The sequence below is a fragment of the Bacteroidales bacterium genome (genome assembly GCA_026418905.1).
Taxonomy (GTDB): Bacteria; Bacteroidota; Bacteroidia; order Bacteroidales; family DTU049; genus JAOAAK01.
In genome coordinates, this window is sequence record JAOAAK010000014.1 from 1 (window position 1) to 57,671 (window position 57,671).

Sequence of the window (57,671 nt, forward strand, 5' to 3'; positions counted from 1 at the left end):
AATGGAAGCATAACAAATAATATTATTATTGCCTTTTGCATGAGATAAAAATTAGACAAAATGAAAAGATTCATTGACCATTGACTGAGCTAGTTTTGAACTTAATAAAGCTATAAATTATCTGCAACAGAAAATTCAACACCTCATTCTGAAACTCTGCTGCATCGGATCCTTTCTTGTTATGTGAGCCTAAGATGTAAGCAATTTATTTTATAGCTACGTTCAATCTCTATGGCCAAACTCATACATAACTTATCCGGAAAGGTGAACTTTAGAACGAATATTTTATGCCACCCAGCAGTCGAAAACCATACACAGGATAATTATCCCATACTCTGTACTGCTGATTAAGAATGTTGTAGAAATTCATGAAAAAAGACAGATTGGAGGAATAGATATACTCTATGAAAAGATTCAAATCATAGGCGTCGGAGAGAGATATGGTCTGAAAATTAGGCGGTAAATAACGAAGGGCCGAACGTTTTAACTTGAAAGTCATCTGCGGAGTAATCAAAATCTTGTTTTGTAAATTGTATTGGAGAAAAGCATCTATTTCCCAGCGTGGAATATACCATGCTTTCTGTTGACGTACGGTTTGCGCTTCGTTAAATACGACCGTCATGCCTGTTTTGAAACGATGTTGAATGACCATTTGTTGCTCGAAAATCACCTGCAACCAACGAATAGAATCGTAAACGACCAGAAATGAACTATAAGGAGGCGAAAAAGTATCAGGCACGAACAGTGGATGGTAATGAATATTTCGGAAATGAACAGAAAGATTGTGATTCCATCTGTGAGCTATGTTTCCAACTACACCACCGTAGTAGTGTTCAGGTGTTTTCGCAAATTTATGTTTTGCCCGATAAGAAACAAAAGGATTTATATCCACCAAATAATGCTTAGATGCGTAATTCATGCTTCCGTCCATTCCCCCATAAATCGAAATGACTTCGGGAAATAAGGTGACATGTAAGATGAACCCAGGGAAAAAATATGTTTCACCGACTGAATCAAGTTGTAGAGTTGTATTGAGTAAACCAGCAAGAGTAAATTGCTTGAAATCCAACTCATAAGTTGGAATGATTTCTACGAGACTTGCATGAGTTCCTCCAGTGGGATAATTTTGCAACCAAGAATGCCCTCGTAAAGTCAGCGAAAGCTTTTCTTTGTTGATTTGCTTAATGAGATGCAAATCTTTCTTGATCTGAATTTGACCCGAGATCAAATGCTCATCATAGCTATACTTATCCATCAAATAGTCGTAACTGAGCTTGGTTTGCCACATCCATTGGGTTGAATCTATGGGAGTATTGTAGGTCGAAATGGTTAAACCTGGTTTGTGATAATATTGCCGAATTTCTGACGAACTTATCGTATCTTCGAAGTTATGAGTTCGAAATCCATACCAATGCAATTGGTCGAAACAATAGAAGGGACTAATTTTTATGGCAAAATTTTTCCAGTAATGGTTATAAAAGGCGTCTACCTGGGTATGAGTTCTGCCCGGGTATGCAAAATTTTCGATTTTACCAAAGGTTGAAAGATTTTGCAAGTGTAAACCTGCTGTTTTGTTTTTGTTTCTGCCGGTGCCCAAAAATAGCTCACCAAAAAAATGTTTTCTGATACCAACCCCGGCCACAAGATAATTGTTTTTTAATTCAATGAATTGTTCGCCGCTGAGTTTGGCAGGAGAAATAGGAGAAAGCTGTATCGAGAGAGGGATTCTTTTGGAGTTAATTTGGTAAGAAAAAGACGGCTTTGACAATGTGTCTGGAACAATAACAGGAGAAAAATTTTTTTTGCTAAAATCCATCAGTTTGGGTTCATACGAACCAATAACGGTAACGTTGGCCTTAAAAAAATCCGCTGAATCTTTGGAAATATTTTGAGCTAACACGAGAGATCCGAAAACGGTAAGGAAAACAAAAACAATTTTTTTCATGACCATAAGAATTATTTTTGACTTTGTTCGATCTCAATGACGTTTTTTAATTTTTCACGTGCTTCATTGACGAGGTCTTCGCCTTGATAATTATCGATGACACTCTGAAGAGCAAATTTGGCTTGATAGTAATTTCCCGTCGCAGTATAGACGTCTCCCAACAAGATAAAGGCCCGAGCTACCCAATCTTCGTAACTGGCATATTTATTAATCAGGTCAAAAACAGTATTTTCAGCATCCGTATACTTATTTTCTTTATAATAAATATAAGCCAAGTAGTATGTTGCCATAGCACCTGTTTCTGAAGCTTTTAGTTTAGTTAGAGGCTGTAAAACTTGCTTTGCATCGCCATAACGATCGATTTCAATGTAAGCTCTTGCAAGGGTGATTTTAGTTTGTTGCAAATCTGTTTCAGAAAGTTGGGCAGTTTGAATTATTCGTTGAGCTAACTGAATAGATGCTTCAAATTGATTAAGTGCAAATAACCCGTGAAGAATGTTTTTTTGGCATTCTTGAATAATTTGTTGTGAGGTAGTGATTTTCTCTAGTGCTGTGTAATATTCGTTGGCTTTAGCAAAATTGGCTAAATTGAAGTGGATGCGGGCGGCTTTCAGTAGGGCCGATTCCTGAAAATTACTCAGAGGAAACTGAAGAACACTCTCATAATCTTTCAGGGCATCCTGAAATTTCTTTTGTCCGTAGAGGCATTCAGCTCTGTAAAAATGCGCTTGGATGGCGTAACTACCCTGTGGATATTGGTTTAAATAAGACGTAAATCCTTGTATGGCCCCATTACAATCACCATCCATGAATTTGTTTTCTGCTGCTTGATAAATTAGACTGTCTTTTTCTTGCTCACTGATGCTTTTACCTTGATGGCTTACATAGTCGAAAAAGGCATCGAGCTGATCCATTTCGGTGTAGATATTTTTGAGGATGACCCATGCCTGACGAGATTCGTCGGTGGAGGGATATTCCTCGATAATTTGCTTAAAAATCTCAATGGCTTTTTCACGTTGATGAATGTTTCTATATAAACTTCCCAACTTGACCAATGCTGTCAATTTGATGGCATGATCGGGATAATCTTGAATAAGTTTTTGATAATATTGTATGGCTTTGTCGTTTTGATTTAACAATTCGTAGGTAATAGCAACTTCGTAGATGGCCAAAGGTCTAAGGTTCGATTTAGGATACTTTTCGATCAACAGATTCATGGAATTGATCTTTCCCTGAGTATTGTTCTGAGCACCATCGATCATTGCTAACTGATAGAGAGCATAATCGGTTTGTTCTAACTTTTTTTTGTATGCCGATTCGTAAAGTTCTTTGGCTTGTTGATATTTTTTTTGTTTAAAATAACAATCTGCAAGCCGCAGCTGAGCGTCTGTGAGCACAACAGGTGTTTCTCCTTTAGCTATTTGTAAAAAACGATTGAAGGCATTGGCCGCCTCTTCATATTTTTTCTGTTTCAACAAGACATATCCCAAACCATACCAACCACGTGCGTACTCAGGTGTTTTTTCGGATGGAGGGTATTGGATGAATTGCGTGTAGAAATATTTTGCGGAGTCGAAGTCATTTTGAATAAAATAAACTTCACCTATCCAAAACAAGGCTCTTGCATATAAGCTTCTGTCAAAATTGTTTTTCAAAACTTCAAAGAACATAGATTTTGCTTTATTATAATCTTGTTGATTGTAGTATTGGAAAGCAAGGTATAAATTAGCTTTTTGATAGGCAAGCGACATTTCTGGCGTGCGTGTCTTGATTTTTTTAATTTGTTGAACAGCCTCAGCGTAATCTCCAGTGGACATAAGGATTTTGGCGAGCCATGTTCGAGCTTCTTCGGCTCGTGGCGAGGTAGGATAATTGCTGAGGTACGACTCTAAAGCTTTCATGGCATTGTTAAACGGATAATAATCTAGTTCATAAGATAGTTTTACAAAGTGAAACAAAGCATCTTCCCGAACCAAAGAATCTTTTCCAAACTGGTAGGCTTCATAAAAACTGTTTAAAGCAAATTTTTTTTGATTGGTCTGAACATAACAAAAACCTAAATGATAATTAGCTTGCTGATAAAGAGAATCATTTTCTTTAGAAATTTTTGTAAAATATTCTATAGCCTTAGGATAATTCTGATTAGCATAGAAAATATATCCTTCTAAATATGTTTCATTGGGATTGAGCTTGCTTTTATTTTGATCAATAAAATGAGCATAATTCAAAGCATCACTATATTTTCCTTTTTGATACCAAGCATACATGAGCATTTTAGCAATTTCGTCTTTGCGTTTTGAGGATAATTTTTCAAAAAGAGGAGAAGCATAATTGATAAGATCGTCGTATCTTTTCTGATAAAAGTAAATCTGACTAATGTAGAATGGAACTATGTTGGCATAAAAGCTGTCGCGAGTAAGTTGGAGAAATCCTTGAAGAGCTGTTTCATGTTTGTTCTCTGTAAACTGAATGTGGCTGTAAAAGTAGATGGAATGGTTTTGATAGGGAGATGGAATATCTTTTACGGCTAAGAAACGTGTTCTTGCTTGATCATATTGATTGAGATTAAAATAGGCATATCCTGCCTTGAAATGAGTAGTAAGTTTCTCGTCTTCATTCATTTTTTGAACATCACATTTTTCGTAAGCAGTTACTGCATCTTTCCATTTTTTCTCACGATAATATAGCTGACCCAAATAATAAAAAGCGTAATTCAAATGCATGCTTACGGGGTAACTCTGGATGAAACTTTTGAGAAGGTAAATAGCATCATTATTTAATAATTCATAAGCAGAACGAGCTTCTAGGAAAGCAATTTTCTGTTCTAAAAGCATGTTGCTTTGATTCGGTGAAATAACGAGGGGATTTCTTAAAAAAGAAAACTTGTTTTTATTTTCCAAATCGAAGATTTTGAGAAGAGATGAAGATGATGATTGTTCAGAATATAACCATTGACAATAAGAAAAATAAGTTGTAATCAAACATAGAGTCAAAAAAAAGCTTTTTTTCATGCCACATGTATTTGGGTAGTAAAATTAGTACTTTTTAAATTTATCGCGAGAATTGTCATATTAGAGTTTAATGTAAATTTGCAAATGGAAGGGAAAAAAGATGAAAATAGAATCATACGCTATTGACGACTTCAAGGCAAGGGGTTTTTGTGTTCGTAAAAATTCGGATGGAGAATACGAACTGTTTTATTGTCCAATGATGCCAAAACTGCTAACTACCGATTTTTTTTCTCGTATCTCAGATCCGGGCGAAGCTCACCAGACATCCTTAGTCGAGATTCGTTTTAAGAATTCCCATAAGGAATTCTTTCATGTCTGCTCAGATATAGCTTTGAAAGAAGGCGATATAGTCGCCGTAGAAGCCAATCCAGGTCATGATTTGGGCATTGTTTCACTTACCGGACCCTTGGTTTTAAGGCAATGGCAAAGAAAAAAACAACTATATGAGAATAAAGAGATAAAGAAAGTCTATAGAAAAGCTCGTAAGCAAGATATAGAGAAATGGTTTCAAGTCATTCATAGAGAAAGACCTACTTATTTTCGTACGAGAAAAATTATTGATGAGTTGAAGTTGGATATGAAGCTCAATGACGTTGAATTTCAAGGTGACGGTACGAAAGCCACATTTTATTATACAGCCGAAGGCAGGGTAGATTTTAGAGAACTTATCAAAATTCTTGCTGACGAGTTTAAGATCAGAGTCGAAATGCGTCAAATAGGCGTGCGCCAAGAGACTGCTAAATTAGGAGGAATAGGACCTTGTGGTAGAGAATTGTGTTGCTCAACATATATGGCTTTTTTCAATTCAGTTACTACTCAGTCTTTAAAAATTCAGCAACTTTCCTTAAATCCAAACAAAATTGCTGGCCTATGTGGTAAGCTCAAATGCTGTATGAACTACGAAGTTGATGTATACAAACAAATACTCTCCGAATTTCCGGACTCAACCATACCTCTACTCACTCATAAAGGCAAAGCCGTATACGTGAAAAGCAATATCTTTAAACAAACCATGTATTATGCTTATGAGAATGAACCTCAAAACTTAATGGCTATCCCCGTGGAGAATGTTGTGAAGATTCAAGAAATGAACAAGAAAAACATCTTGGTTGATAACCTCGAAGAGTTTTCCGTTGCCCTTGAAAGCACATATGAACAAGTCATCTCTGATTCCAAGGAAGACATTTCAAAAATGGAAGACGAATGAAAAATGTCATCACGATATTCATTCTTATTTTCATCGTTTCATGTAAGAGGCCATTTTTTCAAGAAATGAAAGCTTTCTCTGAACTGCAATGGCACATGGATAGCATCGCTAAGTTTAATTTTACGATAAATGATACAGTACAACTCTATGATTTTTATGTTTTGATTCGTCATACCAACGAGTATCCTTACCAGAATTTATATTGTTTTGTGACAAGTCTTTACCCTGGCGAAGTGATTAAATGCGATACAGTTAATTTTATTCTTGCCGATGAACAGGGCAAATGGATAGGCAGGAAGAATGGTAAATTTTATGATAACGAAATATTGATCAGCCGAAAAGTTCGTTTCGAGAAGGCTGGCGTTTATTCCTTTGAATTTGTCCACGCCATGCGGGATACGATTTTGAACGGAATTCATTCATTTGGAATAAAACTTGTACCAGTGCCATATAAATAAAAAATTTATGAAATTAAATATGCATGATTTTTTATGGAGGAACATACCGGAACATGACAAAAAAAGACTAAGACTTTTGTGGTTGATATACTTTGTGGGTTTTGGTTTATTCATTCTTTTTTTTATTGGTGTTTATTTTGGACTTCTTGGACCCATACCTTCCTTCAGACAGTTGGAAAATCCCGAAACCAACCTTGCTAGTGAAATATATAGTTCCAATGGTGTTTTGATGGGAAAATTCTATGTAGAGAATAGATCCAATTGTGAATACAAAGATTTGAGTCCATATTTAGTACAGGCTCTTATAGCTACAGAAGATATTAGGTTCCATCGACATGCAGGCATTGATGTGAGGGGTTTGATGAGAGTAATATTTAAAACATTTATTGGGGGAAAAGAAAGTAGTGGTGGTGGAAGCACCATTTCTCAACAATTAGCAAAAAACCTTTTCAAAAGACCCGATGATATATCTTTTCTGGAGCTTGTAACCATTAAATTCCGTGAATGGATGACAGCTATAAAACTTGAGAGAAACTATACCAAAGAGGAAATTATTGCAATGTATCTGAATACTGTGGATTTTGGCAATCAAAGTTTTGGAATCAAGTCGGCAGCTAAAACTTATTTTAATAAAGAACCTAAGGACCTCTCTATTGAAGAAAGTGCTTTGCTTATTGGTATGCTTCAAGCTCCTTCACGCTATAATCCTATTCGTAATCCTGAAAATGCTAGAAAACGTCGTGCTGTTGTCTTACGCCAAATGGAAAAATATGGTTTTATCACAAAGCAGCAATTTGATTCACTGAATAAATTGCCACTTTTGGATACGAGAAAATTTCAGATTCAGGATCATCGAACGGGGATTGCGCCTTATTTCAGAGAATACTTACGTATTTTAATGACAGCTAACGAGCCAAAACGGGAAGAGTTTACCAATGACTATGATTATCAGCTTGCCCTGAAAGAATGGGAAGAGAATCCACTGTATGGTTGGTGCAATAAAAACAAAAAACCTGATGGTTCTCCTTACAATCTTTATACTGATGGTTTGAGGATTTACACTACTATTGACACACGTATGCAAAAATATGCTGAAGAAGCTATCGCAGAACACTTAGGCAAAACACTTCAAAATCAGTTTGTCAGAGAAATTTCACGTCATCCTTATGCTCCTTTTACTGGTGCTTTGAATAAAAAAGATGTCGAAAAATTAATTGAACTCTCTAAAAAACGATCCGATCGTTACTTATCTATGAAAAGAGATGGGTATACTGATGAACAGATTGATTCGGCTTTTCTTACTCCAATTCCCATGCGTGTTTTTTCTTGGCGAGGCGAGAAAGATACGACGATGTCCCCACTCGATTCTATAAAATACTATAAATGGTTTCTGAGAGCCGGTTTTCTTGCCATAGAACCTCAAACAGGCCATGTTAAAGCTTATGTAGGAGGTCTGAATTATAAATACTTCAAGTATGATCATGTAACCAAAAGTAGGCGACAAGTTGGCTCAACATTTAAACCATTTGTTTATGCTACTGTTTTTGCCGATGGACAATTCAATCCGTGTAGTCGTGTTCCTTTACTTCCTGTTACGATAGATCTTGGTAATGGTGAAACATGGACTCCTAAAAACTCAGGAGAAGTCAAAGAGGGTGAAATCGTTGACCTCAGATATGCGTTAGCAGGTTCTATCAATTGGGTTTCGGCATACCTCATGAAAAACACAAGTCCAGAAGCTGTTATACGCCTTGCTCGCAAAATGGGAATCAAAAGCTATATTCCTCCTGTTTACGCAATTTGCCTGGGAGTTCCTGAATTAACCTTGTATGAGATGGTTTCAGCTCAGACGACCTATGCTAACAGAGGAATTTATACTGAACCTATAATTGTTACTCGTATTGAAGATAAATTTGGTAATGTATTGGCTGAGTTTAGACCAAAGCATACTGAAGCAATGAGTGAAGAAACTGCTTATATGATGGTAGAGCTTATGAAAGGTGTGGTTGATTATGGAACTGGTGGACGCATACGAACAGTGTATGGGATTAAATATCCTGTCGCTGGAAAAACAGGTACAACTGACAACAACAGCGATGGATGGTTTATGGGTATTACACCTGGATTGGTGGCTGGATGTTGGGTTGGAGGCGAAGACATGCAAATTCATTTTTTGAGTACCGCTCTCGGACAAGGAGCCAATATGGCTTTGCCAGTATGGGCAATATTTATGAAAAAAGTATACAACGATCGTTCTCTTAACATACCAACTTCAGATTTTGAAAAACCAGCAAGACTTCGAGTTGATTTAGATTGTGTTTCCGAGAAAAAAAGCCCCGAAAAGCCAAACAAAAATAAAAGTAAGGATATTTTTCAATAACTCATCAAATGCCTGCCCAACTTGACATATTGATTTCATGGAATATCACGCGAGAATGGACTTTATTTCTTGATAGAGATGGTGTTATTAATCGAAGAATAATTGGAGGATATGTTGTAGTTCCTGATCAATTTGAATTTCTTCCTAATGTATTTGAAGCATTAAATTTAGCATCTAGTATTTTCGATAAAATCATTGTAGTGACTAATCAACAAGGAGTGGGTAAAAAGCTGATGACAGAACAAGACTTAGAGGTTATACATTCTTATATGATTGATAAGATCGAACAACATGGGGGCAAAATCACTAAGATCTATTACTGCACACACTTGGTCGAGGAACAAAGTCTTTATAGAAAGCCAGAACCAGGTATGGCATATCGAGCCAAAAAAGATTTTCGAGATATTCAGTTTTCTCGTTCAATCATGGTTGGAGATACCAAAGAAGATATGCAATTTGCTCGAAACGCGAAGATGAAGGCTGTTTTTATAGGAAATCCTCACGAAATTGAACTATCACGACATCTTTATGACTTGTATTATCCGGATTTGTATAGTTTTGTGAAAGAAGTAAAATGGGCTGTAAAAAGATAGATATGAAACAATGGTTTGTTCTATTGTTTACTTATTTTTTGGGTATTTTGTGCATGAGTCAAACAATTGTAAATATTAACACTTACGATAAGCAAGGTCGGAAACATGGTTATTGGGAAAAGAAAAAAAACGATAAAATAGTTTATAAGGGAAAATTTATTCATGGAATTCCTGTGGACACGTTTCTTTATTTTTACCCGACGGGAAAAATTAAGTCTGTTATGATCTATTCAGATAGTGGAAAAAAAGCAAAAGCAACTTTCTACAGTCCATCAGGTACTATATTAAGCGAGGGAATGTATGTTCGTATGAATAAGGAAGGCCTCTGGAAATACTATACCGAAGAAAATAAGCTAGCGAGCGAGATAGAATATAAAAACGGTAAAAAAAATGGGCGTGCTGTTTATTATTTTCCAGACGGAACCATAGCTAATATTGAACATTACGTAAATGATACGCTAGAGGGTGAATACATTAGATATTATGACAATGGTAACATTCATTATAAAGGCAATTTTTCAAAAAATATGCGACAAGGTGATTTTGTGTTTTATTATTACAATGGTCAATTAAGCGCATCAGGAGCATATAAAGATGATTTGCGCGAAGGTTGGTGGAAGCTTTACGATAAAGATGGAAAAATCATTCTTGAAGCTTATTATCATCAAAGTGATCTCGTTAAAAAACATGTTTATCAGAAAGATAAAGACCCGGAAGTATTGCAGCAAATAGATTCAGAACTTGATCTTAAAGCAAGAAAAGAACGTGAAGAAAAAAAGAATCAAAAAATAGAAGATGAAGAATAAGATTTTTGTTATTTTTCTATTCTCGACCTTGTTTTTTTCTTGTAGCAAACAATCCGATGATAAAGTCGATGTGGGTTATGATTTTTACCCCTATAGGGTAGGTTCATGGGTAATATATGAAGTAGATTCGATATTTTACGATGATTTCACGGGTATTTCTGATACATTTCATTTCTTGCTGAAGGAAGTTTTTGAAAGTGAATTTATCGATGAGGAAGGTCGTAGAAACTTGCGTCTTGAAAGGTACGTAAAATGGAATGATTCGTCCGATTGGGTCTTGAGAGACGTATGGTATGTCCATAAAAATTCCATGCATGTGGAGAAAATCGAGGAAAACATACGATTTATACGTCTTATCTTTCCAGTCAGAGAAAATGAAAGCTGGGATGGTAATGCCATGAACTCCATGAACGAGCAAAAATATTATTATAAAAACGTTGATAAATTCTATGCTATAGATAGTGTGTTATCTTTTGATTCGACTGTTGTTGTAGTACAAAACAAAATACAAAATCTCCTCGAAGAAAAAGATCAATTTGAAGTCTATGCTAGAGGAGTAGGTCTAATTTATAAAAATTATAAAGACGTTGGTAAAGAGCTGACAACTGGTCAGATCAAAAAAGGTCTACATTATAGTTGGAAAATAATCCAGTGGAAAATTTAATCATATGAAAACAAATTTTTTAGTTACATTATTATTTTTCTTTTTACAAGTATTTACTCAATCAGGTGGATACTATCGTGTTGTTTTTAAAGATAAAAATAACACTCCCTATTCTTTGAGTCACCCTGAACAATTTTTGTCTCAGAGAGCAATAGCACGGCGTCAAAAATTTAATATCCCAATAGATCATCGGGATTTACCTATTGTACCGTCTTATATTACGGAAATTCAGCAACTAGGTGCGATTCTACATAACAAAAGTAAGTGGTTCAATTCAGCTGTTTTCTTTGTACCAGATACCAACTTGCTCTCCCAGATTCGCCAGAAGACGTTCGTCCAGTCGATTACCTTTCTTAAACCTCAGAATCCTGTAAAAAACAACAAGCGACGTGGCTCACAGAGTGTAATACTTGATCATTGGGCCACAACGGTCTATGAAGCTTCTCTTTTCGCTAGCGAACAAAATGAAGCTCGGATCAATTATGATTATGGCTTTGCTTTCACTCAGAATGCTTTACTTGCTGTTGATTATTTACATGGGAATGGTTTTACCGGAAAAGGTATGGTTATAGCTGTCTTGGATGCTGGCTTTTTTAAAGTCAACGAATTAACTATTTTTGATAGCTTAAGAAACAGTGGTAGGCTATTAGGGACAAAGGATTTTGTCAATCCCGGGGGGGATGTTTTTGCTCAAAGTACCCATGGCATGGCAGTATTATCTCTCATGGCTGGTAACGTGCCAGGAAAATTGATAGGTACAGCACCGCATGCAAGTTATTGGTTGCTGCGGTCTGAAGATGCTAATTCCGAATACCTGATCGAGGAAGACAATTGGGTTGCTGCTGCAGAATTTGCAGACAGTGTGGGAGCCGATATTATTAATTCTTCTTTAGGATACACTACTTTTGATGATAGTCTGCAAGATCATACTTATCAAGACATGGATGGGAATACAACTCTGGTAACACAAGCTGCAGATATAGCTGCAAGTAAAGGCATACTTGTTTTTAATTCGGCTGGTAATAGTGGTAATAATGAATGGTACTATATAGGTGCTCCTGCTGATGCTGATAGTATTATTAGTGTTGGTGCAGTCGACTTAAATGGGGTTTTGGCTTATTTTTCGTCACGAGGGCCGACATACGACGGCCGGATTAAACCAACAGTTTGTGCCCCAGGGCACATGGTTTATGCTGTTACTGCCTCAGATGACGTTGAACAAGGAAGTGGAACTTCGTTTTCATCTCCCATTCTTGCTGGGGCAGTGGCTTGCTTGTGGCAAGGTTTCCCTGAAAAAAGAAATACTGATATGATCGATGTCGTGATTAAATCTGCCCATAAATACACTAACCCAGATAATGATTATGGCTATGGAATACCTAATTTAGCAATTGCTTCCTTATTACTTGGTGGGCAAGATTTCTCTCTTACCAGTGAAAAACTAGCTGTTTTTGCGTACCCCAACCCTTTTGATGAAGAAATTAATTTGATCGTTTACTCTAATAAAAAAGCTGATTTGGACGTGCAAATATTGAATTCTCAGGGTAAGGTCGTATTTCAGACCACTTTTAAAACCATTGTAGGTTATAATTATTATTATTTAACTTTTTTAAACAACAGAAAACTCAATCGTGCGGGCACTTATTTCCTTAAAGTATCTGATTCGTATCGTTTGGCTGAAACAAAGCTAATTAAAAAATAACATATGATACTTATTGCAGATGCTGGTGCTACCAAAACAGCATGGCGCATTTTTGATAACAAACATATTTTCTTAGACCAAATTTCTTCTGGCATACATCCACTTTTCATGAATGTAAGAAGTATAGAAAGCGAAATTGAAAAGAACATCCTCCCTTTTGTAAATACTGAAAAAATTGAAAGAGTTTACTTTTATTGTGCAGGTTGTGCGACACCTGCTTTACAAACAAAAGTATACGATGCAGTTAGCCTTTTTTTCCCAAACGCATACGTATATGTAGGTAGTGACTTGGAGGGAGCTGCTCGTGGAATTCTAGGAAACAAGGAAGGATTGATTTGTATTATTGGTACCGGAAGTAATGCAGGTGTATGGAATGGGGATAGGATCATTTCACAAATTCCTTCTTTGGGGTATATCCTTGGCGACGAAGGCAGTGCTTCATGGATAGGTAGGCAAATAGTTTCCCATTACTTTAGGAAAACCATGCCACATTATTTGAGAACCATTTTTGAGCAATATTTTTCTGGGGATCTGGATTTTGTTTACAAAAACGTCTACCAAAATCCTTCTGCCAATTTGTTTCTTTCTTCTGTTACAGAAAAATTCATCCAAATTAAAGATGAATTTATAGAGAAAATTTTATCTCAGTCGGCTCGAATCTTTTTTGAAACTTTTGTTCTTCCGATTGAGCCTATTTTGCCATTAGGTTTTGCTGGATCAATAGCTAAAATCAATGAAAGTAATATTTATTATTGGGCCAAGCATTATAACCTCGACATTATTTCCATACAAGCTAGTCCAATAGAGGGTTTATATGAATATTACCTTAATAACTATCCCATGCAACATTATGAGTAAAAAAAATTTATAGTTTTGTAACAAACAAAAATATTTGATTATGACAAGATCACAAGAATTAATGGAACTAGAATTTAGGTACGGTGCTCACAATTATCATCCCTTACCGGTCGTACTTGAAAGAGGGGAAGGGGTATATCTCTGGGATGTGGAAGGCAAGAAATATTTTGATTTTTTGTCTGCTTACTCAGCCGTTAATCAAGGGCATTGTCATCCCAAAATTGTCGGGGCTTTGGTGGATCAGGTAAGAAAACTTTCCTTGACATCAAGAGCTTTTTACAATGATTCATTAGGGGTTTTTGAGAAGTTTGTTACTGAGATGTTTGGTTACGATAAGGTTTTGCCCATGAATACTGGTGCTGAAGGAGTAGAAACTGCTATTAAGCTTACGAGGAAATGGGCTTATTTAAAAAAGGGAATTCCTCGTTACGAAGCCAAAATCATCGTATGTAACAACAACTTTCATGGGCGTACTACAACGATTGTGAGTTTTTCTAGCGATCCTTCCGCATATACAGATTACGGTCCTTTTACTCCTGGTTTTATTCAAATTCCTTATAATGATCTTAATGCCCTAGAGCAAGCTTTGCAAGACCCCAATGTAGCTGGTTTTTTAGTCGAACCCATTCAGGGTGAGGCTGGTGTTGTGGTCCCTGACGAAGGCTACCTCAAAGGAGCTTATGATCTTTGCAAAAAACACAACGTTCTTTTTATTGCTGATGAAATCCAGACTGGAATTGCTAGAACTGGTAAGCTGCTAGCATGTGACCATGAGAATGTTAAACCTGATATTCTTATTCTTGGCAAAGCCTTGGGAGGAGGTGTTTATCCCGTTTCAGCAGTACTGGCCAATGATGATATCATGTTGACCATTAAACCTGGTGAACATGGATCTACCTTTGGTGGAAATCCCGTAGCTGCTCGCGTTGCTATTGCTGCCTTACAGGTAGTTGAAGAAGAAAATTTAGCTGAGCGTGCTGCAAGGCTAGGTGAAATATTCAGAAATGAACTTAAGAAAATAGAAAGCCCTATGCTCGAAATCATTCGGGGAAAAGGACTTCTCAATGCGATAGTAATCAAACCATACCAAGGAAAAACAGCTTGGGATGTTTGTCTCAAAATGGCTGAAAACGGATTACTTGCTAAACCGACCCACGAGCACATTATACGCTTAGCACCGCCACTTATCATTTCTGAAGGTCAAATCTTGGAAGCAGCAGAAATCATTCGAAAATCAATCTTGTGTTTACATTAAGGATTTCGAATATAGAGGTAGTAATATCCATCGTACAAACAAGAATATTTTTTAGCGGGTCTCTTAGCAGGCCCGTTTATTTTTGATCCGTCAGTGATGATGAATGAGGAACCACAAACGGGATCGTACATAAAAAGTCCCGAAGAATCCACAACTAATCTTTCGCAATCAGTTTGTGGATGATAAGGACATGCACGTTCAAATGCCACAAATTCATCATACGAAAGTCTATAGACAATGATCCCTTTATATCCCCCTGTAATGTATACATAGCCTCCTATGGCATTCAACGCATTGTAAACAGTATTGTTTAAATCAAGCTGAATGTTTACAGGTACATCAGGGATGATTTCATCCTCTTTGCCACAATTGGTTAATGTACTAAATGCAAAAAACGATGTTAATAAAAAAATTTTTTTTAGGTTCAATTTTTGTTGTATTTTCGCAATTCAAAGATAATAATTAAGAATGCAAACCAGATTTATTTGGATATTAATAGTTTTTATCTTATCAGTTGCAAGTACTTCATGTGATTTATTCAGGCGAAGCAATATAGATAACAAAGAAAAAGCTATTCAAAAAGAAAAGAAAAAAAGACAAAAGCAAGATACTATTTTATATCAGAAAGCACTAAAACAACACATGAAAAATCAATCCAAAGAAACTCGAAAAGCCATGAAACAATCCATGCGAGAAGCTAAACGCAATAGAGAACATAAACCTGAACCATTCTATCTCCGCTGGTACAAAAAATGGTTCCGTGAAAAACCCCAACAGAAAGATAAGGGCTAAAAGTTCTTTTGTTATAGATGGAAAATTTACTATTGGAGGTGGAATGCCTCCATGTTTTTTTTAATCATACACATCTTTTAAAAGGTATTTCCTTCTTTATCAAAAAAGGCGAAATTGTTGGACTGGTGGGGGAAAGTGGTTCAGGAAAAAGTTTAACTTCTCTTGCTATAACTGGACTTCTACCTTCTTACATGATTACTGAAGGAAAAATTTCTTTTTACAAAGAGAATAAAACTTATGATCTACGAAGTTCTGAAATTAACATAATCAGGGGCCATCATATTACCATGATATTTCAGGATTCACTCCTATCTCTCAATCCTGTTCTTAAATGTGGCATGCAAGCAACTGAAGGTTTAAGATGGATAAGAAATAACGGACGAAAAGAAGCGAAGAAAAAAATCAAGGCATGGTTTGAACGTGTGAAATTAATACCTTCTGATCGTTTTTTTTACTCCTATCCCCATCAGATTTCGGGAGGGCAGCGTCAACGTGTGATGATTGCTTCATCACTCTCTATTGAACCAGACCTTCTTATTGCGGATGAACCAACTACCGCACTTGATCCTATCATGCAAAAGGAAGTAATCGACACCCTGCGAAAAATTTATGATGAAACAGGAATAAGTATTCTTTTTATTTCCCATGATCTTCATTTAGTTCGAAGCTTTTGTCACAGGATGTACATTATGTATGATGGACAAATCATTGAATCGGGCTATCCTGAACAAATTTTTAAGATGCCACGTGAATCCTATACTAAATCCCTACTTTTATCCATTCCGGAAGTTAGGAAAAAGGAAATGAGAAAAGACGATACAAATGAAACAGTTGTACTGAGCGTCAAAAATTTATCTGTCTCTTATGTCAAGAACAAAATTAAACATAAAGTATTAAATGGTATTTCTTTTGAAGTTAAAAAAAATGAATCAGTGGGAATAGTTGGTGTCTCAGGCCAGGGGAAAACCACATTAATTAGGAGTCTGACTTTATTACAACCTTATGATGAAGGTGAAATTTTTTTTAATGGAGTAAACTTACTCAAACTTTCTAATCGTCAACTCAGAAAATTAAGATCAAGTTTCCAAATCATTTTTCAGGAATCCAAAGCTTCCTTTCATCCTTCTATGCCCATTGGTAAGCAAATCTTCGAACCCGTCAAACTCCACAATGTATTTAAATCCCGCCAAGAGATGATGGACTACATAAAAATTTTATTGGAAGCTACAGAGTTGCAACCTGATTGCCTTCAACGTTATCCCCATCAACTTAGTGGTGGTCAGCTTCAAAGGCTTCAAATCGTCCGAGCAATGGCTTTAAAACCAATTCTGATCCTTCTTGATGAAGCTATAAGTGCTCTTGATATTCGTCTGAAAAAACAAATACTTGACTTGCTTTTAAGTCTACAAGAAAAATTTAATTTAACCTTTCTGTTTGTTTCCCATGAGTTATCATATGTGCGTTATTTTTGTGATCGAATATATGTTTTGCATGATGGAAAGCTTTTGGAAGGAAAATCAACAGATGAAGTATTAAATCAACCTGAACACAACATTACCTTTGAATTGATTAAAGCAAGTTTTTTTTAGCACCATTTATAATAATTTACATACGAATTAAAAAAATTTATTATACTTGCAAAAATATTTAACATGAAACATGTAGGCATTATTGTAGGAATGATCATGTTAATTTTTTCGTTTGTAAGATGTGATTCATATGGTAAGAAGAAAACTTTTGGAGATCTTGAACTGTACTACACCAGCGATATTACTGAAGAAGAAGCTGATCGCCTTGGGCATTATCTTCTTGAGTCAGGCTTCATGGAGAGTGGGGGCGAAAAAACTGTTCAACTTACTAAGGAAAATGGAATTTATCAGTTTCGAGCTGTTGTTATGAAAGAATTTCAAAATGATCCAGACTATGACATTATTTTTCGTCTTTTTGCCTGTGAGATAGTGGAAAATGTGTTTCCTAATGATAAATTAGAGTTTCATTGTTGTAATAATAAGTTGGAAACAATTAAAGTTCTTCAACCGTTTAATAAAAAAACGATTAATACCATAATTGTTCATTATGACGGGGTTTCAGAAGAGGAATTAAAAAAATTGAATAAATATTTTAAGAAAACTAATTTTCAATCAACAGATAAGCAGATCAATATTCTTATTTTAAAAACAGGAGAATCTTTTCAATTTAGGATGATTATCTTGGATGAGTATATTTATGATGCAGACTACGAAAATCTTGTGAGAGATTTTGTAAAAGGACTTTCTGACGAAGTGTTCGATGGCAAACCTGTAGAATTTCATTATTGTACAGATTTTTTTAAAACTATAAGGGTATTGAAAATTTAAATTTTTTTTAACACAAGCCTCCTCTGAGCTGTAATAGTCTTTCATGTTGTGTAAAACAATTTATTATTAAAAAAGTTAAAGAGAAGTAATAAATATAGAGCCAAAGCATGTGCAAATAACATTTCCTAACAAAGTTCTTAATAAGATTGACATGGATCGATTTTTTTGATTCAAAATACGTGGGCGTTGATGTGTAAAATATGTTTACAGTTAAAGAATGGAGTTTTACTTTGATGGTAATTTAAATTTTTCGTATAATTGTATGGCAGCCGTGTACGGAGATATTTTCTGATGAAATATGAGTTGTTCAAGCTCTGTTTTGATGCGGTTAATTTCAGGGTGGTGGCGAATGTGATCCATAAAAAGTTCGATTAAAGTTTGTTCGAATCGGTTGACTTCTTGCATTTTTCTTTTTTGATAAAAGAAACCACTTTGACGGGTTTTTTCAACGTAGAACATAACATGATTCCAAAAAACATCGATACCTTCTTCGTACAGGGCAGAGATTAATCCTACAAAAACAGGAATTCCGCTAGGAGGTATTGGCATATAGTGTAAAGCATTTTGAATTTGGTCGCGAGCTAATTGTGCTTTGAATAGGTTTTCTTGTTCTGCTTTGTTGATCAGGACAGCGTCGACAAGTTCCATAATCCCACGTTTGATACCTTGAAGTTCATCGCCAGCACCAGGAATATGAATTAAAGTAAAAAAATCCACCATAGAATGAGCTGCTATTTCACTTTGGCCAACACCAACCGTCTCTATAAGGATGATATCAAAGCCTGCAGCTTCACATAGAATAATGCTTTCCTTGGTTTTTCGGGCTACACCACCTAATATTCCTCCGGAAGGAGATGGTCTGATAAAAGCATGAGGACTAGCCGAGAGCTTTTCCATTCGTGTTTTGTCTCCCAAGATGCTACCACCCGAGATATGTGATGATGGATCGATGGCAAGTACAGCAACATGATGTTGGTGATTTATCAGATAATTTCCGAGAGCTTCGATAAAAGTACTTTTTCCGCTTCCTGGTGCTCCTGTGATTCCTATGCGAATACTGTTGCCCGCGTAGGGCAGACAGCGTTCGATAAGTTGTTGAGCAAGATCTTGATGAGCCGGTAAATTAGATTCTATCAATGTAATGCCCTTACTAAGTTCAACACGGTCATGAGCAAGAATACCCTTGAAAATTTTTTCAAGATCAATTTTCTTATTTTTTTTTTCTAAAAGCTTAGATAGCACCTTTTCATTAACGTGGAGAGGTTGTTCTATTCCATTTTGAACTCGTAAAGCTGATTTGTTTTCTTTTTTCATGTTATTTGCTTAATATTTCGAGCCAGTCTTTTTCTAGAGAAGCTTTTGGAGTTTCGACAATTCTACCCATTTCCTGGTTGTTTCTGAAAAAAATGAATGTTGGGATTCGTTCAATTTTCAATGTTTCATAATCAGACACGTTGGCATGTGGTCTTTTTTTACGATCGACGGCAATCCACGTAACATTACTGGAAGGGAATCGAATCGTATGGAGTATCTTTAAAAAAGGAGGGATTTGTTCTTGTGAGTCTCCACACCATGTACCCAGAATGATTTTGATATTATAGTCAAAAGGAATACTTTTAATTTTTTCAATGATTTGGGCATCGGGCAAATATGTATCATAAAAAGCATCTATGTATGGCTTAAACAAAGGGTGAAAAAGATCTTTTTCGTTTAATATACCTACTAACATCTCTTGTTGTTTAGCTGAGTCGTAATAGATTTGAACTTGAGCTGACATTGTCGCAGCCACGAAAAAAAATAAAAGGACATAAATCTTCATAATGCTGGTTTTCGTAATTTTGATTTTAAATTCAGGTAAATTCTATGCAAATCTATGAAAAATTTGTTAGTCAAAAAAGATTAATAGCTTGGCTGATAGACCCAGATAAGATTGATACTCGTCTGATTGAAAAATACAAAAACAAAATAATTCACGTAGATTTTATTTTTCTTGGTGGAAGCATTGTTTTTTATCATCGTATTCCAGAAATGATTAATTTTTTAAAAACTAATTTGAATTTACCGGTTGTACTTTTCCCAGGGAGTTATTTTCAAGTATTCAGAGAAGCAGATGCCATCCTTTTTTTAAATTTAATCTCTGGAAGAAATCCGGAATATCTTATTTCACAGCAAGTGCTTGTTGCTCCTTTGCTCGAACAAACAAATATCGAAGTCATACCGTGCAGTTATATTCTTATTGATGGGGGGAGGGTTTCTTCTACTGCATATATTACACAAACCATACCCATACCCTCGGACAAGATTGATTTAATCGTTGCCACAGCATTAGCTGGTAAATATAGCGGACATAAGCTCATTTACCTTGAGGCAGGAAGTGGTGCACATCATCACGTACCTTTTCAAGTTATCAGAGAGGTATCTATTCGCACTAAGCTGCCCGTAATCGTGGGTGGAGGTATTCGAAGCCTTGAAGTTATCGACCAAATTTTCGACGCCGGTGCAACGTGTATTGTTCTTGGTTCTGTCATAGAAAATGACCCCGAATTTCTTTTAAAAATTAAATAAGACGAATATGAGAAAAATTGGTTTGCTCATTACGTTTATGGCACTTTTATGGCTTGAAGCCCAAGTCAAAAAAGTTTCGTTCGATGACATTTTTAATCGGAAACTTTATCCCCAGACGTGGAATATGATTCAACCTATTCCTTCCTCGGAAAAATTCTCTTCTGTGATTGAAAAAAACTTAATAGAAATAAATGAAAAAGGTCAGCTCCGAGAAATTCTTAGTCTCGAAAATTTAAATCAGCTGATGTCGGGTCAAAAAACAAGTAAACTTTATTATTTTCCCGAGCATACATGGATTGATCATGAAACCATTCGATTTATTTATGAACAAAAAGTATATTTACTCAAGCCTTATAGCAAAGAAATTCAGATTCTTTATGGGTTGGATAAAGAAGCTGACCATCTGGAGTGGAATCCTATTAGGAACATTGTCGCTTACACAAAAGGCAACAATGTGTTTATTAAGGATGAGAAAGGTAATGAGATACAAGTTACATTTGAAAAGAAAGACGGAATTGTTTGCGGACAATCTGTCCACCGAAATGAGTTTGGTATAGAAAAGGGATTATTCTGGTCTCCTGATGGGCAAAAATTGGCTTTTTACCGTATGGATGAAAGTAATGTGACGGAATATCCTCTTTATCAAATGGAAGATAGAGTCGGAAGAATTAAACATATTCGTTATCCTATGGCTGGAATGCAAAGTCATCATGTAAAGTTAGGCATATATTCACTCGTAGACCGTACGACTGTCTTTTTGAATGTTCAAGGTCCTGAGGATCAATATTTGACATCTGTAACGTGGGTTCCGAATTCGCGGCAAATTCTCGTGGGGGTATTAAATCGAGATCAAAATCATTTAAAGGTAAATCTCTACAGCGCAGAAAATGGAGAGTTAATCAAAACTTTATTTGAGGAAACTCATGACAAATATGTAGAACCATTGCATCCCGCTTTTTTTACGCCTAAGGGAGATAAATTTATTTGGCTCAGCAGACGAAATGGCTTTCGTCATTTGTATTTGTATGATTTGAACGGTAAATTGCATAGGCAACTGACTGAAGGTCAGTTTGAAGTTTTGGACGTGCTTGGTTTTGTTGAAAATGGCTTTGAAGTATTATATACGGCAACTACTCCGACACCCATCGATAGACAGGTCTGGGCTGTTAACCTTCAAACCGGTAAAAAAAGATTACTCACTCCTTTGAAAGGTGATAACGTTGTTTTTCCAAATGAAAAAGGAGTATACATTTGTTTTAATCAATCGTCGACAAACCCAGGTGAGTACACCTATGTTCGAGGAAAGCACACTGTCGTACTCAAGAAATTAACAACACCTTTGAGCTGGTTAGATCAAACTTTTAAAATTTTTACTATTAAAGCTCAGAATGGGGAATCGTTATATGCTCAAATAATTTTCCCACCCGATTTTGACAGTACGAAAAAGTATCCTGCCATTTTGTATGTTTATGGAGGACCTCACGTCCAACTCGTAAGAAATACGTGGCTTGGAGGTGCTAATCTTTTTTTATTTCATTTAGCTTCATTAGGTTATGTTGTTTTTTTGGTCGATGGTCATGGATCCGCCAATCGGGGTATGGACTTTGAAAGTGCAACATTTAGAAAATTAAGTAAAATTGAAGTAGAAGATCAAATGAGTGGTGTTAGGTATCTTCTTGGCAAAAGCTGGATTGATAAAAACCGGTTGGGGGTACATGGTTGGAGTTTTGGTGGGTTTATGACTTTGTCGCTTGTACTTACATATCCAGATGTTTTCAAAGTTGCCGTAGCAGGGGGATCTGTTACAGACTGGAAATATTATGAGGTGATGTACACTGAGCGTTACATGGATACACCCGAAGACAATCCTTTAGGATATGAGTTAACAAGTACTTTAAATAAGGTCGATTCACTCAGAGCAAGGCTTCTTCTTATTCACGGCATGCAAGATGATATTGTAGTTCCTCAGCATCTTTTTGCTTTCATTCAAAAAGCTATCGAAGCTAATAAAATTGTCGACCTATGGCTTTATCCAAATCAAAAACACAATGTGTTTGGAATCGAGAGAAAGCATCTGTATAAAAGGATAATCACTTATTTTGAAGATTTTTTATGAGAATTATGTGAAAATACCAACATCATTAGATAAGTCATTAGGCCGTTGATTGGAAGAAGCTCAAAACCTAGAGTATAAAATTGGAATTTAGCAGCCAGCCACTGGTATAAAAGTAGTGATAAGGGGGGAAAAAGTGTAACTAAAGGGATGTAGGCTGGTTTTAAGGTGCGATTAGTTGTAAAACCGAAGAAAAATAACCCAAGTAGGGGACCGTATGTGTAAGAAGCAACTCTAAACACGGTTTCAATAATACTTTTTTCGTTGATGGCTTGCACGACAAGCATTATTAAGATAAAAAGCAATGAAAAGAGAAAATGCAAGAAGAGCCGAAGACGTTTGATTCTATTTGAATCATCAGGTTGGTATTTGAATACATCTACAAGCGTAGACGTAGAAAGAGCTGTAATGGTTCCATCAGCACTGGAAAAAGCTGCAGCAATAAGACCAAGGTAAAAAATAACTCCTGCTATCCATGGCATGTGTTGTAATGCTACGGTAGCAAAAAGGAGATCAGGTTCTGCAAAGTCAATGTGATACTCATTTGCAAAAATGTACAAAGAAGCCCCTACAAGAAGAAAGAGAATATTAAAAAATAATAGAAAAAAAGGAAGAAGCATCATGTTTTTCTGCGACTCACGAAGGGTCCTACAGCTTAAATTTTTCTGCATCATATCTTGATCCAATCCTGTCATGGTAAGCGTGATAAATGCTCCTGAAAGAAGGTACTTAAGCCAATGATTATGTGCGAAAAGATTGGTTACTGTACAATAAGCATATGGGCTAGCAAGAATTTGTTCAATAAAACCCATGTTAGGTTTAGAAATTACCTGATTGAGGAAGTAAAGAGAAAAAATTAGTGAAATCAACATAAAGGTTGTTTGAAAAGTATCAGTCCATACAATAGTTTTAATGCCACCTCTAAAAGAATATGCCCATACGATAAGTATAAAAATAACTGCAGTCGTGGCAAAAGAAATCCCCCATGGTTTGAAAATAAAGAAATAAATTACATTTACCACAATAAACATTCTCAACGCTGACCCAAGAGTTCGAGAAAGAATAAAAAAACCAGCCGCCCATTTTTGTGCTGTTGGATGATATCTTTTTTCTAAATATTCATAAATTGAGTATACTCGATGCTTGTAGTAGATGGGAAGCAAAACCCATGCGATAAAAAAGTAACCAATGAAGTAACCTGCTACCATCCAAAGATAAGAAAATCCTGTTTTTCCTACCCATCCAGGAACAGACATAAACGTAACACCGGAAAGACTAGCACCAATCATGCCATAGGAAACCAACAGCCACGGACTTTTTCTGTTTCCAATAAAATACGATTGGTTGGTTGCATGCCTAGACGTAATATGAGCAATTAACATCAGCAATGATACGTAAATGAGGGTAGCCAGAATAAGTTCAACAGGTGTCATGTGTTATGCATATGTATTCCACATTCGCGAGATTCGGGCTCTTCCCACCACCAACGTCCAGCACGGAAATCATCGTCTGGCGAAATGGGTCGTGTACAAGGCAAACAACCGAGACTGCGATATCCTTGTTTTTGAAGTTGATTATATGGTATTTTGTATTTTTCTATCAATTCCCATACTTCTCGTTCAAGTAAGTTTACGAGAGGATTAAATTTGTATATGCTATGAGTCGTGTCCCAATCTACAATAGGCGTTGAAATTCGAGTTATGGATTGCTCACGCCTAATACCAGAAAACCAACCTTTCATACCAATAAGAGCTTTTTTTAAAGGATGGGTTTTTCGGATTTTGCAACAAAGCTGTCTTAGTTCTTTGCTTTTATAAAAGAGATTGATGCCATGTTCGTTGACCATGGTTTGAACTTCGTTACTATCTGGAAAAAACAAGTGAATTTTAATCCCAAAAATTTTTTCTGTTTTTTCAATCGTATCATATGTGTCTTGAGGTAACCTACCGGTATCAAGAGTAAAGAAAAAGCAAGGTTTATGTAGGCGAACTATATAAAAAGTCAGAAGTTGATCTTCAACACTCAGGCTGGTCGCACAAGCAAAGGGCTGTTCAAAGTTTTCGTAAATAAATTGAATGATTTTTTCAGGTGGTTGTTTTTCAAGTTGCATGTTGACGTTTTTAAGATCGATTTTCATATCATAGGATTTTTATTTGGGTTCGACGGTTACGGGCTCTACCTTCGGGGGTGTCGTTGGTGTCAATCGGGTAAAGGTCAGCGTAACCCTTATAACTCATACGGTTCCTATCGATTCCTTTTGAAACAAGATATTCATAAACGGCTTTAGCACGGTTTTCAGATAGTTTCATGTTATGTTCGCGAGATCCAACATTGTCTGTATGTCCCTGAATTTCAATTCGAAGTGAAGGATTTTTTTTGAGGAATTCTACTAGTTTGTCAAGTTCCGGATAACTTTCAGGCTTTAATTCATATTTGTCAAAATCAAAAAAGACATTTGGTAAAACGAAAGTTTCTTCATGCTCGATAGGAGTTAAGTAGATATCTTTTACGTAAGGATCAGAAGCAGAGTTAACTCCAGAAAGGTCAAAATGCTCGGAATAAAAAAGATAGTTGTTGGCAGTGATATGCAAAGCGTATTGTTGACCTGTAGGTAATGCAAGAAGAAACTCTCCTTTAAGGTCCGAAAACGTAGCAGCAACTATTTCGTTTTTTTCAAGATGAATGAGCTCGAAGTAGGCTACCACCGGTTGATGAGTTTTTTTATCAAATATTCTGCCTTTTAAAAAAGTTGTTAAAATAGGTCGAACCTCTTGAGGAAGCTCAAAGTAATAAATATCCATTAATGAGTCTTTGATTGACCCGCGAGCAAAATATGCTTTGTTTCCTGCTCCATTGACAAAAATAAAAGCTTCATCATTATAAGTGTTGATAGGGTAACCAAGATTTATGGGTTGTTCCCACGTACTGTCATTTATTTTCCTGCTCAGAAATAAGTCAAAATTACCCATGCCGATGTGTCCACGTGAACTAAAGTACAAAGTAATTCCATCTGGATGTATATAAGGCCCTAATTCATCTTCGTCGGTGTTAATAGGGTAGGGTAAAGGAACGGGAGCAGACCATGTGCTATCTTCTTGCAGATGGGATACAAAAATATCCATTTGATGTTTAGAACCTTCTTTGTTCGTTTTTCTATTAGATACAAAATAAAGTGTTTTGCCATCGGCTGCAAGGCAAGGCTGTGAATCCCAAAAAGATGAGTTAATTTCTTTGATGTTTCGAGGTTTTGACCATTCTTTGCCATTCCATCTAGACATATAGATGTCACATGAACCTTTTCCATCAGGTCGATTGCAAGCGGTGAAAAACAAAAACTTGCCATCTGATGATATGGTCTGAGCACCTTCATTATAATAGGGAGAATTAATATTGGGACTAATAGGATAGGCTTTTTGCCATTTCCCGTTGAGCAAATGACTGGTATAAATGTCTTCTTGCTTGTTACCTTTAGGACATTCATTACATGGGAGCAATCGAGTAAAAATTATCTGTGACTCATCTACTGTCAACGTGGGCATATATTCTGCATATTGATTTGAGTTGATAGCTTCAGGTAAAAGATTGGGATTAAAAGGTTTTGGATTTGCTATTTGAGAGAGAGCAAATTTCACTTTTTCGATGCCTTCATCAGCTTTTCTTGCCAAAATAGGGGATTTTTGATTGATGTTTTTAAATTGCTCATAATATGTAAGAGCTTTTTCATATTGCCCTATATTATAATACAATCTAGCTGTGGTTAGATAAAGATTTGGAAAGTAGTTTTGATCAATGGATAGTGCTTTTTCGTAATCTTGAATAGCTAGATCAAATTCACGCAAAATTTCAAAACAATTTCCCCGCATGACGTATGCTTCGTAAAAATTCTTGCTTTTCTCTATGGCTTTAGAAAATAAATCCAATGCATTTATCCAATTACCTTCATCAAAATGCTGCAATCCTTTCCGATAATACATGATTGCCTTACGATTACGTGTATGCAAATCTTGACTTTGCAATAATTGGATGGCTACTAATAAAACAAAAACTTGAAAAAATACTTTCATAGAATGTTGATATATTTATGTATTTGTAATGATAATCTCCACCTGGGATTCGTAAGGATGAATGAAACTATTTGAGGAATTACAATTTGTTTTTTAGACCACTCAGGCTGCAAGAAAAGCAAACAGTCTGAATGAAATTGATCCTGAATTTCGAGTGCAAAACGAAGATCATCTTGGTCGACCACAATGATTTTAATTTCATGAGCTAGCTGATAAAATTCAGGATGGATGGGATGCTTTCGCTTAGGACTACAGCAAATCCAGTCGAATTTACCCGTAAGAGGTTCAGTTCCCGAAGTTTCTAAGTAAATCGTGAAATTATGTTGATGAAGTAGTGCGGTAAGAGGTTGAAGATTCCACTGAAGAGGTTCTCCTCCAGTAATAATGATGTCTTTAAGACCTGCTTTTAGGGATTCTTCAACAATTTTTTCAATGGGTACGAAAGGGTATAACTCAGCATTTAGTCCTTCGGGAGTGTCACAAAAATGACAAGCCACATCACATCCTGCTAAACGTACAAAGAAAGCTGCTTTTCCCGTATGAAAGCCTTCTCCCTGTAAGCTTTTAAAAGTCTCTATAAGTGGTAAATAGTGTCCATTGAACCGATCCATGCACAAAATTAAATTGTTTTTTTGATTAAGCGTTTTTCATGTTGGATGAGATTTCATACTTTTGCAAAAAAGCATGGAAGCGTTAAAAGCCATTCTCGAACACCGTTCTGTACGAAAATACAAGCCCGATCCTATTCCAACTGATATTCTCTTATCTATCATTGAGGCATCGTTACGTGGAGCTAACACTGGTAATATGCAGTTATACAGTGTTGTCGTGACCACCGACCCACAGATCAAAGAAAAACTTCTTCCACTTCACTTTAATCAAATCATGGTGAAAGAAGCGCCTGTGTTAATCACTTTCTGCGTTGATATTTACAGATTTTCTCGATGGTGTGAGCTTTCTGATGCCGAGCCAGCTTTTGATAATTTTTTGATGTTTATGTTAGCAACGATTGATGCTACGATTGTAGCTCAAAATTGCGTTGTTCTTGCAGAAAGTTTTGGCCTTGGCACGTGTTACCTGGGGACAACGCTCTACAATGCTCAGGAAATGGCACAGGTCTTAAATCTCCCACAAGGTGTTTTCCCACTGATTGCTCTTACGATGGGATATCCTGTTGAGTTACCAGCCAAAACAGATAGACTACCATCAAGTGCTGTTATTCATCAAGATACTTATCGCTTACCTTCCGATGATGAAATAAAATCTTATTTTGCTGAAAAAGAAAACGACCCACTTTATCAACAGTACGTTAGAGAAAACAACTTACAAAACCTTGCTCAAGTTTTTACCAAGGTTCGATACAAGGAAATCGACAACATATCATTTTCTAAAAAATTGCTCACCGCCTTGCTTAAGATGGGCTTCATGAATCAGTAGTTTTACGAAAGACATATATATATACAATACCTGCTGAAATTTTTTTGCATTCAACTAAGTTAAAACCAATCTCTTCTATATACGGTATTAGTCTTTCTCCATATGGAAAATTAATGACTGATGTTTTTAAATGCATATATTCTTTCTCATATGGTGTGAAAAGCTCTACAATTTTGGGAAGAATTTTAGAAAAGTAAAACATGTACATTTTTTTAAGCCACGTGTTGGTGGGGAACCCAAATTCCATGATTACAAAGACACCATCATTTTTCAATATTCTGCGAATTTCATGAAGACCTTTTTGATAATTTTCAAAATTGCGAATTCCGAACGCACAAGTAGCAATATCGAACGATTCGTCAGGTAGAGGTAGTGACTCTGCTGGTGCCAGAATAGTCTCTGCACAACATCGGTGATGTTCAAATTTCTTTTGAGCAATTTTTAACATTTCCAAAGAAGGATCAACAGCCAGGATGGATGATTTCAGTTTACAAAGTTCAAGGGTTAGATCTCCCGTTCCGCATGCAACATCTACAATTTTATTATGAGGAAATTGAGATACTATTTTTCTACATTTTTTACGCCAACGCTTATCCTGATAGAATGATAGAATATGGTTAAGCGTATCATATCTATGAGAAATTTTATCAAATATAGGAACCGTGTTCACGGAGCAATTCTTTTTTTTATCCAGTTTTTCTCGTTCAATACGAATACGACTCTGTCGTGAAGTCGGTTTTCCATTCCTTGAAAAAACTCGAAATATTGGGGAGTTACTACAAAACCACCCCAATGAAAGGGACGAACAATGGAAGAATTTAACTTTTTATAATTTTCATACTGTTCAATTAACCATTCTCGGGAAGGTATCTCTTTACTTTGCGGAGAAATCATAGCACTAACTTGACTATCGATAGGACGAGAATAAAAATATTTGTTCGATTCTTCGTCGGAAATTTTTTGAGCTATCCCTTCAATTCTTACTTGTCGAAAAAGTTGAGCCCAATAAAAAAGTAAACTGACCTTTGGGTTATTTTCAATTTCCTGGCCCTTTCTACTTTGATAATTAGTAAAGAAATAAAACCCTGTTTGATCGTATTGTTTGAGGAGAACGATTCGGCTCGAAGGTTGACCATCAATACAGGTGGATAAGCTCATCGCATTAGGCTCATCTATACCAGCATGAATTGCATCTTGAAACCATTTATCGAAAAGAACAAATGGACAATTTACGTCGTCATCTATAGGTAAACCATCATATTCCCTACGGAGATGATTGATTTTTTCAAAGTCCATAATATTCAGAAGCTTTAAGGAAGAATTTTTCAGCGGGGACGGGCACCACGCCCACGTATTCGCAAACTATACCGGCAGCTAAATTGCTAAGGCAAGCTGTTGTGAGTGGATCGAGTCTACTAGCAAGTCCAAGGGCACAAGTAGCTATTACCGTATCCCCAGCTCCAGAAACATCCGCTACCTGCTTGGCTTCGCTATATATGTGTTTGTTGATGACTTCTCCATTTTGATCGTAGGATAGAAGCATTCCATCTTCACCCAAGGTGAGGAGAAATTGACCAATGTTTTGCTTTCTCCTGAATTCGAGAACATCATGAATTAATGCTTCGACTTTTTTTGTAAGAGGCTTATTTAGCGCTTCTTTAAACTCTTTAAAATTGGGTTTGAAAAGAGTGACGTCTTGATAATCAAAAAAATGTTTTCTTTTAGGATCTACCAAGGTCGGAATTCCCTGTTGCCTTGAAAGATAAATGACTTCCTTGATGATATCGGGTATTAAAACACCCTTGTCGTAATCTTGAAAAACTACAGCGTCAATTCGAATAGTGTTGAAAATAGATTTGATCGTATCTAGAAAAAGCTTAGCATCGTGATAAGAAATATCATAAGTACTCTCTTCATCCACTCTAAGCATTTGCACATTATTACCTATAATTCTAAATTTGGTTGTGGTTTTTCTTCCGTCGGATGAATGTATAATTCCAAGGGAGGATAATTCATTTTCTTTGAGCAGTTGTAGAAATATTTGAGATTTGTCATCTCTACCAATAACAGAGGCAAGTATGGCATTTCCACCTAAGGATTTGATATTTAATGCTACATTGGCTGCTCCACCTAGTCTGTTTTCTCTACGTTCTACTTCAACTATGGGAACTGGAGCCTCTGGTGAAATGCGCTCAACTTTTCCCCAAATATACGTATCTATCATAACATCACCAAGAACAAGAATATTTTTGTTGTAGAAAATTTGTTGTAATTTCATGTATATTTTTTTACACGTTCAACATAATTACGTAAGATTTCTTCTGGATTTGAAAAGTTTTGCAGCATCCAGTGAACAAGAATTTTCTTCTGTTCTGAATCAGGCAATCCTCGTCGTATTCCATTTTTAATCATTTTTTGAGTCAATATTTCTAGAGCTATGGCAGCTGAAACTGAAACATTATAACTTCTCGTAAACCCATACATAGGAATAATTGTTCTGACATCAGCCATTTCGATAGCTTGGTTACTAAGTCCGTCTTTTTCTGTGCCAAAAACAATGGCGATAGGCTGGTTTATTTCAATTTGGTGGAGAGGGATGGCATCGTCGGCAAGTGTGGTAGCAACGATTTTGTATCCATGTTTTTTCAAATTTTGGTAAACTTCTTTGATAGCGTTTTGTTCACTGAATTTCGCTATCGTAAGCCATTTATCTGCTCCAAGGCAAATTTCTTCATTAGGTGAAAATACATTTTTATTTTCTATTACGTATACGTATTGAATTCCATAACCATCACATGTTCGCAGTACAGCACTAGCATTATGACCTTGATAGATGTCTTCAAGTACAACAACAATATGATTCGTTCTTTGTGAAAGAACCTTTTTCATTCGCTGGACTCGCTCGTGTGTTAATAAAGATTGTAAGTAATGTATAAAATCATCCCATTCAATAAAATCATCTTTCAGAAGATTGACGAGCATATTTCTAATTCTTTTGAGAGGCAAGGGTTGCTAAGCATAATTGGTACAACAATCTACAAGACACTATTTCATCCCAATGATTAATAGGATCGTAACCAGTTTCCACAAGGTCAAAACCAACAATCGTTTTCCCTTGCTTCACGATAGTGTCCAATAGATAGGTTACCTCGTCATACAACAATCCTCCAGGGACAGGTGTGCCTGTGTGTGGACATAGAGTTGCGTCTAGACCATCAATATCAAAAGATATATATATGTTTTCAGGTAATTGATCGACAATTTCTTGGGCAATGACATGCCAAGTTTTTCCAGTAAACTGTTCATACCTTATTTTCTTCATGAAAAAAGTTTTAATCTCATCGTGAGTTTGAATAAAATCCATTTCTTCTTGGCATAAATCACGAATTCCTACTTGTACCAATTTTTTAATACCAGAGTTATTTTCTAAAACATTTCTCATTACTGAAGCATGAGAATGGGAGAAACCCATGTATGCTTTTCTTAAGTCGGCATGGGCATCAAATTGAAGTATTCCAAAATTTTGGTAATGAGAGGAGAGAAAGGAAATAGATGAGAAACTGATACTATGATCGCCTCCAACTAGAGCAGGGATTTTATTATCTTCAAATACTTTTTTTACCTTTTGGAACACGTAGGAATTGGTTTGATCACAAGCATCGTTAACCTCCTTTAATGCTTTTTTCAAGCGAGGTGGCAATTCACCTTCTTCATTTTCGAAGAAATCAATGATACTTCTAGCTTTTCGTCGTTCAATGGAGTTTACATCACTGATTTCTTCATCAATTTCCATCAAATATATTCCTTTTTCCCATACGTTGCCCCAGATTGGGTCGTATAGATCCAATTGGTAAGAAGCATCAAGAATGTTTTCAGGTGCTAAAGCAGAACCTTCCCTATAAGAGGTAGTAACATCCCAACAAATGGGTATGAGAATTAATCGTGCGTTGTCGTAAGCAAAAGGGAGTCCAAAAATTCCTGCTTGTTTACTAAAATTGTTGCTAGGATTGAAATCAAAGAGCATTTTTTTGCAAAGTTACATGCTTTTGACTAAAAATGAACATGCACTTTTTTCAGAAAAATTTTTAAAAAAGATGAATTTGTATAAAAGAAAACTTATTTTTGTAAAAATTTATTTGAAATGGGGCTTTTCGACAAGATCAGAGGTGAATTTATAGATATTATTGAATGGTTGGATCCTTCGGAAGATACTATTGTATATCGTTTTCAACGATACAACAACGAAATTAAATATGGAGCAAAATTGGTTGTTCGTGAAACTCAAGTAGCTATTTTCATTAACGAAGGACAGTTTGCTGACGTGTTTCAACCTGGTACGTATACACTGGAAACTAAAAATCTTCCAATTCTTTCGACTTTACAGGGTTGGAAATATGGTTTCAACAGTCCATTCAAAGCTGAAGTTTACTTTGTCAATACAAAACAATTTCTCGATAAGAAATGGGGAACCAAGAATCCTATTATGATGCGGGATCCCGAACTTGGGGTTGTTCGTGTTCGTGCTTTTGGCAATTATTCATTCCGTATAACCGATGCTGTTAAATTTCTAAAGGAGGTGGTTGGAACACAAGGTGATCTTACAACTGAACAGGTAGAAGGTCAGATCAGGGATATTGTATTAACTCGTTTTACAGATTATATTGCTGAACAGAAAATACCTGTCCTAGACTTGGCTGCTAATTATAATGAGTTGTCTGGAGGTATTCATAATCATTTGAAAGAAGAAATCGAAGAATATGGAATTCTTATTACTAAATTTTTGATCGAAAATATTTCCCTCCCGCCCGAAGTAGAAGCCATACTTGATAAAAAAACGAGCATGAATGTCATTGGGGATATGAACCAATATGCTAAATTTCAAACGGCCAATGCTATTGGTGACCTAGCAAAAAGTGGTGGAGGGGGAGAATCAGCTGCAGGCTTAGGCATGGGAATGGGAGCAGGTTATGTAATGGCTAACCAAATGGGTCAAATGTTTAATCAAACGCAGACACCTAACCCTCAAACACCTCCTCCTGTAGCTCAATATTATTTTGTTGTGAATGGTCAACAGAATGGGCCATATGCTATCGACCAGGTTTCACAGCTTATTCGGCAAGGAATTATTAAGCCCGATACACTTGCATGGACGCCTGGCTTACAGAATTGGGTGCCAGCATCTCAAATACCAGCTCTGAGCCAGCAATTCACTTTACAGCCACCGCCCATTCCACCTCAACCTTGATTTTTCATGGAAGAAAATCAAGTAGGCCAGGTATACACCCAAAAGTGTACTCAATGTGGTGCTTTTTTGGTTTTTTCTCCAGGAACAAATGCTCTTACGTGTCCATATTGTGGCGATGTGCAAACTTTTTCACCAGAGAAAGCTAAAAATATTGAAGAACAAGATTTTCTTGAACATTTTGATAAAATTGCTTCGGAAGAACAAGTATCGTGGACTACGATTCAATGCCCTTCATGTGGTGCTATGTCTCGCTATGATGCCTATAAAATAGGGGACATATGCCCATTTTGTGGAGTACCCATAGTTGTAGAAAAAACTTCCATTGCTCGTGTCATTAAACCTCAAGCTCTTATTCCGTTTCAAATTGATGTCAAAAAAGCTTACCTTATTTTCCAAAAATGGAGAAAAAAACTATGGTTTGCTCCAACCTCATTCAAAAAGTGGCTCATAAACCCTGAAAAATTTAAAGGCGTTTATATTCCATACTGGACTTACGATACTTTTACTTCTACATATTATCGCGGCCTACGTGGAGATTATTATTACGTGACGGTTACCTATGTCGAACAGGGTCAAACAAAAACTCGGAGCGAACAACGAATCAGATGGACACCAGTAAGCGGTTTGGTTCAGCATTTTTTTGATGATGTTTTAGTCGTTGCAAGTAAAAATCTTCCGACGAAATATATTTATCAACTTGAGCCATGGAATCTCGAGAATATTAACCCCTATGATGAACGTTATCTTTTGGGTTTTCAGACAGAAATGTATCAGATTGGACTTAAAGAAGGATTTGAAATTGCAAAAACTCGCATGGATCCTATAATTAATCAACTTATACGTCAAGACATAGGAGGCGATCAGCAACAAATTCATTACAAACAAACATCGTACGACAAAATCACTTTCAAACACATCCTCCTTCCTATATATTTAAGTAGTTTTCGCTATAAAAATAAAGTTTATCGTTTTTTGATCAATGGGCAAACAGGGGAAATAAAAGGTGAAAGACCTTATAGTTTTTGGAAAATATTCTTTTTTGTTTTGAGTGTTTTGATTGTTCTAGCAGGAATTATTTATCTTTTTTCTATGTAAATCTTTTAGTTACTCATCTCGCGTATTTTGACTAGATAATGTACTTTTGTAAAAAAATGAAAAGTTTTTTTTTCATGCTATGTGGGATGATGTGTTTTTTTACTGCAAACCCACAAAAAATTGAATACCCTTCAACCAGGATGGCAGATCATTATGAAACATTTTTTGGTGTCGAGGTGAATGATCCTTATCGTTGGCTAGAAGATGAAAATTCGGATGAAACTCGGCAATGGATTGAGCAACAGAACAAAATTACTTTTTCCTTTCTCTCATCCATACCATTCCGCGATAAAATCAGAGAAAGATTGGTCCAACTTTGGAATTATGAAAAACGTTCTTTACCATGGAGAAAAAAAGACTTGTTTTTTTATTTTAAAAATGATGGTCTTCAGAATCAAAGTGTTCTTTACATCAGAAGAGGTGATATGGGTGAAGAAAAAGTACTATTAGATCCCAATTCTTGGTCGAAAGATGGAACAATTGCTTTAAACCAAACTGTTGTTTCTCACGATGCAAAGTACCTCGCATACAGTTTTTCTCATGCTGGTTCAGATTGGCAAGAAATTAAGGTTATAGATCTCGTAAACAACAAGGAACTTAAAGACCATCTTCGTGGCGTTAAATTCAGCACGATCGCATGGTATAAAAAAGGTTTCTTTTATAGTGCTTATGATAGTAAGGACTCATTAGGAAAGTATTCGAAAAAAAATGAATATCATAAAGTTTTCTATCATCAGCTTGGAACCGATCAAGCTAAAGACAAATTAATATATGAAAATAGATCGTATCCTTTGAGAAATTACCAACTATACACGGATGACGATGGAAAATATTTTTTTCTAACTGAATCGGAATCCACATCAGGTAATGCATTGTATTTTAAAAAGGCGTCATTTAAGAAAGATGGCTCTTGGATAAAGCTTGCTGATGGATTTGATTATGATTACGACATAGTCGAAGTTATAGGAGATAAATTATATGTATTAACCAACGAAAATGCACCAAATAAAAAGCTGATAGAAATAGACCTCAAAAATCCAGATCGTTCAGCATGGAAAACCTTCATACCTGAAAAACCACACGTTATTCAATTCGTAGCTTATGCTTTTGGTAAATGGTTAGTAGTATACCTGGAAAATGCATCGAGTAAATTGTATTTGTTCAATGAAAAAGGGGAAATCCAAAAAAACATTGATTTAGGCATTGGCAGCGTTGGAGGGATAAGTTCTGAAAAAAATAACCAGGTTGCTTATTTTAGCTTTTCGAGTTTTGCTGTTCCGCCAAGGATATATTCATATGATGTGATAAGAGATGAGATGAAGGTATTTTGGGAATCGAAAGTTGATTTTCGTCCCGAAGATTTTGAAACCTACCAAGTTTTTTATTCTTCCAAAGACGGAACCATAATTCCTATGTTTATTACTCACAAGAAGGATCTTGACAGAAATGGTGATCATCCTGTTTTGTTGTACGGTTACGGTGGATTTAATATAAGTTTGACTCCAGCTTTTCGTGTTTCGATTATTCCTTTTCTTGAGTCCGGTGGCATATATTGTGTTCCAAATTTGAGAGGAGGAGGGGAGTTTGGCGAAAAGTGGCATCAGGGAGGCATGAGACACAATAAACAAAATGTATTTGATGATTTTATCAGTGCCGCAGAATTTTTGATAAAAGAAAATTATACAAGACCCGAACGAATTGCTATTCAGGGTGGATCTAATGGTGGGCTACTTGTTGGAGCTTGTATGACACAGCGTCCGGATCTTTTCAGAGTTGCTCTTCCTGCTGTTGGGGTTTTGGATATGTTACGTTTTCACAAGTTTACCATAGGTTGGGCCTGGATTAATGAGTATGGTTCTCCTGAAAAAGAAGAGGATTTTCATTATTTACTCAAATACAGTCCATATCATAACATTAGACCTGATGTCGAATATCCTGCGACACTCGTGACCACAGCCGATCATGACGACAGAGTAGTTCCAGCCCATTCATATAAGTTTATAGCACGACTTCAGGCATGTCAGGCTGCTGATAATCCGGTATTAATTCGTATCGAAACTAAAGCTGGACATGGAGCAGGTAAACCAACTAGCAAGCAAATAGAAGAAGCCACAGATATTCTTAGTTTTATGATGTATTACCTGAAGATGGAGCCAGGATGGTAATCGTCGATATTGATCCAGCTGCAGGTTTTTGTTTTGGTGTGACGGATGCTATTGTTGCAGCCGAAAAATATCTCGAAAGTCATTCTTACCTTTATTGTTTAGGTGAAATTGTTCATAATGATGAAGAAATAAAGCACCTGACAAGCAAAGGACTTCGCATCATCGATAAAAAAGCTTTTGCACGCCTTCAAAACGAAACCGTACTTATTAGAGCACATGGTGAACCTCAAGAAACTTATAAGATAGCATTAGAAAACAACATTAAACTATTGGATTTAACTTGTCCAATTGTTAAGAAACTTCAGCAAAGTGTAGCTCAAACATACGCAAAAAATCAAGGCAATGCTACCATTGTCATATTTGGTAAATCAAATCATCCGGAAGTAATTAGCCTAAAAGGGCAAGTACCAGAAGGTGGTGTTTGGGTAGTGGAAACCCCAGATGATGTACTTTCTATACCTTTAAATCCACCAGTTTATCTTTTCTCTCAGACAACAAAATCTATTGAGGAATATCGTGAAGTTGAATTGATGCTAAGAAAAAGTCTTATTTCCAAAAATATCAATCCGGAACATCATTTGTTTGTTCATCACACCATTTGCAAAATTGTTGCTCGTCGTGCAAATTCACTTATTGATTTTGTAAAAAAATATGACGTTATTTTATTTGTTTCTGGTGAACATAGCTCTAACGGAAAACAATTATATCAGAAATGTATCCAACACAATCCTCGTTCTTATTTTATTTCCTCTCTCGCTCAAATTGATTTATTGATTCACGAACTTTTGACTGTCAATTCCATAGGAATTACTGGTGCTACCTCTACTTCTTTTAGACAAATGCAAGAAGTTAAGAACTATTTGCAACGAAAGCTTTCTTAGTAAGTTTTTATAAAGTACCTCTTTGTTTTTCCATTGAGATAAAGTAAGTATGTTCCAGGATCAAGATCTGATACATCAATGTTTATTTTATTGAGAGTTGAGATGAACTTGTAATGCTTAATTTCTTGCCCGATAAAATCGAAAATTTTTATTGAATGAAGAGGTTCTTCACTAATGATAAATAAATGATCAAACGCAGGGTTGGGATAAATTAATGCAATTGGCTTTTCTTCAGGGAAAGATAGAACTGGAATGTAGATAGTATCAGAATGGGTAGCCGTGTCACAGCTGTTCCATACATACTGAACAACGTTCCATGGACCAGGACCTTGATAATTATGATACGGATTAGCCATATATACATATGAACCATCACCAAAGTCATACTTTATTCCAGTGAAATTTTGAGCAGTAGAAGTGAATTGAACAGTATTTCCTTGAATGGTGAAAGTAAAGCCTGCGACTGGAGGTGCGATCATGTTAAGGATAAGGGAATCTGTTTTTACCTGACAAACTCCATCGTCGATTATAGCATAGTATGTACCAGGTGAATTAACTGTGATAGATTGTGTTGTGTCTCCAGTCGGATACCAATTTACACTCTCAGCATTACCTGTCAGCTGTATGATCATGCTATCACCCCAACACAGAGTTTGGATGCCAGAAGGAGTAATAGTGATGTCACTTTGGCGAACAATAGCCTGGACAGGCACACGTGGACTTTCACAATATGAATAGACTTTCCAATCATAGAAAAAGTAATAATAGCCTGTGGGGTTGGTAGTAGCGCTGCTGCTATCAATACTTATGAGACTACCTATTTGATATGGATAAGAGCAATTAGCGTTATTTCTAAAAAGTCCGCAATTGGAATTAGCCCTGAGTTTGTATCTTGTGCCTGGTTGCAAAGGAATGTTTAAAACTACTTCTTGTATGCCTGCAGCTAAATTGATAGTAGTATCTTTAACAACTTGGTTTAGGTTGTTAAGCAACGAAAAAGTACGTTGTCCCGATGTCTGAGCATTTACCTTAACTGAATATAGAAGACATGGCTCATAAACATTAAAAACGAGATAATGAGCAATGGAAGAGTTCAAAAAACCTCCATTGGAGTTGATTCTGTTGTCTCCTCCCGTGATATAAGTAGGGGAAAGAGTTTTTTGAGATACATAATAAGTTGTAGATTGAAGTAAGGGAGTGGTTATGTAGGTATTTCCGTATGCAATAGGGTTACCTTGTAGGCTGTTGTACCATTGAAGATTATTGCCATTTGCTGTTAAAATAGCTTGCTGTCCTTTACATACAGTGTCTCCGGAAACATTAGATGGGGGATTGGGCAGGTTAACTGTGATATAATTAGAGCGAATTAAGCTGTCTGAACCGAAAGAATTCCATGACTTCAGTTTGACAGTGTAAGTGCCATTGATTTGGTAGTAATGAAGAGGATGTTGTTGTGTTGAAAAAGTACCATCCCCGAAGTCCCAGAGCCAATTGGTAGGGTTATTTGTGGATTGATCGTAAAATTGAATCCATCCGTCGCAAGTAAAAGTTTTATTGCTTGTCCATTGAGTGATTACAGGGCCTGCTGTTGAAGCAAGTAATGAAATGGTGAGATCGTATTGCCTCGATGTTCCTTGGCCACAAGCTTGCCAGGTAGTTCCATTGGAACTGACCCAGTTTACCCCAGTTTCAAGCGTGACATTGCTTGCATAACCTGAATATACCTGTTCTACAGGAATGGGGTAATTATATCCAGGGGTCAGATACTTGATCTTGATATATATGTCTTCGTTGTTTGATAATGAAATAGGATTAGGAAGGCTAAAAAATCTAAAACCAGCATAATCACAATACTTTTGACCTATTGTATCAATCAAGCCCGTAAGAGTTGTTCCATTAAATTGATCGTAAATTTCGATGGAAACATAAGAGCCACCAGATGCTATAAATGTGCCTATTGCTTTTATGGTTATGTTTCCATTGGCAACAAATTTTGCCAATCCATAACCTGTATTACTATTAAATCCAATATCATTGATATTACCAAAAGGAGCATAAGTATAAATCATGTCTCCAGTTTGATAATTATAATAACCAGGAAAAAAGCCAACTTCGCTATTGATACGAGAATCATTATAACTTATGTAAAAGTATCCGTTTTCTCCCCAAGAAGTGCCCCAACTGTTTTTACAGATCCATGCACCTGTACCGCCAGCGGTTACTTTGTTGTCGTCCCACCCTACCAACGTAACAGCGTGATTAGCGGGATTACTTCCATTGTAATAATACGTGCGTGATGTGGCGTTATAGTAAGCGTCATCGTGATAATAGGATGTATAAAGTGCACCATAATCGTAAATAGCTTGTTTTATGGCATTGATATCGTTTGGGATGTATCTACCTTGGGTGACATATTTGACTGGATAAATATTTGTAGGACAAGGATTAGGAGTTGCCATGTAAGGATCATCTGCTTCAAGCATAACACCACCGCCTCTTGCAAGGTAAGCGAAAGATATATAAATATTACCTCCTTCGCAAGGAGGATAATCAAAACCATGGCAATTGTTAATATTATCTTCTGATAGGTTATAAGCTCCCAAGCCTGATTTTAACCAAAAAGATTCAATGGAAGCACAAGTTGCAAAGGTCCAGCAAGCTCCACAATTGCCTTGATTTTTCACCGAAGTAACCCATCCCAATGTACGTAAATCATACGAGGAAGGTAAATTTTTTGTTGCCGAAAAAAATTTGGGCTGAAGATGTAAGTTTTTGATAGGTGGGATGTACCCATGAAATCGACCAGGATTTTGAAGATACTCAAGATAATCTGGATTAACTGGTGCAATTTGAGGTTCTATTTGTGCTTTTGCTGATAAAAAAATAAAAATTAAAGCAAGGCAGAAAATATTTTTCATTTTTTTGTTTTTTGACTATTTATAAGGTTTAAAAGTTTAAAAGAAAAAGCCAAAAGTTACTCCTCCATAAAATTGCAATGGACTCGATATATACTTAAAGTAAGCAATTTTTTCCGATGTAAAGTAAACTTTTTTTCTTTCTTCCGGGGTAAGGTTAAAGGGAAAAACCCCACCAATTCCTATTCCACCATGGAAATTTAAATATCCATGACTAAATATAACTTGAGTATATTCAGCATAAAAAGAAACACTTGGCAAAAAAGATTGAATGTTCTTGATAAACTGCGAACTATCAAGAAGATTAACATAATCGAAGATGAGATAAGTCAAAGAAATTTGGGGTCCATAATGAAATCCCTGAAACTTAGGACGAACCGACATGGCATTGAACTGTAATGGTTCTTTGGATGTCCATAAATAGCCAAGCTGAACACCTCCACCTCGGAAATTAATGTTGTTATAGATCTGTTCTGTGATTTTTTTGTTGTAATATAAGAAATGTAATTTGACAGACCCAATGTTGTTTTTTGATATGAATTGTTGATAGCCCGCTGAGACAAAATAATAAAAAGGAGAAAGAGGAGTGAAGAAAATGGCTTTATCTGCTTTAGCTGTTTTTTTGAGTTTTTTAATAATCTCGGGCATGACAGGAATCATTTTTTCATGTTTTCCGTTTTTGTAGAAAATGGAATCGATGTCATTGATAGAAAATTTTTCGTAAATAAAAGTTCCTTGTGGTTTAAATGTAACGGCATATTTGCCTTTTCTAATAATGTCGCCAACTATTTTTTGTCCATCATAAGTAACTAAAGTATCTTTTAAATTTTGAGCAAATAAAAAGAAAGGAATAATGTTCAAAAACAAGATGAAAACCTTACTTTTCATACATTCGTTTTTTTCTTGCTTTGAGGGTGTTAATTAATAAAGCTGCGACTGTTGTTAAGCCCACCCCTCCAGGTACAGGTGTTATCCAAGAAACCTTGTCCTTGACGCTAGAAAAATCCACGTCACCAACAAGTTTATAGCCGGAAGGATTAGTATTGTCTTCTATTCTATGAATTCCTACATCGATTATGATAGAGTCTTTCTTCACATATTCTTCAGTAATAAATAAGGGTTTACCCATAGCAACAATGAGAATATCGGCCTGAAGAGTTATTTCTTTAAGATTTTTAGTTTTCGAGTGGCAAATAGTTACGGTAGCATTTCCAGGATAAGTGGGTCGGCTCATGAGAAGTGCTATGGGTGTGCCCACAATATGACTTCTTCCAATGACTACACAGTGTTTGCCTTCAGTTTCGATTTGGTAATGTTTTAGCATCTCGAGAATGCCCATGGGTGTGGCAGGGAGAAACGTATCTTGTCCTAACATCATTTTTCCAAGATTCACCGGATGAAAACCATCTACATCTTTTTCTGGATCAATAGCAGCAATAATTTGATGTTCATTCAGATGTGCTGGAAGGGGCAGTTGAACAATAAAGCCGTCTACTTCTTCGTCTTTGTTTAGGAAATCAATAACTTCAAGCAATTCTTTCTCAGTTGTTGTTTCTGGTAATTTATAAATAGTTGATAAAATGCCGACTTCTTTAGCAGTTTTTTCTTTGTTACTGACATAAGTTTTACTGGCAGGGTTTTCTCCCACTAAGATGGCAGCAAGGTGTGGAGGTCTTAAGCCTAAATCAATCATTCGAGCAACCTCTTCTTTGATTTTTTCTCTGATTTGAAGACTTACTTCTTTTCCGTCTAGCAATTGCATAATTAATGTTTTTTCGTTTTTTTAATTCCACCAGTAGCTAACGTATGCATGAGTTTTCTGGCTTCTTCAAATTGTTTTAGCAATCGGTTTACTTCTTCAACTGTCCTTCCACTGCCACGAGCAATCCTCAGTTTTCGTGAACCATTCAAGATGGTAGGATTTTGACGTTCTTCTGGAGTCATAGAATAGATAATAGCTTCAATATGTTTGAAGGTATTATCGTCAAAATCAATATCCTTAATGGCTTTTCCCATCCCAGGGATCATGGCAAGAAGATCTTTCATGTTTCCCATGCGTTTAATTTGCTGGAGTTGTTTAAGGAAGTCATCAAGGTTGAATTGGTTTTTAGCTATTTTTTTCTGAAGTTTGCGAGCTTCTTCCTCATCTATTTGTTCTTTAGCTTTCTCAACAAGAGATACGATATCGCCCATTCCAAGAATACGGGATGCCATGCGATCTGGATAAAAAATATCAATATCATCCAGCTTTTCACCCGTACTAGCGAAAAGAATGGGTTTGTTAACTTCAGCCTTAATGGAAAGGGCAGCTCCTCCGCGAGCATCACCATCCAATTTGGTAAGAACAACTCCCTCATAATCAAGTACGTCGTTGAAAGCTCTAGCAGTGTTAACTGCATCTTGTCCAGTCATGGAATCGACGACAAATAAAGTGTCAGAAGGTTGAAGTAGCTGATGTAACGTATGAATTTCGTTCATCATATCCTGATCAATTGTCGTTCTACCAGCAGTATCAACAATCACCACATTGTAACCATACGTTTTTGCATGTTGAATAGCATTTTTGGCAATTTTAATCGGATCATCAATACCATCTTCAGAATAGACGGGGACTTGAATCTGTTCACCTAAAGTTTTCAATTGCAGAATTGCGGCCGGCCTGTATACGTCGCAGGCAACAAGCATTGGATTACGACTTTTTTTGGTCTTCAGAAATTTTGCCAATTTAGCAGCAAAAGTAGTTTTACCCGAACCTTGTAGGCCTGCAAGCAAGACTATCGGGGGATTTCCTTTGAGTTTTAGTTCAGTGTATGTTCCTCCCATCAAACTGACCAATTCATCGTATACAATTTTTACAAACATTTGGCCAGGTGATACGGATTTGTATACTTCTTGACCAATTGCTTTTTCTTTAACTTTCTCAGTAAATTCCTTAGCTATTTTATAGCTTACATCAGCTTCTATAAGAGCGCGCCTGATTTCTTTAACTGTTTCAGCTATGTTAATTTCGGATATACGTGCTTGCCCTTTTAATCTGCGAAAAGCATCATCGAGACGGTCAATCAATCGTTCAAACATGACTTTTCGTTATATTTTCGCAAATGTACATTAAAAATTCGGTTCTATCAATGTATATGTTTTTTATTTAGTTATAGCAATGTATTATTTAATTCACTTACTGAACTAGATGTACGTGATAAATTTTTTAAAGTACACAAAAACTGATTTCTCTTTGATTACTGCCAAATCGCGAAAATTAATACACGTATCGCAATTGATAAACATCAATGGTTTTTTGTTTTTTTTTGGATAACGATTATTTTAATAATTGCTAAGAATACCTATTTTTGCTTGTCACGAAAAAGCATGTGGTATGAAAAATATTTTAATTTTAGGTGCAGGACTTTCTGCAAGTACCATGATCAGATATTTGCTCGAATCAGGTAAAACAAATGGGTGGACAGTAACAATCACGAGTCGTAGCATTCAGAAATCTCAAGAAAAAATTGGTCATTATAGTAATGGTATACCTGAAACGTATGAAATAGGTGACGACAAAAAATTACAAGAGTTAATATCAAAAGCAGATGTAGTGGTTAGCATGTTACCTGCCAGGTATCATCCTATAGTTGCCAGGCACTGTTTATCTATGAAAAAACACCTTTTTACTACGTCTTACGTTTCACCCGAGATGCTTGCTTTGGATCAGGAAGCTAGATCTAAAGGTTTGCTCTTTTTGAATGAATGTGGAGTTGATCCTGGTATTGATCATATGTCGGCTATGAAGAAGATTCATGAAATACGAAACAAAGGTGGTAAGGTGATAGGTTTCATGTCCAATACTGGTGGCTTAATTGCTCCTGAGTACGACAATAACCCATGGCATTACAAGTTCACTTGGAACCCCCGAAACGTAGTTCTTGCCGGACAGGCTGGAGGACGTTATCTTTGGCATGGTGAATACAAATATATTCCGTATCATCGTTTATTCGAACGAATCGAAATAACAGAAGTGCTTGATTATGGTAAGTTTGAAATTTATGCCAATCGTGACTCGTTAAATTATATCTCGGTATATGGTCTTGAAGGTATTGAAACCATTTTTAGAGGAACTTTTCGTCGTCCTGGCTATTGCGAAGCATGGAATAAGTTTGTACAACTAGGAATTACTGACGATAGCTATGAAATCGAAAATCCTGATAAGTTGACTTATCGTTCTTTCATTAGAGCTTTTCTGCCTTATCGTTCTAATTTGAGTGTTGAAGATAATTTCTGTCAATACCTTGGCATCAACCGTGAAAGTGAAACATACAAAAAATTTGAATGGCTCGGTATCTTTGAAGAAAAACCAGTTCCAACCGGTTGTAAAACTCCTGCCCAAATTCTTCAAGCTCTGCTCGAAGAAAAATGGAAATTAGAAGAACATGATTTGGATATGATAGTTATGCAACATACATTTGACTACGTCCTCGATGGTAAAAAGAAACGTGAACTTTCTTCTATGGTGATTATAGGTCGGAACACAGTCGATACTGCCATGTCCATTACTGTTGGCATGCCTTTGGCTATAGCTATTGAACTATTCTTAACGAATAAGATCCAAGCAACTGGTGTTAAAATTCCTGTTACACCCGATTTATATGAACCAATTCTTGAAAGATTGGTAGATTGGAATGTTCGTTTTATTGATGAAGAAGTACCTTATCAGGACTGATGCATTAAAGACTGATATACTCTGAAATACATTTTACTACCATAAGTGATATCAAAATAGGTACGAGAAATAGATCTTATGTCTTTAAAAGAAGAATGAATTAATTTCATGGCAGCATCTCTGTAAGAGTCTTTCGATAATTCTTTTACTATTATTCCCAATTGGTATTCTTCTATCAATTTTGTGTCGCCAATGTTTTGATTAATGATGACAGGTTTGTTCATAGCAAAAGCTTCTGCCATTTTGATGGGAGATGATGCAATTTTACTAAAAGCTGGTTTGATAAACATAATGACAGCGTCCATCAAATGGATGTACATAGGAATGAGATGGTAAGGAACTCGTTCAACTAAAACGATTGAATTTTCAGATAATATTTTCTGCTTAACTAAATGATCAATGTGATTAACAACCAACAGAAAATAGGCATCTTGTCGTTGTTTTTTTAATTCTTTGAAAAAATCAATCATTTCATCGATTAAGTACCATGTTCCTGTCGATCCGATGTAGCCAAGAATGAACGATCGCTCTGGAATTAAAAGAGTATCACGCAAATGATTTGCTTCTTCATTGTTTATTAAACTCGGGTCAAAAGAAATATATGAAGTACAGCAGGGTATTACTGAGATTTTTTCATGTTTGACATTCCAGTTTTTTTGCATCCATTGAGATGCAACATGTGTAAGACTAATGATATGACTTGAATGGTGAATAAATTTTTGTTCGAGATTTTTAAAATATGTGTAAAGAATATTAGTGAAAAAATTTTTTTTCCAAATGTGTCCGTCAATGCGTTCGTCCACCCAAAAGCCTCGCATATCAAAAACAAAGGGTGTGTTGTATTTTCGAATAAAATGGTATAAAATCCATGCAGCCACATAACTTCTTGCATGAGCAACCGCTATAGGATATCTTGAAAAAATATAGCTTGTAAGTTTTCTCCCTTTAATGAGGTTCAACAAAGTCGATAAGATTGGAATTTTTCGATCAAATTTAATTGGAAACCAAAGAATTGAGGTTTGAGCAAGAAAAGTTCTCATTTGATGAAAAGAAGTAGAATTAAAATCTTTTTCATAACTCACTAAAATAAAATGTAAGTCTCGCTGTAATTCAAGAAGATAGGGTAATATTTGAGATCTTCCGACGGGATCTAGTATTCCATCATAAGAAAGGTAAAAGACAAGAGGTTTGCTACTTGATGACTTTTTTAAAAAGTCGCTTGTATGTTGCATAAACAAAGTCAATCCATTTTTCGTTGTTAGGATAGTCAAAATAAAGCTTCGGAGGTTTGTTGTACATTTCGTCGAATTCTTTTCTAGTGATATTCCATTTCACACAAATTTTTTCAATTTCTTCGTCGACGTTCATTCCTTCATATGGAGAATGAGAAAGTATTTCAAGAGCTTCGTCACGCGTCAATGTTTTTAGTCCTGTTGTTATGCCATATAAAATCTGACATGAGAGAGTAGCACGTCGGTAATCTATTTTGAATTTTTCTGGTAAAATGTATCGTTGGACAAAACCTGTGAAAGTAGATTCATTGTGCTTGCTTCCATAGTAATCCCATCCAAGTTTTTCGTTAAGTTCAGCAATAGCTTTTTCTTTCACGTATGGAATAAAGTTCAGAATGTACACGTATTGTATTCCCTTAATGAATTTATAATAAAATTCATCATAAAGGGTAAAAAATGGGAATTTTCGAGGATCTGCATTAGAAAATGTTTTGACAATGTATTTGAAATATTTCCAATCCTTGGGGTAATAGTGCCAATGTTTTGGTTTTATTCCTTCGGTGCCATAATTGCCGCCACTGATAATATACTTTACGTTGTATTTCTTTGCATACTCATGGAGAATGGCTTGCAAAGCAATGTCAGTTGGAGTTTCTATCTCTGGTACAGAAGCACGTGTAAATGCAAGTTGAAACTCTTTGAATTCATCCCAGTTGACTTGATACCTTTCAATGGGTATTCCTAGTGAGGAAAGCTTCTTTAGATTTTCTTCGGCTTGTTGGCTATTCCAAAAATTGTCAATATGTACACCCAGCAGTCGTACACCTTCCCTATGGAGAAGATAGGCAGAATAAGAACTATCCAAACCTCCACTTACACCTATGATGCAATCATATAGTTTTCCTTTACCAGATTGTTTTATTTTTTGAATTTGTAATTTAAAAGAAGCTAAATCTGGTTCGGTTCCACGAATAAAAGGGGAAAGATTCTTAAGATAATTGTTACAATGGTTACAAAAACCATCAGCGTCGAATTGAATCCATGGATCAACTACATTATCCATGACACAACGTTTACATGCTTGATATGCCATATGAAATTTTTTGCAAATATATGTATATTCTTTAATAAAAATTAGAAAAATGATGAACACTTTATATGTTGAAAGCAAATAACTTATAACGAGGTTAACATATGTAAAGAACGTTATTTATCAAAAAAAGATACAAACACACATTTCATAACCTTAATTTTAAGTTGTACATTTATTGTTGCCTTACTTTTTGAGTTACGATAAAACTTAATATCGTTTCTATGTATAATGTATGTGGAATTTTTGCAGTAACTTAATGTTTTAGCACTAGTCATAATGTTATCAGTAAAATGAGATGCCAGTTTATATAACGATTTTTTTTACTGGACTTATTGCATCAAAATTTTACTAAGACAAGCCTAATGAATAAAATTTATCTATTAGTTTTAATAATTACAAGTGTAGATTAGAAACATAAACTACGTGCTGTAAGTTCTAAAAAAATGATTTTAATTAACTCTTTTGTTACATTTAATTTTTTCTTCCTAGTTTATTCTTTTGACCAATATAAATCCACTTATATTGTTTTGAGGTGCAACGAAATGACCAATTTCAGTCCAGGGAGTTGTGGTGTTGTTCCAAACAGATTGAGAAACGTTAAAACCATAATCAGTACAGCCATTAAGAGAAGCCATTATTTTTTTCCTTGTAGCTCCATAGTAAAAAAGATATAATTTCATAAAACACGGACCTACTTCGCCACCAAAATGCCCCACGTCAAATGAAAAAGAAGAAGAATACCAAGTATTGATGTCTCCTTCATGGCCTATATAACCATTGGGAGTACCAGGAGCGGGAGTACTTATTCTATCTCCTGTGAATTGATTGGAGTAGGTCAAACCATTGGGATAGATATGATAATTAGAATTCAAAATGGCGCTATAGGTACAAACTAAAATTTCATAAATTATAGGGAAAGAGTTTTGTGGAATAGCAATTCGAATAGGGACCGTAGTGGTATTAGTAAAATTAATCATTGCTTCTTCACCCACTGCTAGTAAATAATTGGTCGTTGCATTGCTTAAATCTACACGGCGAAATGTATAAGTTTCGGTTCGCACTGGTCCTGCCACATCCAACATCATCCCTGGCGTAGGGGTTCCTATGCCCACATTTCCATCTATATCTATGATAGCCCTCAGATTGTTGTTAGTTTTTATGATGAAAGGTTGCGCATCTGTTGTTCCTATGAAATTTGCTGGCGTAGTTCCACTATTTCCATGTAAGTTCCAAAATTCTCCCGAATGATCAAACAACCTTTTCCATTTATTGCCATCCCAATAATAAAAACCTTTAGTAACATCATTGATGGTAGATGTATTAAATATCAATAATCCTTCGGCAGGGTTCTGTATAGGTGCCGGATTATTGGTCTGAATTAACGAAATTCTAGGTATCAACAAGCCCTTGTCTGGAAAATCTAAATCTAATGCAGCACTTGAATGTGGAACTGAACCACTTAAATTAATGGACACTTGAGAGAAAAAGTTAATTGCTTTAATCACAAAAATTCCTCCAATTATAAACTTTTTCATAAGCATATTTTTTTAGAATTAAAAGGGGTATGTTCAAATTTACATAAAATTTTTTAAGAATAGAACTCAAGCAAACAAAAGTTATCATGCATGTTTTTTTAATTACTTGAGCATAACTTTTCAAACTCGAATAAAAAACGAACTTTAAAAAATAATTTTTCGTTTTTTTACCATTAAAAGAGCTGAATAAAGTAAAAATAGACAAAAGTCAATTTTTTCATATAAAAAGACGTAACATATTCATTTACAAATTCTGCTCAAACTTTATTTCGATGCATAATTTAAACTTACTGCTTTTTTAGCTCGAATGTAGCAGCGTAGGGAGAAGTAAAAGACCAAATGTGTTTTTCATTTTTTTTTGCATAAAATATCAGATTATTTCCTCTATACAAAATTTTTTTAGGACAAAATATTGATCACTACACACACGAAAAAGTTTATTTTTTCTAAATCTACGTTCTATTTAGTCTGGCAATAAACAATCATTTTTTTGATCTATTAACAAATCACTCTACATTTGATACTTTTAAAAATTTACATATGTTTGTTAACTATCTTGAATTTTATGAAAGAACCAGTCATTTCAGTTTGCATGATTACCTATAATCATGCAAGATTTATTAGAGAAGCTATAGAAAGTATTCTAAATCAAAACATCAATTGCGATTTCGAACTTGTCATAGGCGAGGATTTAAGTACAGATGGTACTCGTGAAATCTGTGAGGATTATCAATCTAAGCATCCTGAGATTATCCGTCTCCTTCCTCAGAAGAAGAGATTGGGGATGTCGAGAAATTTTTTTAGAACTTTGTTAGCATGTCGGGGTAAATACATTGCCATATGCGAAGGAGATGATTATTGGATTGATTCATCAAAATTGCAAAAGCAATTTGAATTGATGGAGAAAAACTCTTTGTATTCAATGTGTTTTCACAATACCATCGTCATAGATGAGATCCATAATCATAAAAAACTTTTTGGTTCTTACCGTCGACGCATGTATGAGGGAAGAGATTTGTTAAAAGAATGGTTGATGGCAACATCAGCGGTTTTTTTTAGAAATGTTTTAAAAGAGCCTTTGCCATATTTCTTCTATCATGCGACCCATCCTGACCTAGTATTATTTTTGTATGTTTCTGATTTTGGACCTATTGCATATATTGATGAAATTATGAGTGTCTATAGAATTCACCATAGTGGTATTACTAAAACCTCTTTCGAAAACAATTTATTGCATTATGTTTGTCACATTAATCAGATAAAACATATGATAGGCTATTGGGGTGAAAAATACAGGCCTTTGCTAAAAAAACGAATGGCAAATTATTATATTTCCACTTCTTATCTTTTCATCAAGGAAAAAAGAAAAGAAAAAGCATTTTTTTTCTTAAAGAAATTTTTATTAACGAAAAAATATACTTTTAATCATTTCATAACTTTGATCAAAATATTTTGGTTTTTACTAACAAAGAGATAAGATGACTAGAAAATCTCTCATATGCATTACAACATGCATGCGCTTACAAGAAGTGAAAAAATATGTACTTCCATACATTGATTTTTGCAATCGTTTCGAGGGTTTTGATTTTTTACTTTCTCTTGATGGCTATGATGTAGAATATCTTGATTTTTGCAAAGAATTTCATATCCCTTTACTTTTTTCAGAAGAACGTGAAGGGGTCGGTATTTCTAAAAACAGAGTCTTGAAAAAATTAGGGAAAAATTATGATTATATTTTTTTTATTGATGATGATGTAGAACTAATGGATGAAACTGTTTTTTTCGATCATATTCGAACGTCGGAAGCATTAAATATACCTCATCTCTCAGCAAAAGTAATTGATAGAAATCCTACCAGGCAAATATACAATAATGAAATTCTAGAAAAAGGCTTTAAAGGAGGAGGGCAATTTAATTTTTTCAAGTCTGAAGTATTACTGAAAATAGGGGGTTGGCATCCATATTTTTCACGTTTTAGAAGGTACGGACATGCCGAACATACGTATCGGTTTTTTCATGCTGAATTTCAAGATTATCCTTTTATAGCTTTACAAAAAACATTTTTAAAAACTTTTGTTCATGATCTTCCTCATGTAACTCAATTGATTGAAGTGCCATTTGTTGATGAATACTTTCATCCAGAGGAATGGAAATTAATCCAGCAAAAATTAACTTTTTATCCTATTGTTACATTGTCTCCTTTTTATTTTTTAGATTACAATCGTTCCTTTAATGAAAAGATTTATGTTTTTTTATCAAAAAACAAAAGAAAAAAATATCCATTCATCCATCAACTTAAAGAAAGACGTAAATGTTTATCTGAACTTTATTTCTTTCACTTTTTAAAGGAGACAAAATTATTTCGACGAATCATGTTGTTTTTTTTGTCATTATTTTTATATCCAGGTAATAACTTAATAAAACATCATGTTAAAACAAGATGGTTTAGAAGAAATAAACATCATAAGCCATGAAAGAGTATCCATTAGTTTCTGTGATTTTACCTTGCTACAATGCAATGCCATATCTTGAAGAAGCTCTCTTGTCTATCATTCATCAAACCTACAAAAACCTTGAAATTATTTGCATTGACGATGGTTCTACGGATGATACTTTTAAGCTTTTAGAATATTATGCTCAAACGGACAAACGAATTAAACTTATTCGAAACGAGCAGAATATGGGTTTAATTCGTACACTCAATAAGGCCATATCATTTTGTAACGGTGAATATATTGCTCGCATGGATGCAGATGACATATCAGCTCCCGTGCGAATTGAAAAAGAGCTAGAGTTCCTTTTAACTCATCCGGAAGTAGATCTAGTCTCGTGTGCATCCTTTTTTATATCTGAAAAAGGTTTACTCGTAGGAATGGATATAATAAGACAGAAAAGTTATTTGGCTAACTATTTTGCTAGTTTCTTTTACACTCCTCACGGACATCCTGAATTACTCTCTAAAAAAAGTGTTTTTATTGATAATCCATATCGTTTTGACACTACTACCATTCATGTAGAGGATTATGAATTATGGGCTAGGCTTTTAAAAATGAAATATCAGTTATGGAACATGGATGAACACCTTCATGCTAGTCGCATCAACCAACAAAGTGTGAGTAGGAAATTCACTGAATTGCAGGATAGTAATTTTATTAACCTTGTTAGGCAACATATTGAATCTTACTTGTCGGTAAAAATACCGAAAGAAATTGCTTATGTCATTTCCAATCGTATGAATTCTGCTGTGGGATTAAACCATTTAATGAAAGGTCTTCAAATCATACGAAATTTTAGAAGATTTTTCTTGGAAAAAGAAAAAATTTCAAGCAAAAAAATAAAGAAAGAAATTAACATTGTTTATTTTTCTCATGTTTATGACATTTGCATTCAGGCTATGAAAAGACTTTCCTTTGCATCTAAATGTTATGCTTTTTTTTATATGTTGTTTAACATTAAAGGTTTGTTTTATGGAAAAATCATTACATACTTACTAAATAAATTTCGCTTCATTTCATATTTAGCTGCTCGAAAGAAATTTAATAGATTGTTCCCATCATATCATGAATATAAAAGATACCTCATCAACGGGTAAGAAAATGCTTATTTTTTTCAAACCATAGATGAAAAACAAAAAAAATCCATATCCTTGCCCATAAGTAATGATGCTTATGTAAGTAATATTTTTCAATTGTCTTTTGAACACAATCGGCTGGTAAATATGGGTTGTCTTTGATGGAATCGGGATGTAAGGTATTCATAATAATTTCTTTAAATTCATGGAAAAACCACATATAAGGAAAAGCAAACCCTTTCTTAGGTCTATCAAATAAGGAGGAAGGAAGATAATTAAATAAAATTTTTTTAAATATGTATTTTGAGATACCATCCTTTTTCTTCAAGGACGGATGAAGCTGATATGCGAATTCAACAATTCTATGATCAAGGATAGGAACTCTAACCTCTAAAGCATATAACATAGATGCACGATCGACTTTTATTAAAAGATCATCTTTTAAATAATAAATCAAATCAAACACAGATTGCCTTTCAACAGGATCTTGAATATTTTGAAGTTCCTCATGATAATGAGGAAGGATATGGATTTTCTCTTTAGGGTACCAATTGGAAATTTCCTTAAGAGAGAAGAAATACTGTTCTTGCGACAAAATGTGGAGAGGAAGAAACACATTAGATGAATAATCAAACATGTGACTAGCTCTTTTGTATCTACTCGGCCCGAAACGAAGTAGAAATGCAAGTAATTTTCTGCTCGTTTTGATCAAAGGATGAGCTAAACGATTTGCCCAATTATAAGCTCCATAACCCCAAAAAAGTTCATCCCCTCCATCTCCACTTAAAACCATCGTAACATGCTCACGAGTTTTTTGTGAAAGAATCATATTGAGAATACCAGCTGAATCAGCAAAAGGCTCATCATAAGTTTCAATATAAGGAGCTAAATAATCAATAATATCATGGCTGTTAACTATGATGGTATGATGATCGGCAGAAAGATGTTTTGCAACTTTTTCGGCAAAAGGAGATTCGTCGAAATTGATGTTTTTAAAACCAATAGAAAAAGTTTTAACCTGTTTGATATGGTGAGATGCTATTGCAGTAACAAGGGAAGAATCTGTTCCTCCACTTAAAAAAACTCCATATGGAACATCGCTTCGAAGTTGCATTGCTACTGCATCATGAAGTAATTCATCTAATTTTACTTGAGCATATTTTTCGTCAGTAATTCTTGGATGATTCATTGAGTCAAATATTGACCAATACTTGTAAAAATTAAGCGTTTTGTTTTGAAACACAGCGTAATAACCTGCAGGAAATTTATAGATGTTGTTGAATATCGTATAGGGTTCTAATGTAAAACCCACATTAAAATATTGTTGTAGAGCGAGGCGATTGATTGAAATGTTTTTTTGAACAAAAGGTAAAACAAGAAGAGCTTTGATTTCAGATGCAAAAGCTAAATTCTCTCCATCCCAGTAGTAATATAAGGGTTTAATCCCTATGCGGTCACGGGCAAGGATTAAAGTATTCTTCTCGCGGTCAAAGATAGCCATGGCAAACATACCATTAAAATGCTGGAAAGCATCAGTATGCAGTAATGAAAACATTTCAATGGCCACCTCGGTATCTGATGATGTTTTGGTTTGAATGCCATATGATTCCGCTAGTTTCTTGTAATTATAAATTTCACCATTAAAGATTCCCACATATCTACCGTTGCCGCTAAACATAGGTTGATTGGCGGATGGGGAAAGATCAATAATACTTAATCTCCGATGACTTAAGTAAAAAGGATGATTGTAAAACAATCCTTCATGATCAGGACCTCGATGTGCTAGTTGGTGAATCATCTTGTGAAGATATGATTTCAAAAGTTCACTATTTTGTTCAGAGAAAAAACCTGCTATTCCGCACATGTGTTTTTGTTTTCTAATACAATAATATAAAAAATATTTGATTTCAATAATCTCATATTAAGTTTTTCAAACCAAAAAAAATTTTGTCAATGTTAATGTTGCGAACGCCATGATGTAAGCGAGGATAGTTGAAAATAAAAAACTAAAAAAAGCCCATTTGAATTTACTGCTTTCTTTGTAAATAGCAAAAAGTACACCCATGCAAGGGGAATAAAGAAGTATAAAAACCAAGAAAGCCAGTGCAGATGGTAGAGTAAACAAATTTTTGATAGAACCCGGCAAGCTTTCATCTTGAGCTTGAGAAGTTATTAAAAGTGTCGAAACTACAATTTCTTTTCCTGCTAGGCCTGCTAGTAAACTTGTAGTGATTTGCCAGTTGAATTGAAGAGGTGCAAATAAAGGTTCAATAAACTTGCCTATTCTTGCCAAATATGATTGTTGGTAATAACTCGTCTCCATTTCTTGATAGATACGGTGCAGCTTAGTTATTAAAGTATCGTTATGGGTTAAGTTAATTATAGAATGTGCGTCAAAAGTTATGTGAGGATTTTGCTTTTTGATTTCATCTAATTTTGAAATAAGATCATATGATGACTCTCTTTTTACAGGAAAATAATGTAAAGCCCAAAGAATGATACTAGCAACGAGAATAACACCACTCATTTTTTTAAGAAACTGAGATGAGCGAAACCACATATGACGCATCAGGGATCGTACGGTTGGTAGTCGGTAAGGAGGAAGCTCCATAACAAATGGAGCATCTTCCTTTGCAAAAAGGGTTTTTCTAAGTATAATTGAAAGAAAAATAGCCATTAGTATCCCCCCCATGTATATAAAAAACAATATCCAATTGCCATAAATTGGGAAAAGAGCCGATATGATAAGCATGTAAACTGGTAATCGGGCACTGCAGGAAAAAAAAGGATTAATAAGCATCGTGATAATTCTATCGGAGGGATTATTAAGAATCCTTGTTGCCGCTATGGCTGGTACGTTACAACCAAAGCCCATCATCATTGGGATGAAAGATTTTCCATGTAACCCAATTTTATGCATGATTTTATCCATGATAAATGCTATACGAGCAAGATAACCAGAGTCTTCAATGAGAGCAATAAAAAAATAGAGGATGAGAATGTTGGGAAAGTAAACTACAACACCTCCAACGCCTTGAATAATTCCGTCCGACAAAAGAGAACGAAACATGGTAGGTGGAAGGATGCTATTGACAAAATCTGTCAAAAAGTCTACACCTAAAATTAAATAGTTTTGAAGCAAGTTTCCGACCTTAAAAGTCATGAAAAACATTAACCAAATAACGAAAACAAAAAAAACATAACCCCATACTTTATGTGTAAGAAAACCATCCAATTGTTCTGTGACATCTTGTTTGTTTGTTTGTTTGTTGTTGAGCACCAGAGTTTCTTTTAATGCACCATGGACAAAACCATATCTTGCCTGAGCGATGAGTGTTTCTGCTGGGGTTGAAAAAGTTTTTTCGATCTTATGTAAAAAATCTCTGCTTTTTTTTAAAATGACAGGGTTGACTAAACGATCAAATAAATGATCTTTTTCAAGAAGCTTAACAGCGATAAATTGAGGGTTAATGGAATGAACGATTTCGGGATCGTTTTCCAGCATGGATTTAAGTTCTTGTATTTTTTCTTCTATTTCGAAAGGGTAGGGAAGTTGAACAGATTTTTTCGCTCTCAGGTTCGGATTTTCATGTATTTCAATGATTCGATCAAGTAATTCTGTCAATCCTTTTTTTTTGGGGCCAATTGTTGGAATGATGGGTACACCTAATAAAGCAGATAAATGTTGATAATCTAGATCATGCTTTTTCTTCAAAAATTCATCCCACATGTTAAGGGCAATAACAAAAGGGATGTCTAATTCAAGAAGCTGAGAAGTAAGGTAAAGATTTCTTTCTAAAGTATTGGCATCAACAACATTGATAATATAATCTGGTGTTTCCCTTAAAAGATACTGAACAACAAATTCTTCTTCGGGTGTAAAAGATGTTAGCGAATACAATCCAGGAAGATCTATAAGATAGATTTGATAATTTTTATGTTTGATATTTGCTTTTTTTGCATCTATAGTAATCCCAGCAAAATTACCCACATGCTCATAAGAATGAGTTAAAAAATTAAAAAGTGTGGTTTTTCCACAATTAGGATTACCTATTAAGGCTACATGAAGTATTTTTGATTGCTCCTCAACTTTGCGTTCAAAGAATTTATCAATAAAAATGGGTTTATGAGATATTTTTTGCCATTCCTGTAAATGAATGTCAATAATGTTTTGATTGGTTAAAACTTCAATCATCATGGCTTCTTTTCTACGTAAGCTTACATGGTAGTTCATAACGAGAAATTCAATAGGATCATGGAGGGGAGCTTCTCTAATTACTTGTACCTTTTGGCCGGGGAGAAAACCCATGTCAAGCAAACGCTTTCTTAAAGTACCGCTGCCTTTTATTCGTGTAATGTAAGCTTCTTCGCCTGTTTTTAACTGATCAAGTGTCATAGTTGAGAAACAAAGCAAAATTACATGTTTATAATTTTAGTAAAGATTAGATAACACATATCATAAACTTGCCCATAGATGATTTGGTATGAAAAAAATGCCAGGATTTTTACCTATTTCAATACTTCCTAATGATGCTTCTTTTTTCAAAGCTTTTGCTGCAGATAAGGTGGTAGCTCTTAACCAGTAAGTTAGATGAATGGAAGGAATATGTTTGAGTAGAAATCGAATCTCATCCCACAAGTTAAGAGACCAGTTGCTTGCTAAACTATCAGTGCCAAGTAATACTTTTTCGAAGCAATAGTGCACAAACATTTCAATAGGAGGAATCTTTTTTTCAATGTAGTAATTCGACCGAGGGCAAAAAACGAACCATGGATCAGAAAAATAATCCAAGAGCCTGATTAGATCTTTTTCGGTGGTGTATGTATTGTGTACGAAAAACACACGCTGATGTCTTGGTAGTAAAGAAATAGCTTTTTCGACCGGATCTTTAAGAACATCTATTTCATACTTACTTTCCATGAAATGAATGGAATAAAATGGTGCATCGACAAGGCGAGGTAAAAGATAATTCCATAAAGCATCAGATAGGCTATAGAGGGAATGAGGAGTAAAAAAA

Annotated in this window: 47 protein-coding genes (1 of these 47 running past the window's edge); 23 read left to right on the plus strand and 24 right to left on the minus strand. The window is 35.4% G+C overall.

Annotated features, from left to right (window positions below; all coding sequences use genetic code 11):
- Positions 1 to 271: 271 nt before the first annotated feature.
- Together N2Z72_02725 and N2Z72_02730 are read right to left on the minus strand one after the other, a co-directional pair.
- Positions 272 to 1,945 carry a hypothetical protein gene (locus N2Z72_02725; GenBank protein ID MCX7696591.1) on the minus strand — a complete coding sequence of 558 codons (1,674 nt, stop codon included), beginning with the start codon at positions 1,943 to 1,945 and terminating at the stop codon, positions 272 to 274.
- An 11-nt stretch (positions 1,946 to 1,956) separates the two neighbouring features.
- Positions 1,957 to 4,956 (minus strand): tetratricopeptide repeat protein, encoded by a 3,000-nt coding sequence (locus N2Z72_02730; GenBank protein ID MCX7696592.1) that lies wholly within the window; start codon positions 4,954 to 4,956, stop codon positions 1,957 to 1,959.
- Between the two features lie 199 nt (positions 4,957 to 5,155).
- Here N2Z72_02730 and N2Z72_02735 point away from each other — a divergent pair, with 199 nt between their 5' ends.
- The 9 genes from N2Z72_02735 to rocD are packed head-to-tail and all read left to right on the plus strand — an operon-like array spanning position 5,156 to position 14,879.
- Complete coding sequence (locus N2Z72_02735; GenBank protein ID MCX7696593.1) at positions 5,156 to 6,163, plus strand: hypothetical protein; 1,008 nt, start codon at positions 5,156 to 5,158, stop codon at positions 6,161 to 6,163.
- On the plus strand, positions 6,160 to 6,621 hold the full coding sequence (locus tag N2Z72_02740; protein MCX7696594.1) for a gliding motility lipoprotein GldH: 462 nt from the start codon (positions 6,160 to 6,162) through the stop codon (positions 6,619 to 6,621). Before N2Z72_02735 ends, N2Z72_02740 begins: the two co-directional genes overlap by 4 nt.
- A 7-nt stretch (positions 6,622 to 6,628) precedes the next feature.
- Entirely contained in the window at positions 6,629 to 9,001 is a 2,373-nt protein-coding gene (locus tag N2Z72_02745) for a transglycosylase domain-containing protein (GenBank protein ID MCX7696595.1), read from the plus strand.
- An 8-nt stretch (positions 9,002 to 9,009) separates the two neighbouring features.
- Positions 9,010 to 9,594: an HAD-IIIA family hydrolase gene (locus N2Z72_02750; GenBank protein ID MCX7696596.1), complete on the plus strand. Its 585-nt coding sequence runs from the start codon at positions 9,010 to 9,012 to the stop codon at positions 9,592 to 9,594.
- 2 nt (positions 9,595 to 9,596) lie between these two features.
- Positions 9,597 to 10,400 (plus strand): toxin-antitoxin system YwqK family antitoxin, encoded by an 804-nt coding sequence (locus N2Z72_02755; protein MCX7696597.1) that lies wholly within the window; start codon positions 9,597 to 9,599, stop codon positions 10,398 to 10,400.
- Positions 10,390 to 11,064: a hypothetical protein gene (locus N2Z72_02760; GenBank protein MCX7696598.1), complete on the plus strand. Its 675-nt coding sequence runs from the start codon at positions 10,390 to 10,392 to the stop codon at positions 11,062 to 11,064. Before N2Z72_02755 ends, N2Z72_02760 begins: the two co-directional genes overlap by 11 nt.
- A gap of 4 nt (positions 11,065 to 11,068) precedes the next feature.
- The gene (locus N2Z72_02765; protein MCX7696599.1) at positions 11,069 to 12,766 is read left to right on the plus strand and encodes a S8 family serine peptidase; all 1,698 of its coding nucleotides are present in this window, start codon (positions 11,069 to 11,071) and stop codon (positions 12,764 to 12,766) included.
- Positions 12,767 to 12,769: 3 nt separating this feature from the next.
- The gene (locus N2Z72_02770) at positions 12,770 to 13,624 is read left to right on the plus strand and encodes a hypothetical protein (protein ID MCX7696600.1); all 855 of its coding nucleotides are present in this window, start codon (positions 12,770 to 12,772) and stop codon (positions 13,622 to 13,624) included.
- 40 nt (positions 13,625 to 13,664) lie between these two features.
- Positions 13,665 to 14,879, plus strand: coding sequence for an ornithine--oxo-acid transaminase (rocD, locus tag N2Z72_02775; protein ID MCX7696601.1), 1,215 nt, complete (start codon positions 13,665 to 13,667; stop codon positions 14,877 to 14,879).
- Here the strand turns inward: rocD and N2Z72_02780 are convergent.
- A complete protein-coding gene (locus tag N2Z72_02780; protein ID MCX7696602.1) occupies positions 14,876 to 15,307 on the minus strand; it encodes a hypothetical protein in 432 nt (143 codons plus the stop codon). The two genes, rocD and N2Z72_02780, sit on opposite strands and share 4 nt — an antisense overlap.
- Positions 15,308 to 15,347: 40 nt before the next feature.
- Between N2Z72_02780 and N2Z72_02785 the strand changes: the two genes are divergently transcribed.
- The 3 genes from N2Z72_02785 (at position 15,348) to N2Z72_02795 (ending at position 18,028) form a co-directional block, all read left to right on the plus strand.
- The gene (locus tag N2Z72_02785; GenBank protein ID MCX7696603.1) at positions 15,348 to 15,671 is read left to right on the plus strand and encodes a hypothetical protein; all 324 of its coding nucleotides are present in this window, start codon (positions 15,348 to 15,350) and stop codon (positions 15,669 to 15,671) included.
- A 17-nt stretch (positions 15,672 to 15,688) separates the two neighbouring features.
- A complete protein-coding gene (locus N2Z72_02790) occupies positions 15,689 to 17,260 on the plus strand; it encodes an ABC transporter ATP-binding protein (protein ID MCX7696604.1) in 1,572 nt (523 codons plus the stop codon).
- 63 nt (positions 17,261 to 17,323) lie between these two features.
- Positions 17,324 to 18,028 (plus strand): hypothetical protein, encoded by a 705-nt coding sequence (locus N2Z72_02795; protein MCX7696605.1) that lies wholly within the window; start codon positions 17,324 to 17,326, stop codon positions 18,026 to 18,028.
- A gap of 225 nt (positions 18,029 to 18,253) precedes the next feature.
- Here the strand turns inward: N2Z72_02795 and meaB are convergent, their stop codons facing one another.
- Positions 18,254 to 19,342 carry a methylmalonyl Co-A mutase-associated GTPase MeaB gene (gene meaB / locus N2Z72_02800; protein ID MCX7696606.1) on the minus strand — a complete coding sequence of 363 codons (1,089 nt, stop codon included), beginning with the start codon at positions 19,340 to 19,342 and terminating at the stop codon, positions 18,254 to 18,256.
- 1 nt (position 19,343) lies between these two features.
- Entirely contained in the window at positions 19,344 to 19,847 is a 504-nt protein-coding gene (locus N2Z72_02805; protein MCX7696607.1) for a thioredoxin family protein, read from the minus strand.
- A gap of 44 nt (positions 19,848 to 19,891) precedes the next feature.
- On the opposite strand from N2Z72_02805, the gene N2Z72_02810 reads away from it, so the two are divergent.
- Both N2Z72_02810 and N2Z72_02815 read left to right on the plus strand, forming a co-directional pair.
- Positions 19,892 to 20,593 carry a geranylgeranylglyceryl/heptaprenylglyceryl phosphate synthase gene (locus N2Z72_02810; GenBank protein MCX7696608.1) on the plus strand — a complete coding sequence of 234 codons (702 nt, stop codon included), beginning with the start codon at positions 19,892 to 19,894 and terminating at the stop codon, positions 20,591 to 20,593.
- Between the two features lie 7 nt (positions 20,594 to 20,600).
- Entirely contained in the window at positions 20,601 to 22,709 is a 2,109-nt protein-coding gene (locus tag N2Z72_02815) for a S9 family peptidase (protein MCX7696609.1), read from the plus strand.
- On the opposite strand, the gene N2Z72_02820 is transcribed toward N2Z72_02815, so the two are convergent.
- From N2Z72_02820 to N2Z72_02835, 4 genes are read right to left on the minus strand one after another with little or no spacing between them, the layout of a single operon-like run.
- The gene (locus N2Z72_02820) at positions 22,688 to 24,139 is read right to left on the minus strand and encodes a sodium:solute symporter (protein MCX7696610.1); all 1,452 of its coding nucleotides are present in this window, start codon (positions 24,137 to 24,139) and stop codon (positions 22,688 to 22,690) included. The two genes, N2Z72_02815 and N2Z72_02820, sit on opposite strands and share 22 nt — an antisense overlap.
- A complete protein-coding gene (locus N2Z72_02825) occupies positions 24,136 to 24,843 on the minus strand; it encodes a phosphoadenylyl-sulfate reductase (protein ID MCX7696611.1) in 708 nt (235 codons plus the stop codon). The genes N2Z72_02820 and N2Z72_02825 overlap by 4 nt, the downstream gene beginning before the upstream one ends.
- Position 24,844: 1 nt before the next feature.
- Positions 24,845 to 26,770, minus strand: a complete 1,926-nt coding sequence (locus N2Z72_02830) for an OmpA family protein (GenBank protein ID MCX7696612.1) — start codon at positions 26,768 to 26,770, stop codon at positions 24,845 to 24,847.
- Positions 26,767 to 27,381 carry a 7-carboxy-7-deazaguanine synthase QueE gene (locus N2Z72_02835; GenBank protein MCX7696613.1) on the minus strand — a complete coding sequence of 205 codons (615 nt, stop codon included), beginning with the start codon at positions 27,379 to 27,381 and terminating at the stop codon, positions 26,767 to 26,769. The genes N2Z72_02830 and N2Z72_02835 overlap by 4 nt, the downstream gene beginning before the upstream one ends.
- A 73-nt stretch (positions 27,382 to 27,454) precedes the next feature.
- Between N2Z72_02835 and N2Z72_02840 the strand changes: the two genes are divergently transcribed.
- Complete coding sequence (locus tag N2Z72_02840; GenBank protein ID MCX7696614.1) at positions 27,455 to 28,207, plus strand: nitroreductase family protein; 753 nt, start codon at positions 27,455 to 27,457, stop codon at positions 28,205 to 28,207.
- Here N2Z72_02840 and N2Z72_02845 read toward each other — a convergent pair.
- From N2Z72_02845 to N2Z72_02865, 5 genes are read right to left on the minus strand one after another with little or no spacing between them, the layout of a single operon-like run.
- On the minus strand, positions 28,194 to 28,877 hold the full coding sequence (locus tag N2Z72_02845; GenBank protein MCX7696615.1) for a ubiquinone/menaquinone biosynthesis methyltransferase: 684 nt from the start codon (positions 28,875 to 28,877) through the stop codon (positions 28,194 to 28,196). The two genes, N2Z72_02840 and N2Z72_02845, sit on opposite strands and share 14 nt — an antisense overlap.
- Positions 28,874 to 29,503 carry a pyridoxamine 5'-phosphate oxidase gene (gene pdxH / locus N2Z72_02850; GenBank protein ID MCX7696616.1) on the minus strand — a complete coding sequence of 210 codons (630 nt, stop codon included), beginning with the start codon at positions 29,501 to 29,503 and terminating at the stop codon, positions 28,874 to 28,876. The genes N2Z72_02845 and pdxH overlap by 4 nt, the downstream gene beginning before the upstream one ends.
- Entirely contained in the window at positions 29,493 to 30,485 is a 993-nt protein-coding gene (locus N2Z72_02855) for a bifunctional ADP-heptose synthase (GenBank protein ID MCX7696617.1), read from the minus strand. The genes pdxH and N2Z72_02855 overlap by 11 nt, the downstream gene beginning before the upstream one ends.
- Positions 30,482 to 31,189 (minus strand): RNA methyltransferase, encoded by a 708-nt coding sequence (locus tag N2Z72_02860; protein MCX7696618.1) that lies wholly within the window; start codon positions 31,187 to 31,189, stop codon positions 30,482 to 30,484. Before N2Z72_02860 ends, N2Z72_02855 begins: the two co-directional genes overlap by 4 nt.
- Positions 31,190 to 31,193: 4 nt before the next feature.
- Positions 31,194 to 32,231 (minus strand): agmatinase family protein, encoded by a 1,038-nt coding sequence (locus tag N2Z72_02865; GenBank protein ID MCX7696619.1) that lies wholly within the window; start codon positions 32,229 to 32,231, stop codon positions 31,194 to 31,196.
- Between the two features lie 117 nt (positions 32,232 to 32,348).
- Here N2Z72_02865 and N2Z72_02870 point away from each other — a divergent pair, with 117 nt between their 5' ends.
- From N2Z72_02870 to N2Z72_02885, 4 genes are read left to right on the plus strand one after another with little or no spacing between them, the layout of a single operon-like run.
- Entirely contained in the window at positions 32,349 to 33,452 is a 1,104-nt protein-coding gene (locus N2Z72_02870) for an SPFH domain-containing protein (protein MCX7696620.1), read from the plus strand.
- A gap of 6 nt (positions 33,453 to 33,458) precedes the next feature.
- Positions 33,459 to 34,547, plus strand: coding sequence for a hypothetical protein (locus N2Z72_02875; GenBank protein MCX7696621.1), 1,089 nt, complete (start codon positions 33,459 to 33,461; stop codon positions 34,545 to 34,547).
- Positions 34,548 to 34,603: 56 nt separating this feature from the next.
- Positions 34,604 to 36,712, plus strand: a complete 2,109-nt coding sequence (locus N2Z72_02880) for a prolyl oligopeptidase family serine peptidase (protein MCX7696622.1) — start codon at positions 34,604 to 34,606, stop codon at positions 36,710 to 36,712.
- Positions 36,706 to 37,593: a 4-hydroxy-3-methylbut-2-enyl diphosphate reductase gene (locus N2Z72_02885; GenBank protein MCX7696623.1), complete on the plus strand. Its 888-nt coding sequence runs from the start codon at positions 36,706 to 36,708 to the stop codon at positions 37,591 to 37,593. Before N2Z72_02880 ends, N2Z72_02885 begins: the two co-directional genes overlap by 7 nt.
- Here N2Z72_02885 and N2Z72_02890 read toward each other — a convergent pair.
- Genes N2Z72_02890 through ffh form a run of 4 tightly spaced genes read right to left on the minus strand, consistent with a single transcriptional unit; the run spans position 37,590 to position 43,586 of the window.
- Entirely contained in the window at positions 37,590 to 40,511 is a 2,922-nt protein-coding gene (locus tag N2Z72_02890) for a lectin like domain-containing protein (GenBank protein MCX7696624.1), read from the minus strand. The two genes, N2Z72_02885 and N2Z72_02890, sit on opposite strands and share 4 nt — an antisense overlap.
- Positions 40,512 to 40,547: 36 nt before the next feature.
- Positions 40,548 to 41,396 carry a hypothetical protein gene (locus N2Z72_02895; GenBank protein MCX7696625.1) on the minus strand — a complete coding sequence of 283 codons (849 nt, stop codon included), beginning with the start codon at positions 41,394 to 41,396 and terminating at the stop codon, positions 40,548 to 40,550.
- Positions 41,386 to 42,270: a bifunctional methylenetetrahydrofolate dehydrogenase/methenyltetrahydrofolate cyclohydrolase FolD gene (folD, locus tag N2Z72_02900; GenBank protein MCX7696626.1), complete on the minus strand. Its 885-nt coding sequence runs from the start codon at positions 42,268 to 42,270 to the stop codon at positions 41,386 to 41,388. The genes N2Z72_02895 and folD overlap by 11 nt, the downstream gene beginning before the upstream one ends.
- A 2-nt stretch (positions 42,271 to 42,272) precedes the next feature.
- Positions 42,273 to 43,586 carry a signal recognition particle protein gene (ffh, locus tag N2Z72_02905; GenBank protein ID MCX7696627.1) on the minus strand — a complete coding sequence of 438 codons (1,314 nt, stop codon included), beginning with the start codon at positions 43,584 to 43,586 and terminating at the stop codon, positions 42,273 to 42,275.
- Between the two features lie 295 nt (positions 43,587 to 43,881).
- Here ffh and N2Z72_02910 point away from each other — a divergent pair, with 295 nt between their 5' ends.
- Positions 43,882 to 45,222, plus strand: coding sequence for a saccharopine dehydrogenase NADP-binding domain-containing protein (locus N2Z72_02910; GenBank protein ID MCX7696628.1), 1,341 nt, complete (start codon positions 43,882 to 43,884; stop codon positions 45,220 to 45,222).
- Here N2Z72_02910 and N2Z72_02915 read toward each other — a convergent pair.
- The 3 genes from N2Z72_02915 to N2Z72_02925 form a co-directional block, all read right to left on the minus strand.
- On the minus strand, positions 45,213 to 46,454 hold the full coding sequence (locus tag N2Z72_02915) for a glycosyltransferase (protein MCX7696629.1): 1,242 nt from the start codon (positions 46,452 to 46,454) through the stop codon (positions 45,213 to 45,215). The two genes, N2Z72_02910 and N2Z72_02915, sit on opposite strands and share 10 nt — an antisense overlap.
- Entirely contained in the window at positions 46,414 to 47,547 is a 1,134-nt protein-coding gene (locus tag N2Z72_02920) for an N-acetyl sugar amidotransferase (GenBank protein ID MCX7696630.1), read from the minus strand. The genes N2Z72_02915 and N2Z72_02920 overlap by 41 nt, the downstream gene beginning before the upstream one ends.
- Before the next feature lie 485 nt (positions 47,548 to 48,032).
- On the minus strand, positions 48,033 to 49,082 hold the full coding sequence (locus tag N2Z72_02925) for a hypothetical protein (GenBank protein MCX7696631.1): 1,050 nt from the start codon (positions 49,080 to 49,082) through the stop codon (positions 48,033 to 48,035).
- A gap of 565 nt (positions 49,083 to 49,647) precedes the next feature.
- Between N2Z72_02925 and N2Z72_02930 the strand changes: the two genes are divergently transcribed.
- The 3 genes from N2Z72_02930 to N2Z72_02940 are packed head-to-tail and all read left to right on the plus strand — an operon-like array spanning position 49,648 to position 52,674.
- Complete coding sequence (locus N2Z72_02930; GenBank protein ID MCX7696632.1) at positions 49,648 to 50,559, plus strand: glycosyltransferase; 912 nt, start codon at positions 49,648 to 49,650, stop codon at positions 50,557 to 50,559.
- Position 50,560: 1 nt separating this feature from the next.
- The gene (locus N2Z72_02935; protein MCX7696633.1) at positions 50,561 to 51,556 is read left to right on the plus strand and encodes a hypothetical protein; all 996 of its coding nucleotides are present in this window, start codon (positions 50,561 to 50,563) and stop codon (positions 51,554 to 51,556) included.
- Positions 51,553 to 52,674, plus strand: a complete 1,122-nt coding sequence (locus tag N2Z72_02940; GenBank protein ID MCX7696634.1) for a glycosyltransferase family 2 protein — start codon at positions 51,553 to 51,555, stop codon at positions 52,672 to 52,674. Before N2Z72_02935 ends, N2Z72_02940 begins: the two co-directional genes overlap by 4 nt.
- Here the strand turns inward: N2Z72_02940 and asnB are convergent.
- The 3 genes from asnB to N2Z72_02955 form a co-directional block, all read right to left on the minus strand.
- Entirely contained in the window at positions 52,664 to 54,517 is a 1,854-nt protein-coding gene (asnB, locus tag N2Z72_02945; GenBank protein MCX7696635.1) for an asparagine synthase (glutamine-hydrolyzing), read from the minus strand. The two genes, N2Z72_02940 and asnB, sit on opposite strands and share 11 nt — an antisense overlap.
- A gap of 66 nt (positions 54,518 to 54,583) precedes the next feature.
- Positions 54,584 to 57,049, minus strand: coding sequence for a ferrous iron transport protein B (feoB, locus tag N2Z72_02950; protein ID MCX7696636.1), 2,466 nt, complete (start codon positions 57,047 to 57,049; stop codon positions 54,584 to 54,586).
- 60 nt (positions 57,050 to 57,109) lie between these two features.
- Positions 57,110 to 57,671: the 3' portion of an amidohydrolase family protein gene (locus N2Z72_02955; GenBank protein ID MCX7696637.1), read on the minus strand. The gene runs 500 nt beyond the window's last position; the window shows 562 of its 1,062 coding nt (coding positions 501-1,062); its start codon lies off the right edge, out of view; it ends in the stop codon at positions 57,110 to 57,112.

Bases quoted from the DNA above. Each gene is read 5' to 3' on its own strand.
- N2Z72_02815 (MCX7696609.1), top strand. From the start codon at position 20,601: ATGAGAAAAATTGGTTTGCTCATTACGTTTATGGCACTTTTATGGCTT.
- N2Z72_02830 (MCX7696612.1), bottom strand. From the start codon at position 26,770: ATGAAAGTATTTTTTCAAGTTTTTGTTTTATTAGTAGCCATCCAATTA.
- N2Z72_02935 (MCX7696633.1), top strand. From the start codon at position 50,561: ATGACTAGAAAATCTCTCATATGCATTACAACATGCATGCGCTTACAA.
- N2Z72_02875 (MCX7696621.1), top strand. From the start codon at position 33,459: ATGGAAGAAAATCAAGTAGGCCAGGTATACACCCAAAAGTGTACTCAA.
- N2Z72_02725 (MCX7696591.1), bottom strand. From the start codon at position 1,945: ATGAAAAAAATTGTTTTTGTTTTCCTTACCGTTTTCGGATCTCTCGTG.
- N2Z72_02855 (MCX7696617.1), bottom strand. From the start codon at position 30,485: ATGAAATTACAACAAATTTTCTACAACAAAAATATTCTTGTTCTTGGT.
- N2Z72_02920 (MCX7696630.1), bottom strand. From the start codon at position 47,547: ATGGCATATCAAGCATGTAAACGTTGTGTCATGGATAATGTAGTTGAT.
- N2Z72_02730 (MCX7696592.1), bottom strand. From the start codon at position 4,956: ATGAAAAAAAGCTTTTTTTTGACTCTATGTTTGATTACAACTTATTTT.
- N2Z72_02890 (MCX7696624.1), bottom strand. From the start codon at position 40,511: ATGAAAAATATTTTCTGCCTTGCTTTAATTTTTATTTTTTTATCAGCA.
- asnB (MCX7696635.1), bottom strand. From the start codon at position 54,517: ATGTGCGGAATAGCAGGTTTTTTCTCTGAACAAAATAGTGAACTTTTG.
- meaB (MCX7696606.1), bottom strand. From the start codon at position 19,342: ATGAAAAAAGAAAACAAATCAGCTTTACGAGTTCAAAATGGAATAGAA.
- N2Z72_02805 (MCX7696607.1), bottom strand. From the start codon at position 19,847: ATGAAGATTTATGTCCTTTTATTTTTTTTCGTGGCTGCGACAATGTCA.
- N2Z72_02840 (MCX7696614.1), top strand. From the start codon at position 27,455: ATGGAAGCGTTAAAAGCCATTCTCGAACACCGTTCTGTACGAAAATAC.
- N2Z72_02895 (MCX7696625.1), bottom strand. From the start codon at position 41,396: ATGAAAAGTAAGGTTTTCATCTTGTTTTTGAACATTATTCCTTTCTTT.
- N2Z72_02810 (MCX7696608.1), top strand. From the start codon at position 19,892: ATGCAAATCTATGAAAAATTTGTTAGTCAAAAAAGATTAATAGCTTGG.
- N2Z72_02765 (MCX7696599.1), top strand. From the start codon at position 11,069: ATGAAAACAAATTTTTTAGTTACATTATTATTTTTCTTTTTACAAGTA.
- N2Z72_02925 (MCX7696631.1), bottom strand. From the start codon at position 49,082: ATGAAAAAGTTTATAATTGGAGGAATTTTTGTGATTAAAGCAATTAAC.
- N2Z72_02755 (MCX7696597.1), top strand. From the start codon at position 9,597: ATGAAACAATGGTTTGTTCTATTGTTTACTTATTTTTTGGGTATTTTG.
- N2Z72_02825 (MCX7696611.1), bottom strand. From the start codon at position 24,843: ATGAAAATCGATCTTAAAAACGTCAACATGCAACTTGAAAAACAACCA.
- N2Z72_02835 (MCX7696613.1), bottom strand. From the start codon at position 27,381: ATGGATCGGTTCAATGGACACTATTTACCACTTATAGAGACTTTTAAA.
- N2Z72_02740 (MCX7696594.1), top strand. From the start codon at position 6,160: ATGAAAAATGTCATCACGATATTCATTCTTATTTTCATCGTTTCATGT.
- ffh (MCX7696627.1), bottom strand. From the start codon at position 43,586: ATGTTTGAACGATTGATTGACCGTCTCGATGATGCTTTTCGCAGATTA.
- N2Z72_02870 (MCX7696620.1), top strand. From the start codon at position 32,349: ATGGGGCTTTTCGACAAGATCAGAGGTGAATTTATAGATATTATTGAA.
- N2Z72_02860 (MCX7696618.1), bottom strand. From the start codon at position 31,189: ATGCTCGTCAATCTTCTGAAAGATGATTTTATTGAATGGGATGATTTT.
- N2Z72_02795 (MCX7696605.1), top strand. From the start codon at position 17,324: ATGAAACATGTAGGCATTATTGTAGGAATGATCATGTTAATTTTTTCG.
- N2Z72_02885 (MCX7696623.1), top strand. From the start codon at position 36,706: ATGGTAATCGTCGATATTGATCCAGCTGCAGGTTTTTGTTTTGGTGTG.
- N2Z72_02880 (MCX7696622.1), top strand. From the start codon at position 34,604: ATGAAAAGTTTTTTTTTCATGCTATGTGGGATGATGTGTTTTTTTACT.
- N2Z72_02940 (MCX7696634.1), top strand. From the start codon at position 51,553: ATGAAAGAGTATCCATTAGTTTCTGTGATTTTACCTTGCTACAATGCA.
- N2Z72_02820 (MCX7696610.1), bottom strand. From the start codon at position 24,139: ATGACACCTGTTGAACTTATTCTGGCTACCCTCATTTACGTATCATTG.
- N2Z72_02785 (MCX7696603.1), top strand. From the start codon at position 15,348: ATGCAAACCAGATTTATTTGGATATTAATAGTTTTTATCTTATCAGTT.
- N2Z72_02750 (MCX7696596.1), top strand. From the start codon at position 9,010: ATGCCTGCCCAACTTGACATATTGATTTCATGGAATATCACGCGAGAA.
- N2Z72_02770 (MCX7696600.1), top strand. From the start codon at position 12,770: ATGATACTTATTGCAGATGCTGGTGCTACCAAAACAGCATGGCGCATT.
- folD (MCX7696626.1), bottom strand. From the start codon at position 42,270: ATGCAATTGCTAGACGGAAAAGAAGTAAGTCTTCAAATCAGAGAAAAA.
- feoB (MCX7696636.1), bottom strand. From the start codon at position 57,049: ATGACACTTGATCAGTTAAAAACAGGCGAAGAAGCTTACATTACACGA.
- pdxH (MCX7696616.1), bottom strand. From the start codon at position 29,503: ATGGACTTTGAAAAAATCAATCATCTCCGTAGGGAATATGATGGTTTA.
- N2Z72_02735 (MCX7696593.1), top strand. From the start codon at position 5,156: ATGCCAAAACTGCTAACTACCGATTTTTTTTCTCGTATCTCAGATCCG.
- N2Z72_02915 (MCX7696629.1), bottom strand. From the start codon at position 46,454: ATGCAACATACAAGCGACTTTTTAAAAAAGTCATCAAGTAGCAAACCT.
- N2Z72_02790 (MCX7696604.1), top strand. From the start codon at position 15,689: ATGGAAAATTTACTATTGGAGGTGGAATGCCTCCATGTTTTTTTTAAT.
- N2Z72_02865 (MCX7696619.1), bottom strand. From the start codon at position 32,231: ATGCTCTTTGATTTCAATCCTAGCAACAATTTTAGTAAACAAGCAGGA.
- N2Z72_02930 (MCX7696632.1), top strand. From the start codon at position 49,648: ATGAAAGAACCAGTCATTTCAGTTTGCATGATTACCTATAATCATGCA.
- rocD (MCX7696601.1), top strand. From the start codon at position 13,665: ATGACAAGATCACAAGAATTAATGGAACTAGAATTTAGGTACGGTGCT.
- N2Z72_02910 (MCX7696628.1), top strand. From the start codon at position 43,882: ATGAAAAATATTTTAATTTTAGGTGCAGGACTTTCTGCAAGTACCATG.
- N2Z72_02745 (MCX7696595.1), top strand. From the start codon at position 6,629: ATGAAATTAAATATGCATGATTTTTTATGGAGGAACATACCGGAACAT.
- N2Z72_02760 (MCX7696598.1), top strand. From the start codon at position 10,390: ATGAAGAATAAGATTTTTGTTATTTTTCTATTCTCGACCTTGTTTTTT.